This is a genomic window from Stenotrophomonas sp. 24(2023) (assembly GCF_030913365.1).
GTDB lineage: Bacteria > Pseudomonadota > Gammaproteobacteria > Xanthomonadales > Xanthomonadaceae > Stenotrophomonas.
In genome coordinates this window covers 4,412,268-4,468,859 of record NZ_CP133160.1, presented here as the reverse complement: position 1 = coordinate 4,468,859, position 56,592 = coordinate 4,412,268, and the positions used below count along the sequence as shown (strand labels likewise).

Genomic DNA, 56,592 nt, shown 5'->3' with positions numbered 1-56,592 from the left:
GGAGGATGGTTTTCCGGCTCCGCCGGACCCATCCACTGATGTCGCGCCATCCTGGCGCGGGGTGCTGCGGAATGATCCGCATCACGGCATGGAACCGGCCGTTTCCACCCTGGGGGCAGTTGCAGGCATGCGACCGCGCGGCGCCGGGCCGGTGGTCGTTGCGGGTGCATTGCATGAAGCGTTCATGGCGTCCCCTGGGTGATCCGGTCCTGCGATACAGCGCCGTCACCGTGATTCGACTTTCACCTGAATACTCACGGTACGCAACTGGAACATATACGCAAATTCGGCAGAGTTGTGTGTTGCTTTAGTGAATTATTCAACCCTGTCACGTATTTTCGATTTGGATCGATTTGCGTGCGGATTAATCAATGTCGTGCATGCGAAAACCATGCCACTGGCGTAGACATTTTCTTCACGGATGTATCGTCATGTATTGCTTGTTTCCGCACTAAATGCGGGCGACCGCTTTGAAGGTTTATCGGGCATACTCGGGGCGCACAAGGGTGTTTTCTCGAGGGTGTGCAGGACAGGGAAAGTGCCGCCATGACAAAGGATTGTGCTCCAAGCAGGCCTGGTGGCTGGCGGCCACTGCGGCCGGGAGAGTTGCCAAACGGGGGGGACGTCACTGTCATGGTGGATGGTGGGGTGGACGACATTGCTGATGGCGAGCTGCGGTCGGTGGACCTGGCGACCCTCAGCGGACTGCTGCGGGTCTGTGACGTGGAACTGCTGCTGCTCGACGGCAACGGTCCGCGCGCGGCGCTGAGTTCGCGCGTGCACGACGAAGTGCTGTTCTGCAGCGTCACCTGCGGGTTCCATTGCCGTGGCCGCTTCATGCTGCCGCCGGACTGGGCCATGCTCGGCTACCTGCACGCCACGGATGAAAACGCCAGCTGGTGCCACGGCGTGCCGTTGAGCGCGGGCATGGCCATTACCGTGCTGCCGGAGGGCATCAGCGAATTCACGCTGAGCCCCGGTACGCGGCTGACCCTCATGCTGGTGCCGCTGGCCCGCGTACAGCAGAAACTCTCCGAACTGAGCCTGCTGCGCACGCCGCCCTCGGGCCAGGCATTGAGCCTGTTCAATCCGGCGGGCACGGACGGGCCGCTGGCGTGCCATTACCGCCAGTTGCACGACGTACTGGCGCAGGGTGGGGGGACGCTGCAGCCCGACGAAGCCCAGCGCCTGCTGCACGAGCACGTGCAGGCGTTGCTGGCTGCCGGCCCGGGAGACCGTCCAGGCTTCAGCCGGGCGCGCCGCACCCATTACCTGATCGCGCAGCGTGCCGAGAATTTCATGCGGCTCAACCTGCGCCGCAATATCTACATGAATGAGATATGCGATGCCGCGGGCGTCAGCGAACGCGGGCTGCGCTATGCCTTCGAGGACCTGTTCGGCATTTCGCCCAACCGCTACCTCTCGATGCTGCGCCTGTGCGCGGCCTGCCGCAGCCTGTCGATGGCCGATGCACACCGCCGCTCGGTCAAGGCCATCGCACTGAGCTGCGGCCTGTGGGATCTTTCGCGTTTCGCCGATAATTACCGGAAGGTATTCGGCGAGCTTCCGCGCGATACCCTGATGCGCGCGCCGGCGCAGCTGGGCCAGCAGGCCTGAGCGCCGCCGCACAAGGCCTGGCGGGCCGGTGCTGCCGAATCTGCATATTCGCCTGCCGATTAACCCCGTCGTTTTGCCGGAATGCGCGATTGCCGTGCCGGAATGAAGTGCACGGGTGCATGGCCAACGGATGAAATGTCAGTCACCTGCCGAAAGGCACGTCCACCGACATTCATAACGTTCGTCACGGGGGAAATGCTCATGAACCGCATCTTCCGGCGGGTATGGAACCGCCAGCTCAATGCCCTGGTAGTGGCCTCGGAACTGGCCAGCAACGACGGAGGCAACGCCTCGACCATCGACCAGCGCCACGCGCTGCTGGTCCCCAGCGCACTCACGCTGGCCGTGCTGTGCGCACTCATCGCAGGACCCGCACGTGCGGAAACCAGCCAGAGCCTGCGCGACCTGCAGGCGCTGGCCGCCAAGTACACCCAGGCCATGCCGGTGAAGGTCGACGCCGAAGTGGCGCTGGCCGCTGCGGCGCGCCAGGCCCAGGCCAGCACCGCCATCGACCCGTCCGCGCGCGTCGGCCTGCAGCTCAACACCACCCAGGTGCCGGTGCTGAAGGACGTGCTGCCGGCCAAGGTGCAGGTCACGCTGGATGCCGGTGCGCGCCCGCAGCAGGTGGCGGCACCGGGCCTGGTGGCCGATGTGCGCGCTACGGTGGGGCTGGGCGCAGGCACTGCGCCGGCCGCTGCGGTCGATGCGGGGCTCGGCGCCCAGCTTGGCGCTGGCAGCGCCGGCAACGGTGCGCTGAACGCCAAGGTGGATGCCTCGGCGAACGTAGCTGCTGCGCCGCTGCCGGTTGCGGCAGCCGTTGCCGCGAAGGCGGATGTGGCCACGGTGGTGGGTGCCGCGTCCGGTGCCAGCGCCACTGTCTCCAGCACGGTCGATTCGAAGCTGGCGCTGGCCGGCAATGCGATCGAAGGGCAGGGCAGCGTGGGTGCGACGGCGGCCGCGAAGCTGGCGGTCAAGGAGGAAACACCCGCCGATACGCATGATGTCGCGCTGGCGGCCGGCCTGGATGCAGGCGCCGCCGGCAAAGTCCGCGTGCAGGGCCCGGACGGCGCCGAGGTGGTGGCCGACCGCAACCTCAAGCTGGCCGGCACCGCCGCAACGGCGGCGCAGACGCAGTCGCTCGGTCTGGGCACCATCCTCAACGGGGTGGGCTCGGCGGTGAACAACCTCGGCGGTGCCGTCGGCAACCTGCTCAATGGCAACGTCAACGGCGCGGTCAATGGCATCGGCAATGCCGTGGGCGGCCTGGTCGGTGGTGTCGTGGGTGGCCTGGGCCTGAGCTCGCCTTCGGCCATTCCGCCGGGCAGCCCGAAAGCACCGGCGCCGGCCGATCCGAATTCCGGCGTCATCGTCGGTACCGGCGGCCTGGTTGGCGGCCTTGGCCAGCTGCTGGGCCCGACCACCAGCGCGCTGTTCGGTGGCGATGGCTACCTCAAGAACGGCAACACGCGTGTGAGCAACGCCAACGTGATGCAGACCTACTCGGTCACCAGCGTGCTGGGCATTCCGGTGGTCAACCTGAGCCCGGTGGGCAACACGCTCAACGGCCTGGGCGGCGCCACGACCGGTGGCAGTTCACACCTGACGCTGATCGGTGGCGTCACCTCCGACAGCTACATCTACAACATCAACAACGGCAACCCCAACGGCCTGCTGGGCCTGCTGCTGCCGAACCAGTCCCCGGCCTGGGCTGCCAAGTGCCTGGACATCGGCCTGGCCGACATCTCCTGCTGGGCGGTCAATGCAGCGCAGGACTACCAGGTGCTGATGGGCGATGGCGCCTATGCCAATGGTTCGCGCGAAGTGGTCATCGGCGCCAACGCACGCCATGAACTGCCGCGCGTGGATGCCAACGTGGCCTTCCCCGGCAACGGCACCAATGACCCGAGCGATCCCACCGGTGTGCCGACGGCCGACTACGCGGCACGCATGGGCCATTCGGTGATCGTCGGTGACAGCGCCAAGGGCACGGCCAACGGCCAGGTGCTGCTGGGTGCCGAAGCGACCTCCAGCAAGGCCAATTCGGTGGCACTGGGCTTCCGCTCGGCGGCCGAGCGCGGCGCACAGGCCAGCTATGCGGCCTATGGGCTGAACACCCCGCAGGTGTCGGCCGGCGAAGTGTCGGTCGGCATCGCCGGTGCCGAACGCCAGATCACCAACGTGGCTGCCGGCAGCAGCGGCACCGACGCGGTGAACGTGGCCCAGCTGCAGGGCGCCATCAGCCAGATCGACGATCTGGCCGGTGCCGCGGTCACCTACGATCTGGATGGCCTGGGCAACCCGAACTACCGCCGCGTCACCCTCGGCGGCGGCACCGGCACCACCACGCTGGCCAACCTGGCGGCCGGTGCGGTCAATGCCACCAGCACCGAAGCGGTCAACGGCACCCAGTTGTTCGCCACCAACGATGCACTGGCCCGCTTCTTCGGTGGCCGCGCGGCGTTCGATCCGGCCACCGGTGCCTTCACTGCGCCGCTGTTCGAGATCAGCACGATCTCGGTCGATGGCGCCGTGGCGTCGGGCCTGTACGACAACGCCACCGATGCCTTCGACGCGGTCGATGGTTCGCTGGCCAACCTCAACACGCAGATCACCAACATCCGCAACGGTGGCACCAAGTACCTGCGCATCAATTCCAACGGTGCCGAGGCGGTTGCCAGCGGGCTGGAATCGATCGCCGTCGGCAGCGGTGCCACGGCCACGGCCGCCAACAGCATCGCGGTGGGCGCCGGCAGCGTGGCCGACCGGGCCAACACCGTGTCCATCGGTGCCACCGGTGCCGAGCGCCAGGTGACCCATGTGGCCGCCGGTACCGCCACCACCGATGCGGTGAACCTGGGCCAGCTGCAGGCATCGGAAGCCGGCGCACTGCGCTATGACCTCAACGGCGATGGCAGCGTCAACCTGGCCAGCGCAACGCTGGGGGCGGCCGGCACGCCGACCGCACTGCGCAACCTGGCAGCCGGGCAGGTCAGCGCGGCCAGCAGCGATGCCATCAACGGTGCGCAGCTGTTCGCCGCCAACCAGACCGTGGCGACGCACCTGGGCGGCGGTGCCAGCGTCGATGGCAACGGCGTGGTGCTGGCCCCGACCTATACGCTGAACAACATCGGCGCCAACGGCGCGGTCACCACCGGCGACTATCGTGACGTCGGCAGTGCCTTCGATGCGGTCAGCAACTCGCTGGCCAACGTGGCCGACCAGACCGGGGAGATCGACAAGCTGGCGGTGAAGTACGACGCCGATGCCAACGGCAATGCCAGCAGCCGCATCAGCCTGGGCGGCGCTGCCGCCACCGCGCCGGTGAGCATCGGCAACCTGGCGGCCGGGCAGGTGAGCGCCACCAGCAGCGAGGCGATCAATGGTGCCCAGCTGTTCGCCACCCACACCACGCTGTCCAGCTACTTCGGTGGCAGCACCGCCTTCAACAGCACCACCGGTGTGTGGACGCCGCCGACCTTCCGCATCTCCTCCATCGCCACCGATGGTTCGATCCTCACCAACGACTACCACGATGTCACCGTGGCGTTCTCGGCGGTGGAAGGTTCGCTGCTGAACCTCAATACCCGCATCGACAATGGCGGCAACGGCGGCAGCCCGTTCCTGGCGGTCAACTCCACCAAGGGACCGGCGGTGGCCGGTGGCAGCAACGCGGTAGCGCTGGGCCCGGTGGCCAGTGCCGGCGGTGCGGCCAGCGTGGCGATCGGTGACGGCGCCAATGCCAGCGCCGACAACAGCGTGGCGCTGGGGGCCGGTTCGGTGGCCAGCACCGGGGCACAGAGCGGCTACACCGGTGCCTATGGCGCGACCGGCGGCAGCAACTCGGCCGGCGAGGTGTCCGTGGGCAGCACCGGCGGCGAGCGCAAGGTCACCCACGTGGCCGATGGCTCGGACCGCTACGATGCCGTCAATGTCGGGCAGCTGCAGAACGGCGTGAACTACGCCATCGACCAGTCCAAGGCGTATACCGACCAGCGCATCACCAACATCAACAACGGCACGTCCGGCATGTTCCAGGTGAACAACACCCAGAACCTGGCCGACCCCTCGGCCACGGGTGCCAACTCGGCTGCCGGCGGCGCCGGCTCCAAGGCCGCCGGTGCCAACGCTACCGCGCTGGGCAACGGGGCCTCGGCCCAGGCCGACAACTCGGTGGCACTGGGTGCCGGTTCGGTCGCCAGCCGCGCCAATACGGTGTCGGTGGGCAGTGCCGGGGCCGAGCGCGCCATCACCAACGTGGCCGACGGCACGCAGGCCACCGATGCGGTCAATGTGCGCCAGCTGCAGGCCTCGCAGCAGGGCACGATCCGCTACGACACCAACGTCAACGGCACCACCAACCTGAACAGTGTCACCCTGGGCAGCACCAGCACCGGCCCGACCACGGTACGCAACGTGGCCGCCGGCACGGCCGGCACCGATGCGGTCAACGTCGATCAGCTGAAGTCGGGCATGGCACAGACCCTGGACTGGTCCAAGGCCTACACCGACGAGCGCTTCAACGGCTTCGACCGCGATCTGCGCAAGACCGACAACCGTGCATCGGCCGGTGTGGCGTCGGCGATGGCGGTGGCGGCATTGCCGCAGCCGACCGAAGCGGGCCGCAACATGGCCTCCATCGCCGCTGGCAGCTTCAACGGCGAATCGGGCGTGGCGGTGGGTATCTCCGGTGTCTCCGAAGGTGGCCGCTGGATCTACAAGTTCAGCGGCTCGACCAACAGCCGCGGCGACGGTGGCGTATCGGTGGGTGCGGGCATCCAGTGGTGACCGCACGCAGGCAGCAACGGCAGCCGGGGCCGGCCAGGCCTGCCCCGGCACGCAACACGACTTCAAGGGGGAACACCATGAACCTGCAATCCTTGCTGCCGCCGGCCCGTACGGCCGCGCTGCTGGGCATGGCCATCACCGCATTGCTGCTGGCTTCCTGCCGCAGCAGCGCGCCCAAGGCCGACGCTGTCGCCGCCGATGAAACCCCGGTGGTCTTCCCGGACCCGGGCAAGGCCTATTTCAAGGAAGGTACCTACCCGGATGTGTCCGACCTGCGGCGCTTCGCGCCCGGCATGAACAAGCGCCAGCTGTATGACCTGCTGGGTACGCCGCACTTCAGTGAAGGCATGTGGGGCGTGCGCACCTGGAACTACCTGTTCAACTTCCGCACGGCGCAGGGCACGCAGTATTTCAGCTGCCAGTTCCAGGTGCAGTTCGACAAGAAGGGCGTTGCCCAGGGCGGCTACTGGAAGCCGGCGTCGTGCGCGGCCGTACTCGACCCGCCGCGCCCGCCGGCACCACCACCCACACCGGCGCCCGCGCCGTTGCCGGAACAGCCGCTGCGGCTGTCGGCCGATGCACTGTTCGGTTTCGACAGTGCCACCCTCAGCGCCGAGGGCCAGGCGGCGGTACAGGGTGTGCTGGCGCAGGTGCGCGAGGCCAGCCAGGTGCAGTCGATCCATGTGGTGGGCTACACCGACCGCATCGGCAGCGACCGCTACAACCAGGGCCTGTCGCAGCGCCGCGCCGAGGCCGTGCGTGCAGCGCTGGTGCGCGGCGGGGTGCCCGCCACGGCCATCACCGCCGAAGGGCGGGGGCCGGCCGAACCCCTGGTGCAGTGCGCGCAGCGCAGCCAGCGTGAGCTGATTGCGTGCCTGGCACCGAACCGCCGCGTGCAGATTTCCGGCGTCGCCCGCGCGCCGTGATTCCTTTTGCCGCACGTCGCTGGCCATGGCGTGCGGCCCCCGCGTCCCCCCTGGTCGGCCGGCAGGCCGTGGCAACGTCTCCCCCGTCTCTCCACGCCTGCCGGCAGACCAGGTTCTTCTTCCAGGTGCCAGCATGAACGCCCAACTGTCCATGAAGACGGAAACCACCCTGAGCGTGTACGGCCAGCTGGGCAACCACGCGGTCGTGCGGATTCCCGGCCGGCGCAACCCGGGGCTGATCCTGCAGGCGGAAACCGTGGCGGGCTTCCTGGCCCAGCTGCAGGAAACCCAGGCCAGCCTGCGCAGCGGCCGCGCGCAACGCGCCGATGGCGAACTGGATGTGCTGATCGACATGCTGCAGCAGTGGATGGCGCTGATCGAATCGCGCCTGGCCGATGCAGGTGAAGCGCTGGGGTAGGCGCGTGCGATGCAGAGGGCTGTTGTGCGGGAAACCGCCATGCACCGTGCTTTCCATCGACGGGCGCCCTGGCGCCCGCGTTCGCCGTGCACCCCGGCACGCCTCATCCGCCGGCCATGCCGCGCGCCTCAATCCCGCGTGCTGACTTCCCACGTGGCATGCAGCACGCCCGGCACGTGTTCCAGCCGTGCTGCCACCAGGTCCAGCTCGTCGGCGCTCACTGCGGTGCTGACCAGCACGGCGATGACATCGGTCGGTGCGTCGGCGTGCTCCACCAGCTGCACGTCGCCCACCGGGTACTGTGCGGCCTCCAGGATCTCCACCAGCCGCTCGCGGGCGCGGGGCACGGCATCGGCATCCACGCTCAGGCGAACCTCGTAGGTGGCTTCGCTGGCCGCCTCGTTGATCGGGATGCGGTTGATGGCATTGACCAGCGGCCGCAGCAGGGTGTTGCCGGCGATCACCAGCACGGCCAGCAGCACGCCTTCGGCCAGCATGTCCGCACCGGTGCAGCTGCCGACGGCGGCCGAGCACCACAGGGTCGCGGCGGTGTTCAGCCCCCGCACGTTCATGCCTTCCTTCATGATGACGCCGGCGCCGAGGAAACCGACACCGGAGACGACATAGGAAATCACCCGCACCGCCTCGGCGCTGCCGGCGATGCGCATGCCCAGGTCGACGAAGGCGGCAGCGCCCACCGCCACCAGCACGTTGGTGCGCAGGCCGGCGGTACGTTGCCGGTACTGGCGTTCGGCACCGATCAGCGTGCCCAGCACGAAGGCCGCCACCAGGCTGATCACGGTGTCCAGGAAGGGGCCGGACTGGAAGGTTTCGACGAAGCGCATGGCCGGAGTCTACCCGCAACAGATGACGGTAAGCCCCGCCCACCTGCGGTGGCCGGGGGGCTCAATCGGTGTCGTCGACCCGCTCGCCCATCAGTTCGCGCTGGCGCTTGTCCAGTTCCTCGGCATAGCGCTTGCGCACGAAGGCTTCGGAGACCACGCCCAGTACCTGCCCATCGACGGCCACCACGGCCAGTTCGTCGGCCTGGGTCTGGTCGAAGCGCTGCATCACGCTGACCACGTCGGCGTTGGCCGGCAGCGCCACGTCGCGGTTCTCGGCGTACTGGCCCACGGCGGCCCCGGCGTCCACGCCGTCGCCGAACAGGCGTGGCACCGGCACGATGCCGGCATAGTGGCCTTCGCTGTCGATCAGCACCACGCGGCTGTTGGAACCCAGCGGGAAGCGCTGGCGGAAACTGGCCACGTCCAGGTCCGCCGGCGCGGTGGCCACGCCCTTGCGCATCATCCGCCCGGCGCTGAGGTTGTGCACCCAGCCCACATCGCGCGCGCTCTTGATGGTTTCCCCGCGCAGGTGCATGCGCCAGGTCGAGAACGAATAGCCGAACCACTGCCGCACCAGGGTGCTTGCCACCAGCACCGCGCTCATCACCACGCTGGTCAGCAGGAAGTCGTGGGTACCTTCCAGTACCAGCATCGCCATGGTCATCGGTGCACCGACCACGGCAGCGGCCAGGGCGGCCATGCCGGCCAGTGCCGCCGATGTGGGGTCCAGCACCGGCACGCCGGTGGCCCAGGTGAGCAGGCCGGCGAACAGCGTACCCACCAGGGTGCCCATGAACAGCGAGGCGAAGAACAGCCCCCCACGGAAGCCGAACCCCAGCGAGATGCCCGAGGCCAGGCACTTGAGCAGCAGCAGGCTGCCGATCCACAGCAGCGGCAGGTGCGTGGTCAGGTCCAGGTGCAGCGCGCCGTGGCCGGAGGACAGCACCTGCGGGCTGGCCATCGCCAGCGGGATCAACAGCAGGCCCCCCACCACCGGGCGCCCCCACAGGGGCAACGGGCTGCGCTTGACGGTGCCTTCGATGGAGGCGATCAGGCGCATGATGCCGATGCCCACCATCGCGCAGGTGCAGCCCAGCAGGCCGTACAGGGCGTAGTCGGTGGCGCTGACATCGATGGTGGAAGCCGCCGGCAGCAGGTAGGCGGGAATGCCGGTCTGGTCGGCGACGAAGGCCCCGGCCAACGCAGCCAGCGCGACCGGCGCCAGCGCAGCGGGGGTGTAGGCGCCGATGACGATCTCGAAGGCGTAGAACGCGCCGGCCAGGGGGGCCCCGAAGGCCGCCGCGATGGCGCCGGCGGCGCCGGCACCGACCAGGATGCGCACGTCGTTGCGGCGCAGGCGCATGGCCCGGCCCAGCTGCGAGCCGCTGCCGGCCCCCATCTGGGTGTACGAGGCCTCCAGCCCGACCGAAGCGCCGAAGCCGTTGGAGAGCATGGTCTGGGTGAGCACGATCAGGTTGTCGCGCATCGACATGCGGCCGCCGTGCAGGGCATTGGCTTCCACGGCATCGAGCAGCGGCCGCTTGAGGCGGCTGGCGGCCAGGCTGACCAGACCCACCAGCAGGCCACCCAGCGGCAGCACCAGCAGGGCGGTGAAGCCCAGCGCAGGTAGCGAACTCAGCCGTACCTCATCGTCCAGCCCGTACAGCCAGCCCTGCAGGGCGTGGGCCAGGCCGGACTGCAGCAGGGTCAGGCCGCCGGCAATCAGGCCGACCAGCAGCGCCAGGGCGATGAACCACAGGTCGCTGCCACGCAGGCGCAGGCGCAGGCCCTGGAAGGCCAGGTGCAGGCGTGATGGTGACGCAGGGGCAGGCATGGGGGCGCATGATACGCCGCCCCCGTGACAGTGGCCCTCACCCGTTCAGGCGGCAGCGCCTCAGAAGCGGTAGCGGCCCTGCACGTAGAACGTGCGCGGGGCACCGACCATGCGCCCGGCATTGCCGTCCACGTTGCGGGTGTACCAGCGCTTGTCGGCCAGGTTGTTCACACCCAGAGTCAGTTCGGTGCCGCTCTGCCAGGGCAGTTCCCAGCTGACCTGCGCATTGACCAGGCGCACGCCGGGCACGCGGCCGACGCGGGCGTCGGGCGTTTCCACCCAGGTGTTGGCCGCATCGGCGAACTGGCCGCTCTGGTGGGTGCTGGACACGTTGAAGGTCCAGGTGGCCAGGGTGTAGCGGGCGCCGATGCTGTCGGTGTCACGCGAGTAGAACGGCACGTCCAGCCCACGGTTGTCGCCGGACTGCTGGATCGCCTTGGTCCAGGTGTAGTTGGCGTACAGCTCCAGGCCGGCCAGGGCGCTGTCCTCGGCGAAGTGGTATTCCAGCGCGCTTTCCACGCCCTTGTGGTCGGTGGCGCCGATATTGCGGAAGGTCGGCGGGGTGACGCCCGGCACCTGCAGGATCTGGTTGTCGAAGCGCATCTTGAACACGGTCACTTCCGCTCGCAGGGCTCCGTCCTGCCAGCGCGCGCCCAGTTCGGTGGTCTTGGCCACTTCCGGGTTCAGCGGGTTGGTCGCGCTCTGCGAATTGAGCTGGATGTTCTGCACCGGGCCGAAGGAGGTGGTGTAGTTGCCGAACACGGTCAGCTGCGGGGTCAGCAGGTAGGACACGTTGAGCGAGGGCAGCGCCTTGTTGTTGCGGCTGCTGAAGGTGGCGGTGCCGCCGGCCTGCTGGCGGTCCATGTCGATCCACTCCTGGCGCACGCCCGGGGTGATGCGCCACTTGCCCAGCGCGATGCGGTCATCGATGTACAGCGAGTGGGCGTCGGTGGCGTTGTCGAAGCGGGTGGTCGCGCTGGGCACGCCGGTGCGGCGGTTGACGGTATAGCTGCGGTCGTTGCCGCGCTCGCGCAGGAAGCGGTAGCCCACGGTCACGTCGTGCACGCTCGGGCCCCACTGCAGGCGCTGGGTGAAACGCGGTTCGATGCCCAGCACGCGGTAGTCGCGGGGCTGCACGGTATCCTGGGTACGGGCATCGTTGACCAGCTGGCTGGCCCGGGTGCTTTCGTTGTAGTACGCCAGCACCTCGAATTCGCGGGTGTCGGACAGGCTGTTGGTGTAGCCCAGGTCGATCCCGGCGCGGTGGCCCTTCCAGAAGTCGCTCGGGCGGGTGTTCTGGAACGGATCGGCCTCGAACTGCGCGCGGTTGAGGCCGCCCGGGGTCAGCGAGCGGACATCGTAGTAGGACAGCTTGGCGCGCAGTTCCTGGCGCTCGTCCAGTGCATAGGCGAACTTCAGGGCCAGGTCGTTGAAGCGGTCGTCGCTGCCCTTGCGCCAGCCGGTGCCGTCCTGACCGGAATAGAGCAGGGCGGCGCCCAGGCCGTTGCTGGCGGTGCCGCCCAGGAACGCGCTGTACTGGGTGTTGTCGCCGCCACCGTGGTCATAACCGGTATAGCGTGCGCTGGCCTCGCCATGCAGGCCCGGCTCGGTGGGAATGGCACGGGTGCTGAAGTTGATGATGCCGCCCACGTTCTGCGGCCCATAGCGCACGGCACCACCGCCGCGCACCACGTCGATCGATTCGATGTTGGACAGGCTCACCGGCGAGAACGACAGCTGCGGCTGGCCATACGGGGCCACCGCCAGCGGCACGCCGTCCAGCAGCACGGTCGAGCGCGGCGAGTAGCGGCCGGTCAGGCCGCGGACGCCGATGTTCAACGACACCGAACTGCCGGCCGTGCCGGAATTGTCGGTGACCTGCACGCCCGGAATGCGGCGCATGGCATCGCCGACACTGGCGGCACCGCTGGCCTGGATCTGCTGGCGGTCCACCACCGTACGCGCACCGGCGAAGCTCTTGACGCTGTCGTGCAGGCCGGTACCCAGCCAGCTGCTGGAGACCTGGATGCTGTCCAGCGTGGTCGGGGAGGTGTCGGCGCTCTGCGCGTGGGCGGCGGTGGCCAGGCACAGGGAAATGGCGGCGGCCAGCGGCAGGCAGGCGCCACGGGTGGGGCGCAGGTTCAAGGCGGACATGAGCGGGGACGGGACCAGGAAAAGGACGCGTGGAAGGAAGTGAGAGCGTAAATGCGAATTATTAACGATCCCGATTGCCATTGGAATCGCCGCCTGTTCAGCCACGGCCGTGACGGCGAGCGCCGATGCTAGAGTGGCCGCCTGTTTTCTTCCTGATGAGATGGTCCATGCCCAGCGCCGCCTTCTACCCCGTCGGAACCCCTGGCCAGCCGTGGGGGGCGGCCGAACGGGAGCAGTGGCGCGCCCGCCAGCAGCGCCTGCGCCGCTACGACACGGAGGTGGTGCCGCGCATCGAGGCCCTGGCGGCGGCGCCGGGCCTGCAGAAGGTGGCCTATGGCCAGCTCGACTATGCCGGCGACACCTACACGCTGTATGCACTGCGCAGCGCCGACTGGAACCCGGCGCTGCCGGCAGCCCTGGTGACCGGGGGCGTGCATGGCTATGAGACCAGCGGCGTGATGGGTGCGCTGGAATTCCTCGAGAAGCACGCAGCGGACTACGCCGGCACGCTCAACCTGCTGGTGGCACCGTGCGTGAACCCCTGGGGTTTCGAGCGGATCAACCGCTGGAACTTCGATGCGATCGACCCGAACCGCAACTTCCGCGCCGATGGCCCGGCCCGTGAGGCCACGGCGCTGATCGAACTGATCGCACCGCTGAAGGCGCAGTTCGTGGTGCACATCGATCTGCACGAAACCACCGACAGCGATGAGAGCGAGTTCCGCCCGGCCCTGGCCGCGCGCGATGGCAAGCCGTTCGAGCCGGGCACCATTCCCGATGGGTTCTATCTGGTGGACGACAGCGCCAACCCGCAGCCGGCGTTCCAGCAGGCGGTGATCGCGGCGGTGGAGGCGGTTACCCACATCGCACCGGCCGATGACAAGGGCGAGATGATCGGCTCGCCGGTGGTGGCCCATGGGGTGATCGAGTACCCGCTGGCGAAGCTGTCGCTGTGCGCGGGCATCACCGGCGCGACGTACACCACGACCACCGAGGTCTATCCGGACAGCCCGCGCGCGACCGAGCAGCAGTGCAACGATGCCCAGGTGGCGGCGGTTCGTGCCGCGCTGGCGTACGCACTGGCGCATCGCTGAGGCACGTTTCCGGGGCCAGCGCCCTTGCCGCAGGAAAGGGCGCTGATTCCGCGGCCATCCCGGTGTACTAGCCGAACGCTTCAACCCACCACAGGGCTGCCGGTCCGGGTGGGGTGTCGCGCCGCCATACCAGATCGCTGTGCACGCGATGCGGCCAGCCTGGCAGCGCCAGCTCCAGCAGCTGGCCCCGGTCATAGCGCTGCACCAGCGCACGCGGCAGCTGGGCCCAGCCCAGCCCGTCCTCGGCCATTTCCATCACCATCAGGTAGTCCGATGCGCTCCATGACGTGCCGGTTGCCGCCTGCTGGTGGTCGGCCTGTGCACTCAGCCGTATCTGCCGATGGCGGGGAAGCTGGCCGGCCGCGCGCCGGCCGGCATCCGCCAGTGGATGCGACCTGGCCACATATACCGCCAGTTCACTGTGGTGGGCCAGCGGCTGTACCTGCAGCTCGGCCGGGTACTGATCCTGGCGCGGCAGCAGGCCCAGGTCCGCACGGCCGTCCAGCACGCTGCGCAGCACGTCGTGGCCTTCGGCATCGAGCCATTCCAGCGCGATGTCCGGGAAGCGCTCGGCGAAGCGCTGCAGCAGCCGCTGCCCGGGGTCCAGCTGGTACACGTCGGACAGCACCAGGGTCAAGCGGGGTTCCACCGGCGCGGCCAGGCGCATGCTGAGCTGCTGCAGGCGCTGGTCGGCCGCCAGGATCTCCTGTGCATACCCCAGGACCTGGTGGCCGGCCTCGGTCAGCTGCGGGTAGCGCCCGCTGCGGTCGAACAGGTCCACGCCCAGTTCGGCTTCCAGGTGCGCAATGGCGGTGCTGACCGTGCTCTGCGTCTTGCGCAGCCGGCGTGCCGCCGCGGAAAACGAGCCCAGCGCCGCGGCCTCGACGAACGCCTGCAGGGATTCGGGGGAGTAGGGCATCGATCCATCGCCTCTATCGATGGGTTCCATCTTTGTAAGGCCGTAAAAGGCGATGATACTGGACCCCGTCGCCCCGGTCTGCGGGCGACTTGAATCCCTCCACGCACAGCGTGGTTCAACCGGTTGCCTGTGGCGCCGGCCCGGCAAGGGCCGGGTACGCCTGGCAGCGCCTGGCCCGCGGGGGCCACAAGGAGTTCCCATGTCCCGCTCTGTTCCTGCCCGTGGCGCATGGCTCGCCTGGGGTTGCCTGCTGGTGGCCATCATCGCCGAAGTGGTCGGCACCTCGTTCATGGCCTACGCCGCCCGTACCGGTGTTGCGTCCGGCTATCTGGTGATGGCCGCCGCACTGGCGCTGTCGTACTACTTTCTGGCGTTGTCGGTGCGGCATATTGCCGTTGGCGTGGCCTATGCGGTGTGGGAAGGTCTGGGCCTGACCCTGCTGACCCTCGTCGGCGTGCTGGTGTTCGCCGAGCACCTGTCGCTGCAGCAGGTGGCTGGCCTGGCGCTGGCGGTGCTGGGCATCGTCTGCGTCACGCTCGGGGAGGCGCACGCATGAACGCCATGGCAGTGTTCTTCGTGGTCTGTTCGGCCTTGATCGATGTGGCCGCGAACATGATGGTGGCCAGGTCCGAAGGATTCCGCAGGCCGGGCTGGGGAATCGCGGCCATCGTGCTGGTATGGATCGCCTTCGCACTGCTGGGCCAGGCGGTACGCCACATGGATCTGGCCACGGCCTATGCCTTGTGGGGTGCCATCGGCGTGATCGGCACCGCGACCTGTGGGCGTGTGCTGTTCGGCCAGCGCCTGCGGCCGATCGGGTGGCTGGGCATCGCGCTGGTCACGGCCGCCGTGCTGCTGCTGAGCACGGCATGATCGTCCGCTGCCCGGAGCGGCCGGTGCAATCAGGCTAGAATTCCAGCGCTGCCATGGAAGGGCCGTGGCCTGTGGAAAAGGATCGCCATGATCAAAGTGCTGCTGGTGGAAGACGACCTGAAACTGGCGGGCCTGGTGGCCCGCTATCTGGAACCGCACGGCTATGCGGTGCAGTGCGTGCACGATGGCGATGCCGCCTGCGCTGCCGTACAGGCCAGCCAGCCCGATGTGGTGGTGCTGGACCTGATGCTGCCGGGCCGCGATGGCCTGCAGGTGTGCCGCGACCTGCGTGCGTTCTGCAACGTGCCGGTGCTGATGCTGACCGCGCGCGACAGTTCACTGGACCACGTGCTGGGGTTGGAATCGGGCGCGGATGATTACGTGATCAAGCCGGTCGAGCCGCCGGTGCTGCTCGCGCGCCTGCGCGCGCTGCTGCGGCGGCCGGCACAGGCCGCACCGGCCGGCCAGCGCCTGCAGTTCGATCGCCTGCGCATCTGCCGGCGCAGCCGCGAAGTGGAGCTGGACGGGCGCCGCCTGGACCTGACCACCGGTGAATTCGAGATGTTGTGGACCCTGGCCAGCCGCAGCGGTGAAGTGCTCAGCCGCGATGATCTGCTCAACAGCGTGCGCGGCATCGATTTCGATGGCCTGGACCGCAGCGTGGACATGTGCGTGAGCAAGCTGCGCCGCAAGCTGGAGGATGATCCGCGCGACCCGGCGCGGATCAAGACCGTGCGCGGCCAGGGTTACCTGTTCGTGCCTGCCGGCGCCTGACGTGCTGCGCTTCTTCCTGCGCCTGCTGCTGTTGTGCACGGTGGGCTTCGCGCTGGGCCTGTGGCTGGTGCCGCTGCTGCTGCAGGGGCGCTTCGATGAGCGCAACGACGTGTATTACCAGGAGGCGGTGCGCGGCCAGGTACACATGCTCGAAGAGCGCTTGGCCGGGCTTGATGCGGCGGGGCGCGCGGCGGAACTGGCCCGCCTGCAGCCACACTTCGGGCTGGGCCTGGCCCTGCTGGCGCAGGCCGACGTTGCGCCGGCCCCGGCCGATGCCCGCCAGTTGCAGCGCTTCGGTTTCCTGTCGCGCGATGAGCAGGAGCATTTCCTGCTGCCGCTGCCCGCCCATGGGCAGACACCGGCGCAGTGGCTGCAGGTCAGCCTGCCCGAAGGCATGATGATCGATGCCTGGACCTGGACCCAGGCCGCGCTGGTGCTGCTGCTGGCGGTCGGGGTGAGCCTGCTGCTCTGGGTATGGCCGACCTGGCGCGACCTGCAGCGGCTGCGCGTGGTCAGCCGGCGCATGGGCGAGGGCGACCTGCAGGCACGCGCGCAGATTTCCGCGCGCTCCAGCGTGGCCTCGCTGGCCCGGCAGTTCAACCAGATGGGCGAACGCATCGCGGCCCTGGTCGCGCGCCAGCGCGAGCTGACCAACGACGTATCGCACGAGCTGCGCACGCCGATCGCACGGCTGTCCTTCGAACTGGACCTGCTGGATGCCGAGCCCGATCCTGTGGCACGGCGGCAGCTGGTGCTGGACATGCGCGAGGACCTGCGCGGGCTGGATGCACTGGTGGGCGAGCTGTTGCTGGAGGCGCGGCTGGAACATGCCGGGCGCGCGCTGCCCCAGGAACGCATCGACGCTGCACCCTGGCTGGACGAACAGGTGCAGGCATTGCTGCGCGATGCCGAGCCGGCGGGTATCCGCTGCCGACGGGCAGACGCCGCACCGGCGCAGGTGCAGCTGCATCCGCACTACATGGCACGGGCGGTGTCCAACCTGCTGCGCAATGCACTGGCGCACGCACGCTCGGTCGTGCAGCTGGACCTGCAGCAGCGCGGTGCGCAGTGGGAACTGCGTGTCTGTGACGATGGCCCCGGCATCGCCGCCGCTGACCGCGAGCGTGTGTTCGCGCCTTTCACCCGCCTGGACCAGAGCCGCCAGCGCGGCACCGGCGGTGTCGGTCTGGGCCTGTCGATGGTGGCGCGCATCGCCGCCTGCCATGGTGGCCAGGCCGTGGTCGAGGACAGTCCACTGGGCGGTGCCAGTTTTGTCATCCGCTGGCCGGTAACACACTGACATTCGCTTACACAGGCACGACCGGGCGTGGAGGAACGCGCCCGGCCTGCTGCCTAACGTAGTGCACGGCGGCACGGGTTCTTCCGTGCGCCGCAGGCGCCTGCCGCGCTTGCCTTCCTGACCCCGACCGATGCCTGCACGGCTGCGCACCTGCGCGGCGCGGCGGCGTGCGGTCGCCTGCCTGGAGTGTTCCCGTGCCTGCATCCCGCAAGTTCCTGCGTGGTTTCCGTTCGTCCGTTGCCTGCCTGCTGCTGCCGGCATTGCTGCACCTTCCCACTGCACTGGCCAGCGAGCGTCCCGCCGTGGCGGTACAGGCAGGCGAGGGGCTGGGCGACTACCGGCGGGCCTCGCTGCTGTGGCAGAGCGCACCGCAGTGGCACTGGCAGGGCAGCAGCGGGCAGCGTGTGGACCTGACGCTGGAACTGGGGCTGGCGCGCTGGCAGGGCAACGATGAACAGCATCAGCACGCCTGGCAGGCCAACGCCATTCCGCTGTTCCGTTGGCACCTGCACCCACGCGTATTCGTCGAAGCGGGCGTGGGAGCGACGGTGTTCGACCGGACCCGCGTCGGCGGCCGCCGCATCAGCACGGCCTGGCAGTTCGGCGACCACCTCGGGGTGGGCATGCGCGTGGACGACCGGCAGCGCGTGTCGCTGCGCTGGTCGCACTACTCCAATGCCAGCATCAAGCGGCCCAATCCGGGGCTGGATGTCATCCAGCTGACCTGGGCCGTGGCCTACTGAGCCGGCCCGGCCGGGTTTGTCACGATTGGTTACATAAGCCCAACAGGATTGCCCAATCCCTGCCACCGCAGGCGCGTAGCCTTGCTTCCATGCCGGAAGTGCTGCGCGAGCGCCGTCTGCCGGCAGCTGTCGTTCCACCCGCCAGACGTTCCCGGACCACAGGCGCTGTGCCTGCCGGCAGGAGTTGCAAGACATGGCCGAACCCCTTCACCTTGCCGACGGACGCGTCTGGCTAAAGCAGCACGATGGACTGCGCCGGCGGGTATTGCTCGGCACGCTGGGCCTGACGGCCCGTGCATTGCGGGTGCCGTGCCTGCGCCCGCCACCGCGCCTGTCGGCGCTGCAGGCCCGCGACGTGGAACTGCGGCGCCTGCTGGAACTGGCCGAACGCGGTATTCCGGTCCCGCGCGTGCTGGGCCACAGCGATTCGGCCCTGCTGCTGGAAGATGGCGGCCCCAGCCTGGCCCACTGCCTGCGCAACGCCGATGACCACAAGGCCGAAGCGCTGCTGCGCCAGGCCGCGCGCCAGCTGCTGCGCGCGCACCGCGCCGGTTGCTGCATCGGCCAGCCGGTGGCGCGCAACATCACCGTGGCCCAGGATGGCCAGCTGCGCTTCATCGACCTGGAAGACGATCCGCTGCAGGTGATGGACCTGGCACAGGCACAGGCCCGTGACTGGCTGCTGTTCATCAGTGGCAGCATCCGCCATGCGCCCCTGCCGGTAGGGGCCTATGTCGCAGTGATCGGCCACTGCCTGCGGCAGGCGACGCCGGAAGTGCAGCAGCAGCTGCGCGAGGCCGTCTCGCGCCTGCGCTACCTGCCGGCGTTGTGCAGGCTGGGCGGGCACCGTGCGCAGGGGGTCGGGCGCAGCGTGCAGGTGCTGCGCCGCGCGTTGGCCTGACGGCAGCGTCCGGGGGCGCTGCCGCCAGGCGGGAGGGCGGAGGCCGGGTTGCATCGCATGTCGTCCTGCTTTCTCGTCGCAGGGCGGGGTGACTGCAGCTGGCCTCCGCCACGTCCCGTGCGGGCACGCCGGCGCGCGCGTGATACCACGACGCGCACGTACCGGGGCCGCTGCCGGCATCCGGCTTTCATCCGCTGTGCACCGCAGCATCGCCACACTCCATCGGCTGAATCCCAGATCGACCCGGAGAAAGGCCGCCCATGGAAGCACTGGAGCCTCATTCCTCACCGGTGCGGACCCTGCGGCCCGTGTTCGCCTTCGCGGCGATCGTGGTGGTGGCGTTCGCCGTTTTCGTCAGCCTGTACCCCATCGGTGCAGGCACCCTGCTCAACCAGACACAGAGCTGGGCGTCGGCCAACGTGGGCTGGTACTACCTGCTGGCGATGACCCTGTACCTGGTGTTCGTGGTGGTGGCCGCGCTGTCGCCGTATGGCAGCATCAAGCTGGGCGCCGACCATGACGAGCCGGAATTCAGTTACCTCTCCTGGGCCGGCATGCTGTTCGCCGCCGGCATCAGCATCACGCTGTTCTTCTTCTGCGTGTCCGAACCGCTGACCCATTACCTGCAACCGCCGCAGGGGGCGGCTGCCGATGGTGAAGCCGGTGCGCGCCAGGCCATGCAGTTGCTGTTCCTGCACTGGGGCCTGCATGGCTGGGGCGTGTTCGCGCTGGCAGCCATGGCGATGGCCTATTTCGCCTACCGGCACAACCTGCCGCTGGCACTGCGCTCGGCGCTGTACCCGCTCATCGGCAACCGCATCAACGGCCCGATCGGCTACACGGTGGATGCACTGGGCATCGTCGCCACGGTGTTCGGCCTCGGCGCGGACATGGGCTTTGGCGTGCTGCACCTCAACGCCGGCCTGTCGCACCTGTTCGATGTGCCGCATACCCACGGCGTGCAGGTCGCGCTGATCGCCACGATGATGGGCGCGGCCATCGTGGTGGCGGTGTCCGGGGTGGAAAAGGGCGTGCGCTGGATGTCCAACATCAACATGCTGCTGGCCATCGCGCTGGTGCTGTTCATGCTGTTCGCCGGTCCCACGCAGTACCTGCTGGGCACGCTGATGCAGAATGCCGGCGACTACCTGGGCAGCGTGGTCGGCAAGAGTTTCGATGTCTATGCCTACGGCGGCCGCCCGGAATGGATGGGCAGCTGGACGGTGTTCTACTGGGCCTGGTGGATCGGCTGGGCACCGTTCGTGGGGTTGTTCATCGCCCGCATCTCGCGCGGCCGCACCATCCGCCAGTTCGTGTTCGGCGTGCTGCTGATCCCGCTGGGCTTCACCCTGGCGTGGCTGTCGATCTTCGGCAACAGCGCACTGGACCAGGTGCTGCACCACGGCCAGCAGCAGCTGGCGCAGCTGGCCATCGACGATCCGCCGACCGTGCTGTACGCGCTGCTGGACAGTTACCCGTGGAGCCGCACGGTGATCGCGGTGACGGTGTTCATCAGCTTCATCTTCTTCGTCACCTCGGCCGATTCCGGTGCGGTGGTGCTGTCCACGCTGTCATCGCACGGCGGTGCGCCCGAAGACGACGGCCCGCGCTGGCTGCGCGTGTTCTGGGGCACGGTGACGGCGGTGGTCACCGCCGGCCTGCTGCTGGCCGGCAGCATGGATGCGCTGAAATCGGCGGTGGTGCTGGCCTCGCTGCCGTTCTCGGCGGTGCTGCTGATGATGGCCTGGGGCCTGCGCAAGGCCTTCGCCGACGAGGCGCACCGGCGGCGCGCGCTGCAGTACCGGCCCACGCCGCTGGTCGGGGCCAGCCGCCATCACCAGGGCTGGCGCCAGCGCCTGGGGCAGGCCGTGCATTTCCCGCTGCGTGACGAGGTGTACCGCTTCATGGACAGCCACGTGCGGCCGGCAATGGACGCCGTGGCGACCCAGCTGCGCGAGCAGGGCTGGGAGGTACAGGAGCAGCTGGAGGCCGGTGACATGTCGCTGTCGGTGAACCACGGCGAACAGCAGGATTTCCTGTATCGCGTGCTGCTGACCGGCTACCGCGTGCCCTCGTTCGCCTCGCACAACGTGCGCAATCAGCGGTATTACCGCGCCGAAGTCCATCTGTTCGAGGGCAGCCAGGATTACGACCTGGTGGGTTTCAGCAGGGAGCAGATCATCAATGACATCATCGGCCAGTACGAACGGCACCTGCAGTTCCTGCACCTGAGCCGGTGAGGGGGCAGCGGGGCGATGGAGGTTCCATCGCCCCGTGCGGATCAGAACCGGTAGCGTGCGCCCAGCGAGACGAACTGCCCGCGCAGGTTGTACTGGGTGATGTCGAAGCCGTTGGATCCGCCGGCCGGGTCGAACGGCGGGTCCTTGTCGGCCAGGTTCAGCACCGACAGCGACAGCGTGGTGTTCGGCAACCCGTTCCAGGCCACGTACAGGTCCAGCTGCTGGTACGCCTTCACCCGCGAATCCAGCCCCGGGTTGCTGGTGGCCGTGGCCACGCGCTGGTCGTAGCCGCTGATGTACTGCAGGCTCAGCGAGCTGGTCCAGTCGCCCACCTCCCAGGTCAGCGAGGTGGTGCCGCGGGTGCTCGGCAGCGCGCCCAGGCGGTTGTTGCCGGCGCCGTCGTAGGGGGCCTGGCCGGCCACCAAGGGCTGCTTGTAGTCCAGCAGGTGGGTCCAGCTGCCGGCCACGGTGAAGCTGCCCAGGCGATCGGTGCGGAAGCGGCGGCTGGCTTCCAGGTCCAGGCCGGAGGTCGTCAGCTCGCCCTGGTTGCTGTACTGGTTGGTGATGAACTGGATGCGGCCCTGCGCGTCACGCTGCACGCGGTTGGGGAACTGGCCCGGGTTGTTGACGATGAACTGCGCGTTGTCCGGCTGGATCAGGTTGTCCTGTTCGATGCGGTACCAGTCCAGGCCGATGCTGGTGTCACCATCGGGCGACCACACCGCACCCAGGTTGTAGTTGCGCGAACGCTCCGCGCGCAGGTCCGGGTTGCCGGTGCGGATGTTGGTCACACCACGGCTGCCGCCCGGCTGCAGCGGATCGTAGGGGTCGACCACCGTGCCGTAGCTGACGGTCTGGCCCGGTGCGATTTCCGGCAGTGACGGTGCGCGGAAGCCACGCGAGAACGAGCCGCGCAGCAGCAGGCTGTCCAGCGGCTGCCAGCGCAGCGCCACCTTGGGCGAGAACGCATTGCCGAAATCATCGTAATGGTCGCCACGGCCGGCCAGCTGCAGTTCCAGCGTGCGGTGCAGCGGAATGCTGAACTCCGCGTACGCGGCGCTGACCTGGCGCTCGCCGTTGACCACGTTGATGGCCGGGCGCAGCTCGGTGCCCGACAGCACCTGTGCACTGGTGCGCGCGTCGAGCGATTCGCGGCGCACTTCAGCGCCCCAGGCGAAGCCGATCGCCCCGGCCGGCAGGTTCCACAACCGGGTGGAGGCCTTGAACGAAGCCTGGCTCAGGCGGTACCAGCCCGGGCGCTTGGTCTGCAGGCGCAGCGCGTCCAGCGCCTGCGGGGTCTTGGACGGGTCGAGGATGTCCAGGCTGCCATCGGCCAACGCCTGCTGGAACGCGTAGCGGTTGACGAAGTTGTCCACGTACTCGCGCTGTGCGCTTTCCGAGGCCAGTGCGGCCAGTTCCCAGTCCCAGCGTTCGCCTTGCCCGCGCACGCCGGCCAGGGCGCGGTAGAACACCTGGGTGTTGTCCTTCAGGCGCGGGCCGAGCGCGAACAGCGAGGTCTCGAACGGCAGTGGCGTGGTGCCGGGATTGTACGGATTGCCCACCGGCAGCACCGCCGGGATGTCCACCAGGGTGCCGGTGGCGGCGTTGTAGGCGCGCAGGCCCGGCCCGACGGTCAGCGGTGCGCTGAAGATCTGGTCGGCCTTGTTGTGCGCATACAGCACATCGGCGAAGGCTTCGACGTGCTCATTGAAGCGGTAGGTCGCGCTCAGCGAGGCCTGCAGGCGTTCGGCACCGGGCTGCAGCGTCTTGAACGGCTGCGCGTTGAAGGCGCAGGCCTGGCCGGGCAGGGTGCTGCCGAAATCGCTGTAGGGGCGCAGCTGGCTGCCGTCCGGGCACGGCGAGAACGGCTGCGGTGCGCGCGGGTTGCCCAGCCAGTTGCCGCCGGCGGTGTTCCAGCCGGCCAGGCGGCCGCCGGGCTTGTCGCGGAAATCGCCGCTGCGGGTGAAGGCGCGCTCGTCCGCATCCAGCCGGTCGCGCTTGAGCACGTCCAGGCCGAACAGCACGTTCCAGCCATCACGGTCGACATCCCCGAAGCCGGCCAGCAGGTTGGCCTTGCGTTCGTTCAGTCCGCCCTGCGTGGCGGTGCCCAGGCCGCCACCGACCTCCACGCCCTGGAAGTTGCGGCGCAGGATGATGTTGACCACGCCGGCGATCGCATCGGAACCGTACACCGCCGAGGCGCCATCCTTGAGCACTTCGATGCGGTCCACGGCACTGATCGGCAGCGCGTTGAGATCGACGAAGGTGTCCTGGGTGTTCAGCGCGAAACCGAAGTTGGATACACGGTAGCCGTTGACCAGCACCAGGGTGTTCTTCGGTGACAGGCCACGCAGGCCGATCGAGGCCGAACCGGCGGCGAAGCTGCCGGTGTACTGCTCGTCATAGCTGTTGCCGGCGTTGGCCGACAGGCTGCGCAGCACGTCGGTGAGGGTCGACTTGCCGCTCAGTTCGATCTGCTCGCGGGTCAGCACCTGCACCGGATTGGGGCCGGCGGTGTCGCTGCGCTTGATGTTCGAGCCGGTCACCAGCACCGCGCCGAGCGTGGTGCTGTCCTTGCCGGCATCGGCGGTGGGGGAGGTTTCAGCGGCAGCAGGGCCGGCCGCCAGGCCCAGCGCGACGGCGCTGGCCAGAAGGGTGGTGCGGAACATGGAAACGCCAGTGGGTGGAGGAGCCCGCAGTACCGCATGGGGGCTCATGATGCAGCCAATGACGAATACGCATTCAGTTATGTATCACAGGTTCTTAACGAATCCGGGACCGAGTCCGGTAGCGCCAGGCCACGCCGGGCTGCAGTGCGGGCAACGCTTCTTACACCCGCAACAGCACCTTGCCATCGCGCCCACCGCGCTGGGCGGCCGCGGCGGCCTCGGCCACCTGGTCCAGCGGAAACACCGCGTCCACCGGTAGCCGCAGTTCACCCGATGCGGCGCGCTGCAGCAGTTCACCGACCAGCCGGCGCTTGTCCTCCACCGCCATGGCCGTGCTGACCTTGCTGCCCCAGAACCCCTTCACCGTGGCTTCCTTGTAGATCAGCCCGCCGGCGGGGATGTGCATCGGCTGCCCGCTCATCACGCCGAAGGACACCAGCGTGCCGTGGTGGCCGAGCAGCTCGACCAGATCACCGCTGGCGTCTCCGCCGATGGAATCCACGGCGGCGGCCGCCAGGCCTTCGCCCAGCGTGGCCTGCACCTGTGCCTTCCAGCCGTCGCTGGCGGTGACGAACACGTGCTCGATACCCAGTGCCCGCAGCTGCGCAGCGGCGTCTTCGCTGCGGACCAGGTTGGCCACCTTGATGCCGCGCGCAGTGGCCAGCATCGCCAGCGACTTGCCGACCGCACCGTTGGCGGTGTTCTGCACGATCCACTGGCCGGGCCGGGCCTGCAGGAACTCCAGCAGCATCAGCGCGCTCAACGGCATGGCCACCAGCTGTGCGGCCGTTTCATCGGCAATGCCGTCCGGCATCGGGATCACCATGCGCGCCGGTGCGACGAAGGCCTCGGCCCAGGTACCGTGCACCGAGGCGGCCACCACGCGCTGGCCCGGCTGGACATGGGCAACGCCTTCGCCGACGGCGTCGACCGTGCCCAGGGCCTCGCTGCCCCCGATGGCGGGCAGGGTGGGCTTGTAGCCATACAGGCCGCGGATGGTCAGCAGATCGTGGTTGTGGATGGGGGCCAGCACCGTGCGGATGCGGACCTCGCCCGGCCCGGGAACGGGCTGGGGGGCCTGTGCGGTGTCCAGCACCGTGGCAGGGTCGCCGAAACGGCTGTAAAGCGCTGCACGCATAGGGGGAAATCCACGCAGTAAAAGGAACAGACAGGGTAGGGGCGGAGGCGTTGCCGACAAGGGGTGGCGCATGCAACACGGCATCCTGCGACCTATCGTCGCGATGGCGAGAAATACCGCATGTTGTGTTGACGCGCCGCGCAATCCACCCTATGTTGGGGCTGTCACTCCCGGTCAGCCGCCGCCGCCGGACGATGCTGCAAACGTCCCGCGGCCCGCCCCTGAAGGCTTGCCGTGTCGACGCGGCCGCCAGCGCGCGGACCCAGGTCGCCCCCACGGACCGGATACCGGCCGCAGGCGCGAGGCAGATGCCGACGACCTTCGTTCCCGCGCCCTGGCATGAAACCCCGACCACCCCGTGCGCCGGTATCACGCAGGGGGCTGCCAAGGCTGCGGCGTCATCGTGCGCGCGCACCTGGAGATGCATGACCATGACCGACAGTACCTTCCGCGTGGCCACCCCGGCCGGCGCAGCCGATGACGTGCGCCCGGCGGGCGAACGCGTGGCCACCTGGATCACCAAGGAAGCGGGCAACCGCCGCCTGCCGTTCAATGCCGCGCGCCTGCAGCGCACCATCGATGCGATCCAGGCCGAGTTTCCACAGCTGGACGTCGCCGATTACCGGCATGCGGTGCAGGCAATGGTGGAACGCAAGCCCAGCATCAGCGCGGACGACCTGGTGGATCTGCTGATCCGCGAAGCCGAATCGCGCGTGGACCTGGTCGCGCCCGAATGGGAGCAGTTTGCCGCGCGGCTGTACCTGCGCCGGCTGTACAAGCGCGCCAGCCGCAACCGTTTCTACGATGGAAGCCTGAAGTACGGCTCCTATGTGGGTCTGCAGGAGAGCCTGGCCGACCGTGGGGTGTACAGCAATGACATCCTGCGCTGCTATTCCAAGGAGGAACTGCAGCAGGCCGGTGCGATGATCGACCCGGAGCGCGACCGCCTGTTCGCCTACAACGGCCTGTACCTGCTGGCCACCCGGTACCTGGCGACCGATGGCAGCCGCGATGTGTTCGAGCTGCCGCAGGAGCGCTGGCTGACCATCGCCCTGTACCTGATGCAGAACGAAGGCGGGGTGGGGGAACGCGGTCGTGCACGGCGCATGCAGCTGGTGGGCGAGGCGTACTGGGCACTGTCGAACCTGTACATGACCGTGGCCACGCCGACGCTGGCCAACGCCGGCAAGGTGGGCGGGCAGCTGTCGAGCTGCTTCATCGACACGGTGGACGACAGCCTGCAGGGCATCTATGACTCCAATACGGACATCGCCCGCGTGTCCAAGCATGGGGGGGGCGTCGGGGCCTATCTGGGCTACGTGCGCAGCAGCGGCGCACCGATCCGTGGCGTGCCCAATTCATCCGGCGGCGTGGTGCCGTGGATCAAGCAGCTCAACAACACCGCGGTGTCGGTGGACCAGCTCGGCCAGCGCAAGGGTGCGGTGGCGGTGTACCTGGACATCTGGCACCGCGACATCGAAGCCTTCCTCGACCTGCGCCTGAACAATGGTGACCAGCGCCTGCGCGCGCATGATGTGTTCACCTCGGTATGCGTGCCGGACCTGTTCATGGAAGCGGTGGAGCGCCGCGCCGACTGGTACCTGTTCGATCCGCACGAGGTGAAGCAGGCCAAGGGCTGGTACCTGCAGGATTTCCATGACGAGAAGCGTGGATCGGGCAGCTTCCGCGACCGCTACGCCGAGCTGGTGGCCGATGAGCGCATCAGCCGCCGCACGGTCAAGGCGATTGACCTGTTCAAGCGGATCATGGTCAGCCAGCTGGAGACCGGCAACCCGTTCCTGTTCTACCGCGATGAAGTAAACCGGAAGAACCCGAACAAGCACGCGGGCATGGTCTATTCCAGCAACCTGTGCACTGAGATCCTGCAGAACATGAGCCCGACGCGGATGATCCAGGAGATCGTCAGCGGCGACCAGATCGTCACCACCCGCCGCGCCGGCGATTTCGTGGTGTGCAACCTGTCCTCGATCAACCTGGGCCGCGCCATCGCCGCCCCGGACGATCTGCTGGCGGCCGATGTGCTGGAACGGCTGATCCCGATCCAGGTGCGCATGCTCGACAACGTGATCGACCTCAATGCGTTGCCGGTACCGCAGGCGACCATCACCAACCGCAAGTACCGTGCGATCGGCCTGGGTACGTTCGGCTGGCACCACCTGCTGGCGCAGCAGCGCGTGCAGTGGGATTCCCCGGATGCCGAGCTGCTGGCCGACCGCCTGTACGAACGCATCAATTTCCTGACCATCCAGGCCAGCGCGCAGCTGGCCCGGGAGAAGGGCAGCTACCCGATGTTCGCGGGCAGCGACTGGCACAGCGGTGCCTACTTCCGTGACCGCGATTACCACGGCCAGGCCTGGGAAGCCCTGGCACAGCAGGTAGCGGCCCACGGCCTGCGCAATGGCTGGCTGCTGGCGGTGGCGCCGAACATGAGCACGGCCCAGATTGCCGGGTCCACGGCATCCATCGATCCGATCTACAGCGCGTTCTACTACGAGGAAAAGAAGGACTTCCGGCGCCCGGTCGCCGCCCCGGGCCTGTCGCTGGACACCTGGCCGTACTACGAGAAGGGCGCCTACCGGGTGGACCAGTTCGCCAGCGTGCGGCAGAACGCGCGGCGGCAGCGCCATGTCGACCAGTCGATCAGCTTCAACCTGTACGTGCCCAGCACCATCCGTGCCAGCACGTTGCTGGAGCTGCACCTGACGGCCTGGCGCGAAGGCCTGAAGACCACCTACTACGTGCGCTCCAACGACATCGACATCAGCGAATGCGAGTGGTGCGCCAGCTGATCGGCACCTGTACCGCACGGCAGCGCCGGGCCATGCCCGGCGAGCGTACCGCGCGGCCTCCGCACAATCCGCCGGGCACGGACCGGCGCCATCCATCCACAGGACATACCATGGCAACGCCGCTGGACCGCATCAAGATCCTGGAACCCCGCCACCCCAACCGCAGTACCGGCATCATCAACGGTCGCACCAGCGGCATCCTGAACTGGAACGACATCCCTTACCCCTCGTTCTATCGCGCCTACAAGGAGCTGTCGACCAACTTCTGGATTCCCGACGAAGTGGACATGAAGGCCGACGCGCGCCAGTACGGCGAGCTGGATGCACGGGAAAAGAACGCCTACGATTCGATCATCGGGCTGCTGGCCACGCTGGATTCACCGCAGACCCGCTTCATCTACAACGTGGCCGAGTACATCACCGACCCGGCCGCGCACGCCAACGCGGCGATCATCGGCCAGCAGGAGGTGATCCACAACGAGAGCTACAGCTACGTGCTGGCCTCGATCACCGACCTGCCCAACCAGAACCGCATCTTCGAAATCGCCCGCACGCACCCGACCATCCTCAAGCGCAATGCGCCGATCATGGCGTCCTATGATGATTTCCTGCGCGAGAAGACCGCCGAGACGCTGCTGAAATCGCTCATCCAGTCCTCGATCCTGGAAGGCATCAACTTCTATTCGGGCTTCGCCTACTTCTACAACCTGGTGCGGCAGAACCGCATGACCGGAACCGGCAAGATCATCAGTTTCATCAACCGCGACGAGCTGGCCCACACCAAGTTCATCAGCGAAGTGATCCGCGCCATCGTCGGCGAAAACCCGGAACTGCAGACCCACGAGCTGACCGACTACGTGCACGGCGCGTTCCAGCATGCGATCGAGCTGGAGACCCAGTGGTCATCCGAGGTGCTGGACGGCATCGATGGCATCGACGTGGACGAGATGGTGCGCTACGTGAAGTACCGCGCCAACAAGATGGCCGGCATGCTCGGCATCGAGCGCCTGTACAGCGACACCACCGACAACGTGATGCCGTGGATCAAGGCCTATGCGGACAACTTCACCGAGACCAAGACCGACTTCTTCGAGATGCGCAATGCCAGCTACAAGAAGACCAATGTCGACAACGGTTTCGACGATCTGTGAGGCCGGCCCGCGATTGCAGATCCTGATCGTGGTTGCCTCGCTCAGTGGCAACACCCGCGAGCTGGCGCGGCAGGTGGCGGCACGCTGTCGCGCGGCCGGGCACATTGTGCACTGGCAGGAAGCGGATGACCTGCGCCAGCCGCCGCCGCTGCCGCTCGATCAGGCCGACCTGGTGCTGCTGGGCAGCTGGACCGACAACGCCGGGCGCACGCCCTCGGAGATGAAGGCCTGGGTAGCCACGGCGACCGCGCACGGGCAGCAGCCAGGGCAGGTGGCGGTGTTCGGCACCGGGGAAACCCAGTGGGGGGCCGAGTACTACTGTGGTGCCGTGCATCGGCTGCGGCGCTTCTTCCACAGCGACTACCCCCCGCTGGAAATCGAACAGATGCCGCATGGCCCGCGCCATGCCGAGGCCATCATCGCCTGGACCGATGCGGTCCTGGCCCATTACCGGAGCACGACCCATGCAGATCATCGACGCCACCACGCCTGAGCAGTACCGGCAACTGCTGGCCGAGCACCCGCGGGTGCTGGTGGATTTCCACAAGGACCAGTGTCCGGGCTGCCGGATGCTGGAGATGTCGTTGCAGCGCGTCGGCGCCCGCGGCATCGGGCAGGGCATGACCCTGTTGCGGGTGCAGCTGGAAGTGGTGGGCGAAGCTTTCTTCCGTGACCTGGGCCTGCGCCAGACCCCGACCCTGGCGTTGTTCCGTGACGGCGACGAGCGCACACGGTTGGCCGGGTTCCAGTCCCCGGCGCAGATCGAAGCGGCGATCACGCAGTTCCTCGCCTGATGCACCCTGCAGCCAGGCATGGCCTGGCTCTACCCGGGTTCCGCGTCGTGCGTGGAATGCACGCGCCGTTGTGAATCCACGCCATGCGTGGAATGCACATGCCGTTGTGGATCGACACCATGTGTGGAATGCGCATGCCGTTGTGAATCCACGCCATGCGTGGAATGCACATGCCGTTTTGGATCCACGCCATGTGTGGAATGCACATGCCGTTGTGAATCCACGCCATGCGTGGAATGCGCATGCCGTTGTAGATCCACGCCATGTGTGGAATGCACATGCCGTTTTGGATCCACGCCATGCGTGGAATGCACATGCCGTTTTGGATCCATGCCATGCGTGGAATGCGCATGCCGTTGTAGATCCACGCCATGCGTGGATGAACCGCCAACGAACTCAACCGCCGGTGAAGGTATCCACCAGCAGCTTCACATTCAGCGCCACGATCACCAGCGCGATCACCCAGGCGGCACGGCCCAGCCAGCGCGGTGCCACCAGCGCGCCCATCGTGACCTTGTCGGTGACGATGCGTACCAGCGGAATGATCGCGAACGGCAGCTGCATCGACAGCACCACCTGGCTCAGCACCAGCAGCTTCACCGCGCCCTGGTCGCCGAACAGCACGATCACCACGACCACCGGGATGATGGCCAGGGCACGGGTGATCAGCCGGCGCAGCCAGGGCGGCAGCCGCAACTGCAGGAAACCTTCCATCACGATCTGCCCGGCCAGGGTGGCCGTGACCGTGGAGTTCAGGCCCGAGGCCAGCAGTGCGATGGCGAACAGCGTTGCCGCCGCGCCCACGCCCAGCATCGGTGCCAGCAGCTGGTGGGCCTGCTCGATGTCTTCCACGTCGAAGCGGCCGTTGGCATGGAACACCGCCGCCGCCAGGATCAGGATGCTGGCGTTGATGAACAGCGCCAGGGTCAGGGCGATGGTGCTGTCGGTCACCGCCCAGCGCAGGGCACTGCGGCGGCCTGCATCGGTGCGCGGGTAGGCGCGGGTCTGCACGATGGACGAGTGCAGGTACAGGTTGTGCGGCATCACGGTGGCACCGATGATGCCGATGGCGATGTACAGCGCATGCGGATCGGTCACCACCTGGGCGCGCGGGATGAAACCGCCCAGCACTTCCATCACCGGTGGCGCGGCCAGTGCGATCTGCACCACGAAGCAGCCGAAGATGATGACCAGCAGCGCGATCACGAAGGCTTCCAGCGCACGGAAGCCACGGTTCATCAGCAGCAGCACCAGCAGCGTGTCCAGTGCGGTGATGACCGCGCCCCACAGCAGGGGCAGGTCGAACAGCAGCTTCAGTGCGATGGCGGTGCCGATCACCTCGGCCAGGTCGCAGGCGATGATCGCCGCTTCGCACAGCGCCCACAGCGCCAGGTTCACCGGCCGGGGGTAGCGCGCGCGGCAGGCCTGGGCCAGGTCCAGGCCGGTGGCGATACCCAGCCGTGCTGACAGCGCCTGCAGGATCACGGCCATCAGGTTGGACACCAGGATGACCGACAGCAGCAGGTAGCCGAACCGTGAACCACCGGCCAGGTCGGTAGCCCAGTTGCCCGGGTCCATGTAGCCCACCGACACCATGTAGCCCGGGCCGAGGAAGGCCAGCAGGCGGAACCACCAGTGCCCCTTGTCGGGAACGGCCACCGAGGCGTTCAGCGCCCCCAGGCTGGCGGGCGTGGGGGCGGAAGGGTCAGGGGGCGCCAGGGTGCTCATGGGGCCTAATATAGCTCTTGCTAATTCCCATAGCCAGGTAAAACAATCGTCTTTATCGGCGTGGTGGTCCAGAATTCAGGCTTCATTTCCCGACATGATCGGCACAGACAGGCAGGCGCGTGGTTACACCGGACGAATCGACATCGCCCAAAGGCACCCCCTTGATCGAGGCCGAGCGCCAGGTCGAGAGCTTCCGGCAGGTCCGTGAAGCCCACCGCATGGAGCTGGTGGAGGACTACGTCGAGCTGATTTCGGACCTGCTGGCCGATGGCGGCGAGGCCCGCCAGGTCGACATCGCCACCCGCCTGGGCGTGGCCCAGCCGACCGTGGCCAAGATGCTGCGCCGGCTGGCCCGTGACGGCTGGGTGGTGCAGCGCCCCTACCGTGGCGTGTTCCTGACCCCCGAAGGCGAGGCCCTGGCCCATGCCAGCCGCCAGCGCCACCAGACGGTGGAGCGCTTCCTGCTGGCCCTGGGCGTGGACCCGGACACCGCACGGCGTGACGCCGAGGGCATCGAGCATCACGTGAGCGAACAGACCCTGGCGTTGTTCGAGGCGTTCGTGCGCAAGGCCGAGGGCGGCGAGGCCGGTTGACCGGGCTGTGCCCGTTGTCGCCGGGAAGGCCGCATCCCCGCATGGCGTGGATCTATGGGGGCGTCGCCGCGCAGCGTGCGCCTTCCTGCGCGCAGGCCCGCTTCCACCATTCTTTCAATACCGGTTGCAGGCCGTCATAGCGGCGGCCGTGCCAGCCGTTGGCCAGCACGTTGCCCTGCGCATCGATCAGCACCAGGTTCGGCGGCGCCGGCCCGGCCAGTGCCTGCAGTTGCGGCATGCGCGCCGCACGGCGTGGGTCCAGTACCGGCCAGGGCATCTGCTGCTGGTGCATGTAACGACGCAGCGCGGCTTCGCTTTCGTCCTGGCTGATGTAGACCACTTCGGTATCGGCACCGGCCTCGCGCAGGGCGTCGCGTAGCGCGCGCAGGGTCGGCATGAAGGCATGGCAGGGCCCGCACCAGTTGGCGCCGACATACAGTGCCAGCAGGCGCGGCGGGCGCGGCCACTGCATCGGTTCGAGCGTGCGTTCCGCCGGCTGCATCAGCGAGGCCGACACCTGCGCGTGCAGGGTGTCGGCCGCCGATGCCGGCATGGTCAGCAGCAGGGCCAGTGCCAGCAGCCACTCAGAACGCATAGCGCAGGTTCACGTACCACGAGCGCGCGAAGCGTGGCCCGTAGACGTAGTCGCTGTCACGCAGCGCGCCCACTTCCAGATCCTGCTGGCGCTGGTCGAACAGGTTCTTGACCCCGGCCGAGACGGCCACTTCCTGCTGCGCATCCGCCCCCAGGTGGTGATGCCAGCGGGCGCCAAGGTCGGTCACCCAGAACGTGCGCGTGGCATGCAGCTCACCCAGGCGATTGTTCAGCACCTGCATGCGGCCGGTGTGGCGCACAGCCAGGAAGGCCTCCCAGGCATCGACCGGCAGCCAGGTCAGCTGGGCCAGGCCGGTCCAGCGCGGGGTCTTCAGGTAATCGCGGCTTTCGATCACGGTGCTGCCGCCATCGCCGGTGTCATCGAAGAGGCGCTGCGGTTCGCGGAAGCGCGAGCGGTACCACGATGCACCGGCGGTCATGCGCCACTGCGGCGAAGGCTGCCAGCCCAGGTTGGTTTCCATGCCCAGCACGTTCGAGCCCGAGGCGTTGTAGCGTTGCTGGCTCAACTGCCCGTCATCGCCGCGCTGGATTTCGCCCAGTGCGAAGGTGTCGCGGATGCGCGCGTAGGACGCGGTGGCATCCCAACTCCACACCGGATTGGCCGGGTCCGAGCGCCAGTCGAAGCCGAACAGCGTGGTCAGCGCCCGCTCCTCCTTCAGGCCGGGCCGGTTGCGTACGCGGATCTGCTCGCCGCCCAGCGTATCGACGTGCACGTCCTCGACGAAGATTTCCGGCGCGCGGAAGCCTGTGGAGATGCCGGCGCGCCACTTCAGCCGCGGCGTGGCCTGCCAGGCGGCGGCAATGCGCGGGGAGAACACCGCGTTGTCCAGTTCCGAACTCTTGTCCACGCGCGCGCCCAGCACCAGGTCGACATCCTCGCGCAGCGCCCATTCGTCCTGCACGAAGGCACCAAGGTTGCGGAAGCGGGCGTCTTCGAGGAGGGCCAGGCGCTGGCCGTTGCCGGTGCGGTTGTCATCGCGCAGCGCCTCGTGCTTGTACTGCACGCCGAACGCCAGCGCATGCGCGCCCAGACGCCAGTTCAACTGGCTGTCCAGGTACTGCAGCGGGTTGGTGGTGCGGCCGTACTGGCGCCAGGAGCGTGAGGCCGCGCTGCCGGGCACGTCGTGGTCGAGCTGGGCGGGGTCGTAGCCGGGCGCACGCGGGTCGGTCACCACGTCGCCGAGGCCGCCATAGAAGCTGTCGCGGTCGATGTCGGCGAAGGCATAGGCCAGGCGGAAATCGGCAGTGGCGCTGATTTCCTGGTCCCAGGAAAGGCTGCCACGGCGGTAGGTGGTGTCCAGCGATTCGGCGATGTTGGCCAGGTACTCGGGCTGGTCCAGGCGGTTGCCGCCGCGGCGGGTTTCATCGGTGACCTGCAGGTCCAGGCGCAGGCGCGTGCCCGGGTTCGGTGCGTACCACGCCTGCAGGCCCCCCACCTTCAGGTTCTTGCGGGTGATTTCGGTATAGCCGTCGCCGTTGTAGTCGATGCCATCGTTCCAGTTGCGCTGGGCGACGACCGACAGGCCGGCATCGGCGTTGCGTGCGACCAGGTCCACGCGCGCATCGACGTTCTTCTGCGGCGTGCCCTTGAGCACATCCACGCCGGCCTGCACATGGCCACCGCTGCGCGCCGGCAGCGGCGGGATCAGGTTGATGACTCCGGCGACGGCACCGGGACCGTACAGCGCCGAGCCGCCGCCCTTGACCACCTCGATGCGGTCGACGAAGCCGGCTGGGATCTGTTCCAGGCCATACACGCTGCCCAGCGTGGACAGCAGTGGAATGCCATCGAACAGCAGCTGGTTGTACGCGCCGGGCAGGCCCAGCAGCTGCACTTCGCTGGTGTTGCAGTTCTGGCAGTTGCTTTCCACGCGCAGGCCGTTGATCAGTTCGGCCGCGCGCGAGAAGTCGGTGGCCGCACGCAGCGCGATGTCCTGCTGGCGCAGCACTTCGGTGCGGATCGGCACATCCGACAGCAGGCGCTCGGTACGGGTGGCGGTGGTCACCTTGACCTGCACCCGGTCGAGTTCGGTAGGCGAGGGCGGTGCAGCCAGGGCGGGCAGCGGCAGCAGGGTGGCAACGGCCAGGCCCAGGGCAAGCGGGTGGCGGGGAACAGCGGGTAGGGTCGGCATGAAGGCGTCGTCCGTGGGAGGGGCGCTGGCGAGGGCGGCCTGGCGGGCGGGAAAGGGGAGGTGCGGGTGATGATATAGCAATTGCTATATCAATAAGCCGACGCATCAAATGCGGCGGCAGTGTCATTCGCCAGTAGTGTTATAACATTACATTAAGCGCGTACGGCCGTGCCGGAAGTCAGGCCCGGTCCCGCTCAGGCGTAGGCCACCCAGCCACGGAACGCTAGGCCTTGATAGAAGGTGGCGACATCGCGGAAGCCGGCCTCGGTCAGCAGCGTGGCTTCCTGTGCCGGATCGAGGATATGCAGCTGTGCATCCACCTGTGCCTGCGCGCGCGCGGCCTGCGTGGCAGGCAGGCCGGAATCGACCAGGAAGGCGGCGTAGCGGCCGAGCCAGCGCTGGCGCTCGCCGGCATCGGCCTGCGGCACGCTGAGGTGGGCCAGCACGAAGGGCGCGCCGGGCGCCAGTCGTGCACGTACCGCCTGCAGCGTCGGCAGGCGCTGGGCGGGCGGAATGAAATGGAAGGTCAGCAGCGAACAGGCACCCTCGCAGCGCACCTGCGGCGCATCGGCGATGGTGCCGGCATGCCAGTCGACCCGTGCCGCCAGGGGCCCGAGGGTCTGCCGGGCCAGGTCGAGCATGGCCAGCGACGGGTCGATGCCCAGGAAGCGCCAGCCCGGCTGATGCTCGGCGAAATGCTTCAGTTCCAGCCCGCCGCCAGCACCCAGCACCAGCATCCGGGCCTGCGGCCCGGCCCCTTCGGCCAGCAGCAGGCGCGTGCTGCGCTGCAGATCATGGAAGCCCGGCACCGCGCGCGGCGGACCTTCTGCATAGCGGGCGACGACATCGGGTTGGTCGAAGGGCGAGGGCGTGTCCATGTCTTTAATGTATCATCAATAGATACATGATGCGTGATGGCAGTGCCTGACCGGGATGCAGTGCCCGCCCCCGCGTTGCCTGTGGCTCAGCCGCGGCGGAAGGCGGCCGGCGTGCGTGCGCCCACGATGATCATGCGGATCATCGTGGAGATTTCCGTCACCAGTTCCGGGTCTTTTTCCGGGGGGAGATCCATCGCGCTGGCACCCATGGCGAACACCAGCCGGGTGATGGCCTTGGACACCAGTTCCGGCTTGTACAGCACGGCGCCATCGAGCGCGGCCAGGCGCACCAGGTCGTGCTGCAGTTCTTCCTCGAAGTAGTGCAGCTCGCGTTCCACCGCGTGCTTGAAGTCGTCCGAGCCGACGGCACCTTCGCGCAGCAGCACGTGCAGCAGCTTGTCGTCGGCGCGCAGCTGCTCGATGAAGGTTTCCACCGACACGCGCACCACGCTGGTGGCGGTGGAGGTGGCGCGCTGCCGGGCCTGGCCGATGATGGTGCGCAGCGAACTGCCGGCCAGGTCGATCAGGGCCACGGCCAGTTCGTCCATGTCGCGGAACTGCCGGTAGAAGCTGTTCGGGGCGATGCCGGCTTCACGCGCCACTTCACGCAGGCTGAGCGTGGACAGGCTGCGGTGCGGGCCGATCAGCTTCAGTGCGGCGGCCAGCAGGTCCTCGCGGCTCACGGAGCGGCGGGCAGGGCTGCTGGCATCTTCGGTCGGCGGCAGGGCGGTGGCGGGCATGGGGCATCCGGCGGGGCAAGGCTGAATCATACCCAATCCAGAGCAGAATACACCTGTATACACGGGTGTCCTTGCACCCGTATAGTGCGCTCCATGAACGCTGTCGCCCGTCCGCCCCTGCTGTCCCCCCGCCGCTGGCTGTCCCCGGCCCTGTTCGATTTCTGGGCCGGACAGCTCAATCCGTTGTGGACGCTGCGCGAGCCGATGGCGCGCCTGCTGCGACGCGAACCGGCCGGGGAGGGCGCGGCCACGCTGGTGCTGCGGGTGAACCGCCACTTCGCCGGCCTGCGCGCGGGCCAGCACGTGACCCTGGGCGTGGAACTGGATGGCCGCCTGTACCGGCGCAGCTACAGCCCGACCCAGGTGGGGCGGCGCGAACTGGCGATCACCGTGAAGGCGGTCGACGGCGGCCGCATCAGCCGGCACCTGGTGGCCCATGCACAACCGGGCGAACTGTTCCATCTGGACCAGGCCTTCGGTGATTTCCATCTGCCCTCGGCCGCGCCGGTGCTGCTGCTGGCCGCCGGCAGCGGCATCACGCCGATGCGCAGCCTGCTGCGCGAGGCCTGCCAGCGCCCGCTGGCCGCACCGGTGGACCTGTTCTACTGGGAGCGCACGACGGCGGCACAGCAGTTCGGTGATGAGCTGCGGGCCCTGGCCGCCGGGCAGCCGAACCTGCGCGTGCACCTGCTGGCTACCCGCGAGGGTGAGGTGCCGTCGCCGCGTATCGACACGCACCCGCTTGAGGTGGCCGGCGATGACACGCCGCTGGCGCAACGCCACGTGCTGGCCTGCGGCCCGGACGGGTTCGTGGCGGCCGCGCGCCGCCGCCTGGCGCACCAGGTGGCCGGTTTCCAGGCCGAAGCCTTCACCCCGCCGGCGGCGATGACCGGTGCCGCCGCCGAAGGCGAGGTGGCGCTGACCCTGGCCCGCAGTGGTCGCCAGCTGCGTGTGCCGCGTGGCCGCAGCCTGCTGGAAAGCCTGGAAGCGGAGGGCATCAAGCCGAAGCATGGCTGCCGCATGGGCATCTGCAATACCTGCACCTGCGCGCAGGTCAGCGGCCACAGCCGCCACCTGCGCAACGGCGACGTCCAGGCCGAACCTGCGCAGCAGGTGCGGATCTGCGTGAGCGCGCCGACCACCGACCTGACCCTGGATCTCTGAGGACTGCTGCTGCCATGACCCGCGCTACCGACCGTGCCCTGAGCCCGAGCGAACTGAAGGCCTTCGGCGAAGAGCTGGACGCGATCCGTGACCGCGTGCTGAGCGAACGCGGCGCAGCCGATACCCGCTACATCCGCCGCGTGGCCGCCGCCGTGCGCTGGTCCGGCGTGCTGGGCCGTGCGCTGCTGTTCCTGGGGGCGTTCTCGCCCCTGTTCTGGTCGCCGCTGCTGTGGCCGGCCTGCGTTGCCGGCACGCTGCTGCTGGGGTTGTCCAAGATCCTGGAGAACATGGAGCTGGGCCACAACGTGATGCACGGCCAGTACGACTGGACCGGCGACCCGAAGCTGGACGGCAACCGCTACGAGTGGGACATCGTCGCCACCGGTGACAACTGGCGCAAGACGCATAATTTCCGCCACCACACCTATACCAACGTGCGTGGCATGGACGAGGACATCGGCTACGGCCTGCTGCGCTTGTTCCCGGAACAGCGCTGGCGCCCGTTCTATCTTCTGCAGCCGATCATCGCGCCGCTGTTCGCGCTGCTGTTCCAGTGGGGCGTGGCGATCCAGGACCTGCGCATCGGCCGCTGGCTGCAGGGCCGCATGACCGGGCGTGCGCTGTGGCGTCACACCCGTCCGGTGGCCAGCAAGATGGGCCGCCAGCTGTTCAAGGATTATGTGTTCTTCCCGCTGCTGGCCGGGCCGTTCTTCCTGCCGGTGATGCTGGGCAACCTGGTGGCCAATGGCCTGCGCAACATCTGGACCTACGTCATCATCTTCTGCGGCCATTTCACCGCCGAATCGGAGACCTTCCCGAAGGACTGCCTGCGCCATGAATCGCGTGGCCACTGGTACCTGCGCCAGCTGCGTGGTTCGTCCAACATCCGTGGCGGTTTCGTGATGAACGTGCTGTCGGGCAACCTGAGCCACCAGATCGAGCACCATTTCTACCCGGACCTGCCGGCCAACCGCTATGCGGCCATCGCGGTGCAGGTGAAGGAGATCTGCCGCCGCTACGGCCAGCACTACAACACCGGCACGCTGCCGCGCCAGTTCGGCCAGGTGGTGTGGCGCATCCTGCGCCACGCGTTCCCGTCCAAGCCGCAGCGTGCACCGATGCCGGATGTGGTGCCGGCACCGGCCAACGCCGGGTAAGCGCCGCAGGCTGACATCCTCCTATCCGGCCGCCTTCAGGGCGGCCGGTTCGTTTCCGGGCAGTGCCTGCCGGTCCAGCCGGCGCAGGAACACCTGCATTTCCCGCCGCGCCTGCTGGTCGCCCTTGCTGCCGGCCACGTTCATGCCGCGTTGCCACGCCTCGCGCGCGGCCTGCGGTTGGCCACCGGCCAGCCACGCCTTGCCGAGCAGCTTCCAGGCCGCCGAATAGGCCGGGTCCAGTGCCACGCAGCGGCCCAGGTGGGTGGCGGCCATCACCGGGTTGCCGGCATCCAGCCAGGCCTTGCCCAGGCCGAAGCGCAGCAGTGCGCTGTCCTTGCCCGCAGTGAGCATCGCTTCCAGTGCCGCGATGTTCATGGCCGCATCTCGCTCAGCAGTTCCGCCGGACCGGCCTGGAAGCGGCCGCGATGGAACAGCAGCGGCGCGCCGCCCTGTTCGTGCACGGCGATGACGCGCCCGGCCAGCAGCAGGTGGTCGCCCACCGGCCATTGCGCATGGCGGGTGCACACCAGCTGCGCCACCGCACCGGCAATGCGCGGTGGCGACAGGGCATCGTCGTCACCCTCCAGCACCACGCCGTCAAAGCGGTGGCGCACCTGTGCATCGGCAAAGCGCCGTGCCAGGGCGGCCTGGTCCGCGCCCAGCACGCTGATCGCAAACTGTGGGGCGCGCTGGAAGGTGGCCAGGCTCTGCGCGTGAAGGGCCAGGTTCCACAGCACCAGCGGCGGCTGCAGCGAAACCGGCACGAAGGAATTGATGGTCAGGCCGACGGGCTGGCCCTGCCCATCGCGGGTGCAGACGATGGCCACCCCGGTGGGGTAGTGCCCGAGCAGGCGGCGCAGTGCCCGCGGCGGCATCGCCACCGAGGGCACCGGCTCGGGCAGGGGAAAGACCCCCGCCCATGGCCCGGCATGGTAGCTGTCGCCGGCGTTCATCCCGCGCGCACCTGGGCGTAGCGGCGGCCGACTTCATCCCAGTGGATGAGGTTGAAGAACGCGCCGATGTAGTCCGGGCGGCGGTTCTGGTAGTGCAGGTAGTACGCGTGTTCCCACACATCCAGACCAAGGATGGGGGTGTTGCCGGACTGCCCGGCCGCCGCGCCCATCAGCGGGTTGTCCTGGTTGGGGCTGCTTTCCACCCGCAGGGTGCCATCGCGGTCGCTGGTCAGCCAGGCCCAGCCGCTGCCGAAACGGGTCTGCGCCGCCTTGCTGAAGGCCGTGCGGAAGGCGTCGAAACCACCGAGATCGCGATCGATGGCCGCCGCCAGTTCGCCCTGTGGTGCACCGCCATTGGCGCTCAGTACGCTCCAGAACAGGCTGTGGTTGGCGTGACCGCCGCCGTTGTTGCGCACCACCGCGCGCACCGGTTCGGGCAGCGCATCGAGCTGTGCGATCAGCGCCTCCACCGGCTGCGTGGCAGGCAGCCCGGCCTGTTCCAGCGCGGCGTTGAGGTTGTTGACATAGGCCTGGTGGTGCTTGCTGTGGTGGATGTCCATGGTGCGCGCATCGAAGTGCGGTTCCAGGGCATCCACGGCATACGGCAACGGGGGCAGGGTGTAGGACATTGAAACCATCTCCAGGGGAGGCCGCGTGGGGCGGCCGGGGAGATGATTTATGCGACCTCAACCATTGTTGAGGTCAATGGTTTCATGCAGAGGATTGGGCCGCCGGTCAGCAACGGGGCCCGGTCCGGTCAGCCCTGCAGCCAGCCGTGGCAAGCGCCCTCGGCCTGCGTGCCGCACGCCTGCTGCATGCGCTGCTGCAGCCGGGCTAGCGTTTCGCCACCCTGGTGGGTGCGGCTCCAGTCCTGCAGCTTGCCGGCCAGGCGCTCGAAGCGCTGGCGCGTGCGCTGGTGGTAACCGGCCGGTTGCGTGCCCAGCTCGGCAATCAGGCTGTCGGTGGCCTGCTCGATGCCGGCGGCATCCTGCGGGGTCAGGCGCAGCAGGCCCTCCACGTACAGCACGCCCCACTGCACGCGCGTCGCCGGGCCCTTGGCGCTGTCGTAGGCCTTGTGCAGCCAGTCCACCGCCGCGGTCGTATCGCCACGCTTCTCGGCCAGCTCGGCCAGGTCGGGCATGTAGTAATAGGGCGCCGGGCTGCGCTTGAGCTCGGCCAGCAGCAGTGTTTCGGCGCCGGCATCATCGCCCACCTCGCGCAGCGCCTGCACGGCGGTGCTGATCGTGGCCTGGCGTTCGTGTTCGTCCTTCGCCGCTGCATCGGCGGCGGCCACGCGTGCGTGCACGGTGGTGACCAGGGCCGCCGGCAGCGGCGCATCCGGGCGCTGCTGCCGGGCCAGTGCCACTTCGGTCAGTGCGCGGCCCAGCGCATCGTCGGCACGGTTGCCACGGGCCGCATCGGCGCGCTCCAGTGCGGTCAGCAGCTGCTGGCCCAGCGTGGCGGTGCTGGCCGGGCCGCTGCTGGCCTGCTTCACCAGCGCAACGCCGGCATAGCCGAGCAGTTCGCGGTTGCGGCGCACTTCATCGGGGTTCGCCAGCACGGCCTGCAGCAGTTCGCGTGCCTGCGTCGGCGATGCACCGGGCGCCTTGGCCGTGGCCAAGGCCAGCAGGCCGAAGCGGCGCTGCAGGGCCGGTGCCGGCGCCACCTTGGCCAGTTGCTGCAGCACCTGGGCCGGGTCGCGCTCGCCGACCAGGCGGTTGGCATCCACTTCCCAGCCGTAGTCGCCGAGCACCTGCCAGTCTTCGGTGCTGAGCGTGGCGGGGCTGGCCAGTGCGATCTTCAGCGTTTCGGCCACCGCGCTGCGGCGGCCTGCGGCAACGGTCAGGGCACGGGTCAACTCGGCGCTGTCATTGCCACCGGCCACGCGGGTCAGTTCATTGCGCTGCGGGTCCAGCACGATCAGCGTCGGGTAGCCGCGCACGCCGAAGCGCTCGCCCCACGCCTGTGCGCCTTCCTCGTCACCATCCAGGTACACCGGCACGAACTTGCTGGTCAGGGCGATGAAGGCCGGGTCCTTGAACAGGCCGGCCTTGAGCTGGTTGCAGGGCGGGCACCACACCGCGCCCCAGTACAGCAGCACGGGCTTGCCGCTCTCGGCGGCTTCGGCGAAGGCATCGTCGACATCGCCCTGGCGCCAGGCGATCGCCGTGGCTGGCGCAGGCGCTGCCGCCTTGGTGCTGGGCGCAGACGTCGGGGCGGGGGAGCAGGCGCTCAGCGCCAGGGCAAGCAGCACGGAAGCAGCAACGCGCATCGGGAATTTCCAGGGGAAGAGGCAGGCGCCATCGCCTGCGCCCATTCTAGGAACGCCGGGCCCGCTGCCCGCGCCCTGGCTGATGCGTATTGGTGATGAGGCCTGCGCGTATCGGCATGAGTGCAGGCCGGCGTGGCCGCCCGGTCAGGCCGGGCGCGCGACATCGCCAGCGATGATCTCGGCCAGCCAGGCCATGAAGGCGGCAACGCGGCGTGGCAGGTGGCGGCGCTGCGCGTAGAGCAGGGTGACCGGCATCGGTTCGGCCACGCAGTCGGGCAGTACCTGCACCAGCGTGCCGTTGGCCAGCGCCTCGCGTACCCCCATCACCGGTACCTGGATGATGCCCAGCCCGGCCAGCGCTGCGGCGTTGTAGCTGTCCGAATTGTTGACCGTCAGCGCGCCCTGCATCGGCCAGCTGCGGTACTGCTCGCCATCGAAGTATTCAAACCCGGGCGAGCGCTGGCCCAGCGTGCCCACGTAATGCACCAGGGCATGTGCGGACAGGTCGGCCAGCGTGCGTGGCGTGCCACGGGCGGCGAGGTAGCCGGGGCTGGCGCAGTTGATGATGTCGATGTGCCCCAGGGGCCGGGCCACCAACGTACTGTCTTCCAGCGTGCCCACGCGCAGCACGCAGTCGAAGCCCTCGCGCACCAGGTCCACGCGGCGGTCGGTGGCGCTCAGTTCCACTTCCAGGGCCGGGTGCCGCGCCAGGAAGCGGGGCAGCTGGGGTATCACCAGGTGCCGGGCCATGCCGCCGGGCATGTCCACGCGCAGGCGGCCGGTCAGTTCGCCGGTCTGTGCCCGGAACAGGTGCTGCAGCTCGTCCATGTCATCGAGCAGATCGTGCGCCCGCTGCTGCAGTTGGGTGCCGTCGGCGGTCAGGTGCACCCGGCGCGTGGTCCGGTGCAGCAGCTGGGTGCCGAGGTCGGCCTCCAGCCGCTGGATGGCCTGGGACACGCTGGCCTTGGGCAGTCCCAGGGTGTCGGCGGCGCGGGTGAACGAGCCCAGTTCGGCCACGCGCAGGAAGGTGCGCAGGGTATCGAGACGGTCCATGGATTGTTCGTCATGTTTGAACAGTTAAATCAGGATCGCGCGATTTATGCGTGGCGGCAATCCCAATAGTCTGGCCACACTTTCCCGGACAGGTGATCTGCCATGACTGCTTCTTCCCGCATCGTCCTTGTTACCGGCGGCAGCCGCGGCCTCGGCCGCAACGCCGCACTGGCGCTGGCGGCCGATGGCGCCGATATCGTGCTCACCTACCGCGCGCAGGCCGACGCGGCGCAGCAGGTGGTGGCCGAGATCGAAGCGCTGGGCCGCCGCGCCGCCGCGCTGCCGCTGGACATGGCTGACAGCGCCGGCTTCCCGGCCTTCGCCACGCAGGTGCAGCAGGTCATCCGCCAGTGGGGCGGGGCCGGCCTGCAGGGCCTGCTCAACAATGCCGGTGAGGGCCTGTACGCGGCGATCACCGAGACCACCCCGGCGCAGTTCGATACGCTGGTGGCCGTGCATCTGAAGGGGCCGTACTTCCTGACCCAGGCGCTGCTGCCGCTGATGATCGATGGCGGGCGGATCCTCAACGTGTCCAGCGGCCTGGCCCGTTTCGCGCACATCAACAGCTCGGCCTACGCGATGATGAAGGGCGGCATCGAAGTGTTCACCCGTTACCTGGCCAAGGAACTGGGTGCGCGTGGCATCAGCGCCAACACGCTGGCGCCGGGCGCGATTGCCACCGATTTCGGTGGTGGCCGCGTGCGTGACGATGCGGCGACCAATGCCGCGGTGGCATCGGTGACGGCGCTGGGCCGGGCCGGCCGGCCGGACGATATCGGCCCGGTGGCCGCCGCGCTGCTGTCGCCGGCGACGGGCTGGGTGAACGCGCAGCGCGTTGAGGCGTCGGGCGGGATGTATATCTGAGGTGGGGCATCCACGCATGGCGTGGATCTACAGGAGCGCTATCCACGCATGGCGTGGATCTACGGGGCTGCGGTGCGTGGTCCGGTCATGGACAGGAGCATGGGCTGGTACACCAGCCCGTGGCTTTCGGCGATGTCACCGGCACGGGTGAAGCCGTAGCGCAGGTAGGCATCGACCGACGTCAGTGATGCGCTGACAGTCAGTGTATCGCTGCGTACTGAGGGCAGCAGTGCCTGCAGGAGCGCCCGGCCAATGCCGAGGCCCTGCAGGGCCGGTTCGACGAACAGCATCGCCAGATGCGTACCGGCGCGGAGTTCGATGACGCCGACCAGCTGCCCCGTCTGTTCGGCCACCCAGGCGGCATTGTCCTGCTGCAGGCGCGTGGCGAACGCGTCGGCGGTGGCAATGCCGTGGAACGTCGTGATGCCCTGCGTGCCCAGCGTGGGGGCGATACTGGCGGTGAACGCGGTGCGGCAGACCTGTGCGGCCGCTGCATGGTCGGCGGGCTGGATAGGGCGGATGGAATACATGGCGCTTCCTTCGCGGGGCGGGCCATCATGCGCAGGCGCCGGTTGATGTGTCGAGCGGACGACTGCCTGTGCACATGCATCGGTAACCGTCATCCACGCAGGGCGTGACATTGCAGGAGCGCCATCCACGCATGGCGTGGATCTACAGGACGCAGTCCACGGTGTGGGTTTGCGGGGCGGTCATCCACGCATGGCGTGGATCTACTAGGCTTGTGGCATGAGCATCCTTACTCGTGCTGCGGGCACGCTGTTTCCGCCGGGGCGGTTGAGCCTGGGCCTGATGACGCCGGTCGGTGGGCATGGCCTGGCCGACACCGCCGAGGCGCGCCGTCATGCGCGGTTGGCTGACGCGCTGGGTTTTGCCGCGCTGTGGACACGGGATGTGCCGTTGATGGTGCCGCAGGGACCGGACGCGACCGCCAGCGCGCTGGATGATCCCTTCCTGTGGCTGGGCATGCTGGCGGCGGCGACGCAGGACATCGTGGTGGGCAGCGCTGCGATCGTGCTGCCACTGCGCCATCCGCTGCAGGTGGCCAAATCCGCGTTGAGCCTGGACCGCATCAGCGACGGGCGGTTTGTGCTGGGCCTGGGCTCGGGCGATCGCCCGGAGGAGTTCGCCGCGTTCGGTGAAGACCTGGAGGGCCGGGGGCGGGTGTTCCGTGAGCGCTGGGCCGTGCTGCGTGATGCGCTGTCGCCCGAACCGGACGCACACGCGCGGGTGCGCGATGCAACGGGAGGCTTTTCCGTGCTGCCACCGCCGGCGTCACGTATTCCGATGCTGGTGGTAGGGACGGCACGGCAGAGCCTGCAGTGGATCGCCAGCGAGGCCGAAGGCTGGGCCACGTATCACCGCGAAGAGACCGCACAGGAAGGGCGCATCGGCCTGTGGCAGCAGGCGTTGCAGCAGCGCGGCGCGGGCAGCAAGCCATTCGTGCAGTCGATGCAGCTGGAACTGCTGGCCGATCCGCAGGCACCGGCGCAGGCCCTGCCACTGGGTCTGCGGGTGGGCCGTGACGGTCTGCTGGATTACCTGCAGCGCGTGCAGGCCCAAGGCGTGGCGCATGTAATGTTCAACCTCGGTACCGGCGCGCGCGATCCCGATGCCGTGATCCGCGAACTGGGCGAGCAGGTGCTGCCGGCGCTGGCGGCATAGCGGGCAGGCATGGTCATCTGGCATCGCATCTGCGTATCATTCGCGTTTATGTGATTGCCTGGAACCTGCCATGCCTGCACCGACGCCGTTGCATCCGATGGGGCGCGTGTTCGCCCTCGCTGCCTTTGCCGAGGCACTCACCTGGGCCGGGCTGCTGGTCGGCATGTGGCTGAAGTACGGGCCGCAGACCACCGAGGCGGTGGTGTGGCTGTTCGGCCGCCTGCATGGCGTGGCCTTCCTGGTGTACGTGGTGGTGGCGGTGCTGGCGGCCGTCCGCCTGCGCTGGCCATGGTGGGCGGCGGTGCTGGCGGTGCTGGCGGCGATTCCACCGCTGGTGACGCTGCCGCTGGAAGCGTGGTTCAAGCGTCGCGGTCTGCTGTCGGCGCGCACGCGCGGCTGAAGCCTCAGTCCATTGCGGCTGCCGCACTGCCTGCATCGGCATGCGCGGCCAGTGTCTCCACCAGCGCATCGAACACCACCCGGCAGCGCTGGCTGGTGCGCAGGTCTTCGTGCAGGGTGATCCAGGTGTCCAGCGCCACCTGCAGCTGGTCGGCCAGGACCGGTTGCAGGTCCGGCACCTGCGCGGCCAGTGCGTGCTGGCAGAAGCCGATGCCGGCACCGGCGCGGATCAGCATCCATTGCGCCACATCGCTGTCGACGCGGGTCGCGAACGCATCGCGGTCCCACTGCGGCAACGCCCGGCGGGCGCTGCGCAGGAAGGGTGTGTCCTGGTCGAAGCCGATCAGGCGGTGCGTGCCCAGCGCCTGCAGCGTGGCCGGTGCGGGGTGCTGCGCCAGGTAATCGCGATGGGCGAACAGGCCGACGCTGATCGTGCCGACCCGGCGTGCCACCAGCTGGTCCTGCGCGGGGCGGGTCATGCGCACGGCAATGTCGGCTTCGCGCCGCAGCAGGTTGTGCAGGTGGCTGCCCAGTACCAGTTCGATGCGCAGGCCGGGGTGCTGCTGCTGCAGGCGCGCGACCATGGCTGGCAGTACCAGCATGCCGATCACCTCGCTGGCGGCGATGCGCACCGTGCCCTGCACGCCGCTGCCCTGGCTTTCGGCGGCCCGGCGCAGCGCGGCGGCATGGCTGCGCATGGCCTCGGCATGTGGGCGCAGGGTCAGCGCCATGTCGGTCGGTAGCAGCCCCCCTTGCGAGCGGGTGAACAGGGCCAGCCCGAGGGCGGCCTCCAGCGCGCTGACATGGCGCCCGACCGTGGGCTGGCTGAGCCCCAGCGACCGTGCGGCGGCCGACAGCGAGCCGTCCTCGAGCACGGCCAGGAAGCTGCGGTAGAGATCCCAGTGGGCGGGGTTGTCCATGCATAAATGTATGGATGGCATGCCGATCCAGTCAATTCCTTTTGGCTGCCGGGCTGCCGACACTGGAGGCCCACACACGCACAGGCAATCGACATGAACCACGGGCAGACGGCATTGGTGCTGGGCGCGACCGGCGGCATCGGCGGTGAAACCGCGCAGGCGCTGAAGGCGGCAGGCTGGCGGGTACGGGCGATGGCGCGGCGGTTGCCCGCCGATACCGATGGGCTGGCGTGGGTGCAGGGCGATGCGCTGCGCGCCGACGACGTGCAGCGTGCCGCACAGGGCTGCGCGGTGATCGTGCATGCGGTCAACCCGCCGGGTTACCGTGACTGGCAGGTGCAGGTGCTGCCGATGATCGACAACAGCATCGCCGCTGCGCGCCAGGCCGGTGCCACCCTGGTCCTGCCGGGCACGGTCTACAACTACGGCCCGGACGCCTTCGCCAACCCGCACGAGCAGGCGCCGCAACACCCCGCCACCCGCAAGGGCGCGCTGCGGGTGGCGCTGGAAGAGAAGCTGCAGGCAGCGAGCGCCGAGGGCCTGCGGGTGATCATCCTGCGCGCCGGCGATTTCTTCGGCCCGCGTCCGGGCAACAACTGGTTCTCGCAGGGGTTGGTGAAGGCGGGCCTGCCGGTGGCACGCGTGTTCAATCCGGGCCTGCCGGGCATCGGCCACCAATGGGCCTACCTGCCCGATGCAGCACGGACGCTGGTGGCGCTGCTGCAGCGGCGCGCGCAGCTGCCGGCATTCGCGCGCTTCCACATGGCCGGGCACTGGGATGCCGATGGCCAGCAGATGGCCCAGGCCATCGCCGAGGTGGTGCAGCGCGTGCAGGGGCGGCGGCCGGCGGTCTGGCGCTTCCCCTGGTGGTCGCTGGCGCTGGCGGCACCGTTCAACACCACGCTGCGCGAGCTGCGGGAAATGCGCTACCTGTGGCGGGTGCCGCTGCACATGGACAACGCCGCGTTGCGTGCGGTGATCGGGCCGGAGCCACACACGCCGCTGGCCGAGGCGGTGGAAACCACGCTGCGCGGCCTGGGCTGCCTGCCGGCGCCGCTGCCGGCGGGGCATCGCGCAGCGTGAGCCGGGCATTGCGCAGTGGCCGTGCATGAACCGCACGGCCGGTGGCTGCAACAAATGAAAATGCGAGGTGTTATCATTTGCGGTGATAGCCACGTCGCGCACCGCGCAGACCAAGCCGATCAATCATGCGGGCCGTTCCGGCCCGTGACGTCATTCCTGATTGGTAGTGGTGGTCATGCGTTCCAGAGCGGTCGTTCCCAGTCTTCCTGCGCTTGTCTTCGCCGCCCTGGTGGGCACGATGGCGATGATGGCCTTCGTTGCGGTCATCGGCCCGGTGGTTCGCGTGCTGGGCATGGCCGAATGGCACGCCGGCCTGTCGGTGACCGCTGCCGGCGTGCTGTGGATGCTGGCGGCACGGCCCTGGGGCGCGCTGAGCGACCGCATCGGCCGCAAGCGCGTGCTGATGGTGGCGATGGCGGCCTATGCGCTGATCTATGTAGCGATGGCGGTGTTCGTCGATGTGGCGTTGGCCACGCTGCCGCCGGTGTGGCTGTGCGTGCTGGCCCTGGTCGGTGCGCGTGCGCTGGTCGGCCTGTTCTACGCCGCAGTGCCGCCGACGGCGGCGGCGCTGATCGCCGACCAGGCACCACCGGGGCAGCGTGCGGGGGTGATGGCCAAGCTGGGCAGTGCCAATGCGGTCGGCATGGTGATCGGTCCGGCCGCCGCAGGCTGGCTGGCCTGGCGTGATCTTTCCCTGGCGTTGTACGTGGCTGCGGTGCTGCCGCTGCTGGCGCTGGCCGTGCTGGCCTGGCGCCTGCCGGCAACGCCACCGGTGGCCGCCGCACAGGGCCCGCGGCCGCGCCTGGCGTGGTTCGATAGCCGCCTGCGCCTGCCACTGCTGGCGGTGTTCGCCGCGATGATCTCGGTGACCATCGCCCAGGTCACGGTGGGGTTCTTCGCCATCGACCGCCTGCACCTGGCGCCCGCCGAAGGTGCGCGCGTGGCCGGCCTGGCCCTGACAGCGGTGGGCGTTGGCCTGATCGTCGCGCAGGCGCTGGTGATGAAGCGCGAAGGCATCCGCCCGGCGCGCTGGATCGCGGTGGGGGCCTTCATTTCCGCCTTCGGGTTTGCGTCGGTCGCGTGGGTGCAGCAGCCCTGGCAGCTGCTGGCCGGCTATGCGCTGGCCGCGTTCGGCATGGGTTTCGTGTTCCCCAATTTCCAGGCGCTGGCCGCCGATTCGGTGCAGGCCCACGAGCAGGGCGCTGCCGCCGGTACCGTCGCAGCGGTGCAGGGCATGGGCATGGTGGTTGGGCCGTTGCTGGGCACCGTGCTGTACCGGGTCGGCATGAGCCTGCCGTACCTGCTGGTGGGCGTGCTGCTGCTGGGCCTGGCACTGGCCGCCGTCCTGCACCGGTCACGGGAGGCCGCATGAACGACGCACTGCACCTGCCCGCCGATGGTGAGGCAACACCGATGACAATCGACGAGGGGGCCGATACCGCACTGTTCCTGCTGCAGCAGGGCGATCAGTCCGTGCACGGCCAGGGCTGCCTGCGGCGCCTGCCCGCCGGGCCGTTGCAGACGCTGGAGGCACGCAGCCGTGCATTCTTCGCAGCACAGCGTGGCGGGCCAGGCGTGCTGGTGGGGGCGGTGCCGTTCGACCCGTCGCACGACGATGCCCTGCACCAGCCGGTGCGGTTGGCACCGGCATTGGCCTACACCGATACACCGCCGCCCGCGCTGGCCGGCGACGTGCAGGCCGAGCCGCCGGCGCAGGACTACGCCGACGCGGTGGCCCGTGCCGTAGCCGTACTGGCGGATGCCACGCAGCCGCTGGACAAGGTGGTGCTGGCGCGCAGCCTGCGTGTGCATACCCGCCAGCCGATGCCACCGCAGGCGCTGCTGGCACGGCTGGGCAAGGACCCATCGGTGGCGACCTATGCCACGCCGCTGCCGACCCTGCCCGGGCAGGCGCCGGCCTGGCTGGTGGGGGCCACGCCGGAACTGCTGCTGCGCAAGCGCGGTGCGCAGGTGCTGTCGCACCCCTTGGCCGGTTCGGCGCGGCGCAGCGCCGATGCCACCCAGGATGCGCAGGCCGCACAGGCGCTGCTGGCCTCGCGCAAGGACCATGACGAGCATCGCCACGTGGTCGAAGCGATCGTGGACGGGCTGGCGCCGTGGTGCACCCGCGTCGAGGCGGCGCCACGCCCCAGCCTGCATGCCACTGCGAGCATGTGGCACCTGGGCACGCGCATCCACGCCACCCTGAAGGACGCGGCGACCCCGGCCGCAACGCTGCTGGCGGCCCTGCATCCCACGCCGGCCGTCTGCGGCACGCCGCGCGCACCGGCACTGCAGCACATCGGTACGTTGGAGCCGCTGCCACGTGGCTTCTATGCCGGCGCGGTCGGTTGGCTGGACGCGCACGGCGATGGTGACTGGTATGTGGCCATCCGCTGTGCCCGCCTGCAGGGGCCCGAACTGCGCCTGTACGCCGGGGCTGGCATCGTGGCCGATTCCCAGCCCCAGGCCGAAGTGGCCGAGACCTCGGCCAAGTTCAGCGCGCTGCTGACCGCGCTGGGCGTGCGTGAGGCTGATCTTCCCGGAGCACAGGTGCCATGACGATGATTTCCCCGGCAGGCAGCGATGCGCGCCTGCCGCTGCAGCAGGTGTGGCCGGACGAGCTGGTGGCACGCTACCGTGCGGCCGGCTACTGGCGTGGCGAGACGTTTCCCGGGTTCCTGCGCGCGCGGGCCGAACAGTGCGGCGACCGCATTGCGGTAGTGGGCGGTGCGCAGCGGCTGAGCTACGCCCAGCTCTGGCAGGCGGCGGGCCGTATCGGTGCGGGCCTGCTGGCGCAAGGGCTGCACCCGGGCGATCGGGTGCTGCTGCAGCTGGGCAACGTACCGGCGTTCATCGCCGCTGCGTGCGGCCTGTTCCGTGCCGGCCTGGTGCCGGTGTACGCCTTGCCGGCGCACCGCATCACCGAACTGGCGCACTTCGCGCGCAAGGCACAGGCCTCGGCGCTGATCACCGCCGCCGTGCATGATGGCTTCGATCACCGCACGCTGGCGCGCGAACTGCAGGCGCAGGTGCCCGACGTGCGCCATGTGGTGATTGCCGGTGAAGCGGGCGAATTCATCGCCCTGGATGCCCTGGACGGTGATGTGGCGCAGCTGCCGGCGGACCCGGATCCGCAGTCGGTGGCGTTCCTGCAGATCTCTGGGGGCAGCACGGGCCTGTCCAAGCTGATTCCGCGTACGCACGACGACTACCTGTATTCCTTCCGCGCCAGCAATGCCCTGTGCGGTATCGATGCGGACAGCGTGTACCTGGTCGCGCTGCCGGCCGCGCACAACTTCCCGATGAGTTCGCCGGGCTTCTTCGGTGCGCTGTACGCGGGTGCGCGCGTGGTGCTCAGCCCCGGCCCTGCGCCGGACGTAGCGTTCCCGCTGATTGCTGCCGAGCGGGTCACCTGCTGCGGGCTGGTGCCGCCGCTGGCGCTGCTGTGGGCACAGGCGGCCGCGACCACCACGCACGACCTGTCCAGCCTGCAGGTGCTGCAGGTGGGCGGTGCCAAGCTGGTGCCCGAGGCGGCGCGGCGGGTGATCGATGGGCTGGGCTGCACGCTGCAGCAGGTATTCGGCATGGCCGAGGGGCTGGTCAACTACACGCGCCTGGACGATCCGCTGGAGCTGATCGTGGCCTGCCAGGGGCGGCCGATCAGCCCGGACGACGAGGTGCGCGTGGTCGATGACCACGACCGGCCCGTGGAACCGGGTACTGTCGGCCATCTGCTGACCCGCGGCCCCTACACCATCCGCGCCTACCACAATGATGACGCGGCCAATGCGCGTGCCTTCACCGACGAGGGCTTCTACCGCACGGGCGATCGTGTGCAGCAGCTGCCCGGTGGCTACCTGGTGGTGCAGGGGCGTGCCAGCGACCACATCAACCGCGCCGGCGAGAAGATTTCCGCCGAGGAGATCGAAGACCACCTGCTGGCGCACCCGGGCGTGTTCGATGCGGCGGTGGTCTCCATTCCCGATGATTTCCTTGGCGAGCGCAGCTGCGCGTTCGTCATCCGCCAGGGCGAACCGGTGGCGGCCCCCGCGCTGAAAGCGTGGATGCGTGGCCGTGGCCTGGCGGCGTTCAAGGTACCCGACCAGGTCGTGTACGTGGACGCGTTCGACACCACGGCGGTGGGCAAGATCAGCCGCCGCGAACTGCGCGCGCAGCTGCGCGAACGCTATCTGCAACAGACAGGAGGAGCGCTGATGGCGCTGCCGAAGATCACCCCGTATTCCCTGCCGACGGCCGCCGAGCTGCCGGCGCCACGCGGTCCCTGGCGGCCGCAGGCCGAGCGGCTGGCGTTGCTGGTGCATGACATGCAGCGCTACTTCCTGGCTGCCTTCGATGCCGGGGCGGCGCCACTGGCCCCGGCCGTGGCCAATCTGGCACGGCTGCTGGCCCACTGCCGCAGCCGCGGCATTCCGGTGTTCTACACCGCCCAGCACGGCAACCAGGACCGTCGTGACCGCGGCCTGCAGGCCGACCTGTGGGGGCCGGGCATGCGCGCCCTGGCCGAACATGAGGCCATCATCGATGCCCTGGCACCGCGCGAGCATGAGCACGTTCTGGTCAAGCACCGTTACAGCGCGTTCCAGCGCAGCAACCTGGAAACGCTGATGCGCGTGCGTGGCCGCGACCAGCTGCTGGTGACCGGCGTGTATGCCCACATCGGCTGTACCGCCACGGTGGTGGAGGCCTTCCAGCGCGACATCGAGGCGTTCATCGCCGCCGACGCGGTGGCCGATTTCTCACGCGCCGACCACGACCAGGCGCTGCATTGGATTGCCCGTACCTGCGGTGTGCCGATGACCACCGACCAACTGCTGGAGGCCCTGGCATGACTACCCCGACCGTGCCGTTGACTCTGGAGCGCATGCGGGCCGACGTGGCCCGCGTGCTTGACTGCGCGCCGGGCGACATCGGTGACGATGACAACCTGATCGACCTGGACCTGGATTCGATGCGCATGCTCGGCCTGGTGCTGGCCTGGAGCAACACCGGCCTGCCGGTCGAGTTCGCGCAGCTGGCCGAATACAGCACGCTGCGCGGCTGGTGGAACGTGGTGCAGCAGCTGCAGGCCGGCGCGCGCGCATGAGCGGGCAGGTGCAGGCCGACGCGCCGGTGCCCGCCACGGCGGGGACGGTGCCGTTGACCGAGGCACAGGCCGGGCTGTGGTTCGCGCAGCGCCTGGCGCCGGACAACCCGGCATTCAACACCGCCCATGCGGTGTGGATGGAGGGCACGCTGGATGTGCCTGCGTTCACTGCCGCGGCCGATCAGGCCGCGCGCGAGGCCGAAGCGTTCGCGCTGCGCTTTGCCGAAGCCGACGATGGGCAGCCGGTGCAGTGGCATGACCCGACCCATGTGCCCTGGCTGCAGCCGGTGGATCTGTCCGCAGCGTCCGACCCGGCAGCGGCGGCACAGGGGCTGATGCGTGCCGATCGGCTGTCCCCGGTGGACCCCACGCGCGACCGCATCGCCCAGCAGCGCTTGTACGTGCTCGGGCCCGGGCGCTGGGTCTGGTACCTGCGCGTGCACCACCTGGCCACCGACGGCTATGGGATGGCCCTGTTCACCGACCGGGTCTGCGCGCTGCTGGCCGGCCGCACGGGCTCGCCGTTGCCACCGTTGGCCGCCGCCCTGGCCGAGGATGCCGGCTATCGCGCCGATGCGCGTCGCGTCCAGGACCGGCAGTGGTGGCTGGACACGCTGGGCGACATGCCGCCGGCCACCGGGCTGGCCGGCACGGCGCCGGCCAGCCATGACGCGTTGCGCCATGTGCAGCCGGTACCGGCGCCGCTGCGCCAGCGCCTGCTGGAGGCGGCGGCCGGCTGGCTGCAGCCGTGGCCGGATGTGCTGACCGCGCTCGGCGCGGACTATGTGCGGCGCATGAGCGGGCTGGACGAGGCCGTGGTCGGCGTGCCGTTCATGGCGCGCCTGGGCAGTGCGGCGGCACGGGTACCGGCGATGGTGATGAACGTGCTGCCGCTGCGCGTGGCGGCCAGCGACAGCAGTGTCGAAGCGGCCACGCGCAGCCTGGGCCGGCAGCTGGTGCAGGGCCGTCGCCATGGGCGTTACCGGGGCGAGCAGATGCGCCGCGATCTTGGTCGCATGGGTGGCCAGCAGCGCCTGCATGGCCCGCTGATCAATGTGCAGCCGTTCTACAGGCCGATCGGCGTGCCTGGCGTGCAGGCACGGCTAGACGTGCTGTGTACCGGCCCGGTGGATGAACTGACGCTGGGCTTCCGCGGTGATGCGCTGGCTGTGCTGGACCTGGAAATCGAAGCCAACCCCGCGCTCTACACGCCGGCCGATCTGCAGGATCATGCGCAGCGGCTGCTGCATTTCGTGTCGGCGGCCCTGGCCGACGGGCCGTTGCAGTCGGTGCCGTTGGCCAGCGCGGCCGATGTCCAGCAGGTGGTACACGACTTCAATGCGACGGCCTGCCCGGTGCCGGCCACGACGCTGGCCGCGCTGCTGGAGCAGGGCATGGCACGTGATCCGGCCGCCATTGCCCTGGAGCTGGGCGATGCGCGGATCGACCACGCCACGCTGGAGCAGCGCAGCCGTGCACTGGCATCGCAGCTGCAGGCGCGTGGCATCGGCCCCGGGGACCGGGTGGCGGTGGCCCTGCCGCGCTCGATCGAGCTGGTCATCGCGCTGCTGGCCGTGCTGCGTGCCGGTGCGGCGTACCTGCCGCTGGATCTGTCCCATCCCGATGCGCGCCTGTCACGCATCCTGGCGATGGCGGCGCCGCGTGCGGTGCTGGCCGAGGCAACGCTGCAGCAGCGCCTGCCGGAGGCTGATGTGCTGCCGCCGCAGGACTGGTCGCAACAGCACGATGCCGCGCTGGCTGCCGCGGCCGCACCTGACGATGCGGCCTATGTGATCTATACCTCCGGCTCGACCGGCGAGCCCAAGGGCGTGGTCATCGAGCACCGTGCCATCGTCAACCGCCTGCTGTGGATGCAGGTGCACTACGGCATGCAGGCCGATGACCGCGTGCTGCAGAAGACCCCGGCCACGTTCGATGTATCGGTCTGGGAATTCTTCCTGCCGATCCTGTGCGGGGCCACGCTGGTGCTGGCCGGCCCGGACGCGCACCGCGACCCGGCCGAGCTGGCACGACTGATCCGCACCCACGGCATCACCACCGCGCATTTCGTGCCGTCGATGCTGGCGGCCTTCGTGGCTGCACCGGCGGCGCAGGGAGTGGTGCTGCGGCGGGTATTCACCAGTGGCGAGGCGCTGGATGCCGCGCTGCGCGACCGTTTCCACCGCGTGGTGCAGGCAGAGCTGCACAACCTGTACGGCCCCACCGAAGCGGCGGTGGACGTGAGCTGGTGGCCGGCCGGTGCCGATGACACCACGCAGCCGGTGCCGATCGGCTTCCCGGTCTGGAACACGCGCCTGTATGTGCTGGATGCGGGACTGCGGCCACTGCCGGTCGGCGTGGCCGGTGAGCTGTACCTGGGCGGCGTGCAGCTGGCACGCGGTTATCTGGGGCGCGATGACCTGACCGCCGACCGTTTCCTGGCCGATCCGTTCCTGCCCGGTGAGCGGATCTACCGTACCGGCGATGTGGCCCGCTGGCGCCGTGATGGCGCGGTGGCGTATCTGGGCCGCAGCGATCACCAGGTGAAGCTGCGTGGCCTGCGCATCGAGCTGGGGGAGATTGAAGTGGCGCTGCGTGAGCTGCCCGGCGTGGCACGCGCCGAGGTGCTGCTGCGTGACGATCTGCCGGGAGAGCCGCGGCTGGTGGCCTATGTATCCGCGACGGCGCCCGCCGCCGAAGCGCTGCGCGCGCACCTGGCCACGCGCCTGCCTGACTACATGCTGCCGACCGCCTACGTGCCGGTGCACGACTGGCCGGTGACGGCCAACGGCAAGCTGGACCGCCGGGCCTTGCCGCTGCCGGTGTGGGCCGAGGTGATGGGACGGGCCGCCGCCACACCGCTGGAAACCGAGCTGGCCGCACTGTTCGCGCGCGTGCTGGGGCGCGATGCGCCGGTGGCGGTCGATGCGGATTTCTTCGCACTCGGCGGCGATTCGCTGTCGGCCGTGCACCTGCTGCTGGCCATCGAGGCGCGCTGGCGCTGCGAGCTGGGCCTGGGCGCGGTGTTCGCACAGCCCACGGTTGCAGCGCTGGCGGCGCGGCTGGCCGCCCGGCCCGCTCAGGCTGACCATGCGCTGGGGCCGGTGATCACGCTGGCCGACGGCGAGCCGGGGCGGCCCCCCCTGTTCGTGGTGCATCCGGCCGGTGGCATCGCCTGGAACTACCGCACGCTGGCGCGTGCGCTGGCACCGGCCCGCACCGTGCACGGCCTGCAGTCGCCCGCGCTGGACCCGGCACAGCCGCTG

The 56,592-nt window shown here is 68.9% G+C and carries 47 protein-coding genes and 1 pseudogene (1 of these 48 cut by a window edge); 29 read left to right on the top strand and 19 right to left on the bottom strand.

The annotated features are described in order from the left end of the window. Window positions 1-633: 633 nt before the first annotated feature. The 4 genes from Q9R17_RS20295 (at window position 634) to Q9R17_RS20280 (ending at window position 7,746) form a co-directional block, all read left to right on the top strand. Entirely contained in the window at window positions 634-1,617 is a 984-nt protein-coding gene (locus Q9R17_RS20295) for a helix-turn-helix domain-containing protein (protein ID WP_308156383.1), read from the top strand. A gap of 201 nt (window positions 1,618-1,818) precedes the next feature. Continuing rightward, on the top strand, window positions 1,819-6,402 hold the full coding sequence (locus Q9R17_RS20290; protein WP_308156382.1) for a YadA-like family protein: 4,584 nt from the start codon (window positions 1,819-1,821) through the stop codon (window positions 6,400-6,402). A 77-nt stretch (window positions 6,403-6,479) separates the two neighbouring features. Then, window positions 6,480-7,328, top strand: a complete 849-nt coding sequence (locus Q9R17_RS20285) for an OmpA family protein (protein WP_308156381.1) — start codon at window positions 6,480-6,482, stop codon at window positions 7,326-7,328. A gap of 133 nt (window positions 7,329-7,461) precedes the next feature. Then, window positions 7,462-7,746 (top strand): hypothetical protein, encoded by a 285-nt coding sequence (locus Q9R17_RS20280; RefSeq protein ID WP_308156380.1) that lies wholly within the window; start codon window positions 7,462-7,464, stop codon window positions 7,744-7,746. 128 nt (window positions 7,747-7,874) lie between these two features. Here the strand turns inward: Q9R17_RS20280 and Q9R17_RS20275 are convergent, their stop codons facing one another. The 3 genes from Q9R17_RS20275 to Q9R17_RS20265 all read right to left on the bottom strand — a co-directional run bounded on the left by Q9R17_RS20275 (window position 7,875) and on the right by Q9R17_RS20265 (window position 12,579). After that, the gene (locus Q9R17_RS20275; protein WP_308156379.1) at window positions 7,875-8,591 is read right to left on the bottom strand and encodes an MgtC/SapB family protein; all 717 of its coding nucleotides are present in this window, start codon (window positions 8,589-8,591) and stop codon (window positions 7,875-7,877) included. A gap of 61 nt (window positions 8,592-8,652) precedes the next feature. Then, window positions 8,653-10,425, bottom strand: coding sequence for a chloride channel protein (locus Q9R17_RS20270; protein ID WP_308156378.1), 1,773 nt, complete (start codon window positions 10,423-10,425; stop codon window positions 8,653-8,655). 60 nt (window positions 10,426-10,485) lie between these two features. Continuing rightward, window positions 10,486-12,579: a TonB-dependent siderophore receptor gene (locus Q9R17_RS20265; RefSeq protein WP_308156377.1), complete on the bottom strand. Its 2,094-nt coding sequence runs from the start codon at window positions 12,577-12,579 to the stop codon at window positions 10,486-10,488. Between the two features lie 167 nt (window positions 12,580-12,746). On the opposite strand from Q9R17_RS20265, the gene Q9R17_RS20260 reads away from it, so the two are divergent. Next, window positions 12,747-13,673 carry a M14 family metallocarboxypeptidase gene (locus tag Q9R17_RS20260; RefSeq protein WP_308156376.1) on the top strand — a complete coding sequence of 309 codons (927 nt, stop codon included), beginning with the start codon at window positions 12,747-12,749 and terminating at the stop codon, window positions 13,671-13,673. A 67-nt stretch (window positions 13,674-13,740) separates the two neighbouring features. Here the strand turns inward: Q9R17_RS20260 and Q9R17_RS20255 are convergent, their stop codons facing one another. After that, entirely contained in the window at window positions 13,741-14,592 is an 852-nt protein-coding gene (locus tag Q9R17_RS20255; RefSeq protein WP_308156375.1) for a LysR family transcriptional regulator, read from the bottom strand. A gap of 199 nt (window positions 14,593-14,791) precedes the next feature. Between Q9R17_RS20255 and Q9R17_RS20250 the strand changes: the two genes are divergently transcribed. The 7 genes from Q9R17_RS20250 to betT all read left to right on the top strand — a co-directional run bounded on the left by Q9R17_RS20250 (window position 14,792) and on the right by betT (window position 21,423). Further along, complete coding sequence (locus Q9R17_RS20250; RefSeq protein ID WP_308156374.1) at window positions 14,792-15,148, top strand: SMR family transporter; 357 nt, start codon at window positions 14,792-14,794, stop codon at window positions 15,146-15,148. Further along, window positions 15,145-15,465 (top strand): multidrug efflux SMR transporter, encoded by a 321-nt coding sequence (locus Q9R17_RS20245; protein ID WP_308156373.1) that lies wholly within the window; start codon window positions 15,145-15,147, stop codon window positions 15,463-15,465. The genes Q9R17_RS20250 and Q9R17_RS20245 overlap by 4 nt, the downstream gene beginning before the upstream one ends. An 87-nt stretch (window positions 15,466-15,552) precedes the next feature. Further along, window positions 15,553-16,239, top strand: coding sequence for a winged helix-turn-helix domain-containing protein (locus Q9R17_RS20240; RefSeq protein ID WP_308156372.1), 687 nt, complete (start codon window positions 15,553-15,555; stop codon window positions 16,237-16,239). Window position 16,240: 1 nt separating this feature from the next. Next, complete coding sequence (locus Q9R17_RS20235; protein WP_308156371.1) at window positions 16,241-17,539, top strand: ATP-binding protein; 1,299 nt, start codon at window positions 16,241-16,243, stop codon at window positions 17,537-17,539. Between the two features lie 194 nt (window positions 17,540-17,733). Further along, a complete protein-coding gene (locus Q9R17_RS20230) occupies window positions 17,734-18,282 on the top strand; it encodes an acyloxyacyl hydrolase (RefSeq protein ID WP_308156370.1) in 549 nt (182 codons plus the stop codon). A 193-nt stretch (window positions 18,283-18,475) separates the two neighbouring features. After that, the gene (locus tag Q9R17_RS20225) at window positions 18,476-19,183 is read left to right on the top strand and encodes a serine/threonine protein phosphatase (RefSeq protein ID WP_308156369.1); all 708 of its coding nucleotides are present in this window, start codon (window positions 18,476-18,478) and stop codon (window positions 19,181-19,183) included. Window positions 19,184-19,443: 260 nt separating this feature from the next. Further along, window positions 19,444-21,423 (top strand): choline BCCT transporter BetT, encoded by a 1,980-nt coding sequence (betT, locus tag Q9R17_RS20220; protein ID WP_308156368.1) that lies wholly within the window; start codon window positions 19,444-19,446, stop codon window positions 21,421-21,423. A 41-nt stretch (window positions 21,424-21,464) separates the two neighbouring features. Here the strand turns inward: betT and Q9R17_RS20215 are convergent, their stop codons facing one another. Together Q9R17_RS20215 and Q9R17_RS20210 are read right to left on the bottom strand one after the other, a co-directional pair. Further along, entirely contained in the window at window positions 21,465-24,092 is a 2,628-nt protein-coding gene (locus tag Q9R17_RS20215; protein ID WP_308156367.1) for a TonB-dependent receptor, read from the bottom strand. 160 nt (window positions 24,093-24,252) lie between these two features. Beyond that, a complete protein-coding gene (locus tag Q9R17_RS20210; RefSeq protein WP_308156366.1) occupies window positions 24,253-25,230 on the bottom strand; it encodes a zinc-binding dehydrogenase in 978 nt (325 codons plus the stop codon). A 431-nt stretch (window positions 25,231-25,661) separates the two neighbouring features. Here Q9R17_RS20210 and Q9R17_RS20205 point away from each other — a divergent pair, with 431 nt between their 5' ends. The 4 genes from Q9R17_RS20205 to Q9R17_RS20190 all read left to right on the top strand — a co-directional run bounded on the left by Q9R17_RS20205 (window position 25,662) and on the right by Q9R17_RS20190 (window position 29,985). Continuing rightward, window positions 25,662-28,040: a ribonucleoside-diphosphate reductase subunit alpha gene (locus tag Q9R17_RS20205; RefSeq protein WP_308156365.1), complete on the top strand. Its 2,379-nt coding sequence runs from the start codon at window positions 25,662-25,664 to the stop codon at window positions 28,038-28,040. A gap of 110 nt (window positions 28,041-28,150) precedes the next feature. Continuing rightward, a complete protein-coding gene (locus Q9R17_RS20200) occupies window positions 28,151-29,191 on the top strand; it encodes a ribonucleotide-diphosphate reductase subunit beta (RefSeq protein ID WP_308156364.1) in 1,041 nt (346 codons plus the stop codon). Window positions 29,192-29,204: 13 nt separating this feature from the next. Further along, the gene (locus Q9R17_RS20195) at window positions 29,205-29,684 is read left to right on the top strand and encodes a flavodoxin (protein WP_308156363.1); all 480 of its coding nucleotides are present in this window, start codon (window positions 29,205-29,207) and stop codon (window positions 29,682-29,684) included. After that, window positions 29,656-29,985 (top strand): thioredoxin family protein, encoded by a 330-nt coding sequence (locus Q9R17_RS20190; protein WP_308156362.1) that lies wholly within the window; start codon window positions 29,656-29,658, stop codon window positions 29,983-29,985. The genes Q9R17_RS20195 and Q9R17_RS20190 overlap by 29 nt, the downstream gene beginning before the upstream one ends. On the opposite strand, the gene Q9R17_RS20185 is transcribed toward Q9R17_RS20190, so the two are convergent. Both Q9R17_RS20185 and Q9R17_RS20180 read right to left on the bottom strand, forming a co-directional pair. Beyond that, window positions 29,966-30,358 (bottom strand): hypothetical protein, encoded by a 393-nt coding sequence (locus Q9R17_RS20185; RefSeq protein WP_308156361.1) that lies wholly within the window; start codon window positions 30,356-30,358, stop codon window positions 29,966-29,968. The two genes, Q9R17_RS20190 and Q9R17_RS20185, sit on opposite strands and share 20 nt — an antisense overlap. Window positions 30,359-30,381: 23 nt before the next feature. Next, window positions 30,382-31,713 (bottom strand): Nramp family divalent metal transporter, encoded by a 1,332-nt coding sequence (locus tag Q9R17_RS20180; protein WP_308156360.1) that lies wholly within the window; start codon window positions 31,711-31,713, stop codon window positions 30,382-30,384. A gap of 119 nt (window positions 31,714-31,832) precedes the next feature. Between Q9R17_RS20180 and mntR the strand changes: the two genes are divergently transcribed. Then, entirely contained in the window at window positions 31,833-32,306 is a 474-nt protein-coding gene (gene mntR / locus Q9R17_RS20175) for a manganese-binding transcriptional regulator MntR (RefSeq protein ID WP_308156359.1), read from the top strand. A gap of 52 nt (window positions 32,307-32,358) precedes the next feature. Here mntR and Q9R17_RS20170 read toward each other — a convergent pair whose 3' ends face one another. The 4 genes from Q9R17_RS20170 to fabR all read right to left on the bottom strand — a co-directional run bounded on the left by Q9R17_RS20170 (window position 32,359) and on the right by fabR (window position 36,671). Continuing rightward, entirely contained in the window at window positions 32,359-32,901 is a 543-nt protein-coding gene (locus tag Q9R17_RS20170) for a thioredoxin-like domain-containing protein (protein ID WP_308156358.1), read from the bottom strand. Then, entirely contained in the window at window positions 32,891-35,053 is a 2,163-nt protein-coding gene (locus Q9R17_RS20165) for a TonB-dependent receptor (protein WP_308156357.1), read from the bottom strand. The genes Q9R17_RS20170 and Q9R17_RS20165 overlap by 11 nt, the downstream gene beginning before the upstream one ends. Window positions 35,054-35,247: 194 nt before the next feature. Further along, complete coding sequence (locus tag Q9R17_RS20160; protein WP_308156356.1) at window positions 35,248-35,931, bottom strand: class I SAM-dependent methyltransferase; 684 nt, start codon at window positions 35,929-35,931, stop codon at window positions 35,248-35,250. An 86-nt stretch (window positions 35,932-36,017) separates the two neighbouring features. After that, window positions 36,018-36,671, bottom strand: a complete 654-nt coding sequence (gene fabR, locus Q9R17_RS20155) for an HTH-type transcriptional repressor FabR (protein ID WP_308156355.1) — start codon at window positions 36,669-36,671, stop codon at window positions 36,018-36,020. A gap of 93 nt (window positions 36,672-36,764) precedes the next feature. Here fabR and Q9R17_RS20150 point away from each other — a divergent pair, with 93 nt between their 5' ends. Together Q9R17_RS20150 and Q9R17_RS20145 are read left to right on the top strand one after the other, a co-directional pair. Further along, window positions 36,765-37,835 (top strand): ferredoxin reductase, encoded by a 1,071-nt coding sequence (locus Q9R17_RS20150; protein WP_308156354.1) that lies wholly within the window; start codon window positions 36,765-36,767, stop codon window positions 37,833-37,835. A 14-nt stretch (window positions 37,836-37,849) separates the two neighbouring features. After that, window positions 37,850-38,992, top strand: a complete 1,143-nt coding sequence (locus Q9R17_RS20145; protein ID WP_308156353.1) for an acyl-CoA desaturase — start codon at window positions 37,850-37,852, stop codon at window positions 38,990-38,992. 21 nt (window positions 38,993-39,013) lie between these two features. On the opposite strand, the gene Q9R17_RS20140 is transcribed toward Q9R17_RS20145, so the two are convergent. The 5 genes from Q9R17_RS20140 to Q9R17_RS20120 form a co-directional block, all read right to left on the bottom strand. Further along, window positions 39,014-39,367 (bottom strand): hypothetical protein, encoded by a 354-nt coding sequence (locus tag Q9R17_RS20140; protein ID WP_308156352.1) that lies wholly within the window; start codon window positions 39,365-39,367, stop codon window positions 39,014-39,016. Then, the gene (locus tag Q9R17_RS20135; protein WP_308156351.1) at window positions 39,364-39,945 is read right to left on the bottom strand and encodes a flavin reductase family protein; all 582 of its coding nucleotides are present in this window, start codon (window positions 39,943-39,945) and stop codon (window positions 39,364-39,366) included. Before Q9R17_RS20135 ends, Q9R17_RS20140 begins: the two co-directional genes overlap by 4 nt. Continuing rightward, window positions 39,942-40,574: a superoxide dismutase gene (locus Q9R17_RS20130; protein ID WP_308156350.1), complete on the bottom strand. Its 633-nt coding sequence runs from the start codon at window positions 40,572-40,574 to the stop codon at window positions 39,942-39,944. Before Q9R17_RS20130 ends, Q9R17_RS20135 begins: the two co-directional genes overlap by 4 nt. 128 nt (window positions 40,575-40,702) lie before the next feature. Next, window positions 40,703-42,217, bottom strand: a complete 1,515-nt coding sequence (locus tag Q9R17_RS20125; protein ID WP_308156349.1) for a thioredoxin family protein — start codon at window positions 42,215-42,217, stop codon at window positions 40,703-40,705. Window positions 42,218-42,361: 144 nt separating this feature from the next. Continuing rightward, window positions 42,362-43,270, bottom strand: a complete 909-nt coding sequence (locus tag Q9R17_RS20120) for a LysR family transcriptional regulator (RefSeq protein WP_308156348.1) — start codon at window positions 43,268-43,270, stop codon at window positions 42,362-42,364. A gap of 102 nt (window positions 43,271-43,372) precedes the next feature. Between Q9R17_RS20120 and Q9R17_RS20115 the strand changes: the two genes are divergently transcribed. Next, window positions 43,373-44,134: an SDR family oxidoreductase gene (locus tag Q9R17_RS20115; RefSeq protein ID WP_308156347.1), complete on the top strand. Its 762-nt coding sequence runs from the start codon at window positions 43,373-43,375 to the stop codon at window positions 44,132-44,134. Window positions 44,135-44,193: 59 nt separating this feature from the next. Here the strand turns inward: Q9R17_RS20115 and Q9R17_RS20110 are convergent, their stop codons facing one another. Continuing rightward, on the bottom strand, window positions 44,194-44,664 hold the full coding sequence (locus Q9R17_RS20110) for a GNAT family N-acetyltransferase (protein ID WP_308156346.1): 471 nt from the start codon (window positions 44,662-44,664) through the stop codon (window positions 44,194-44,196). 217 nt (window positions 44,665-44,881) lie between these two features. Between Q9R17_RS20110 and Q9R17_RS20105 the strand changes: the two genes are divergently transcribed. Next, window positions 44,882-45,817, top strand: coding sequence for a TIGR03571 family LLM class oxidoreductase (locus tag Q9R17_RS20105; protein WP_308156345.1), 936 nt, complete (start codon window positions 44,882-44,884; stop codon window positions 45,815-45,817). 70 nt (window positions 45,818-45,887) lie between these two features. Beyond that, window positions 45,888-46,217, top strand: a complete 330-nt coding sequence (locus tag Q9R17_RS20100) for a DUF3817 domain-containing protein (RefSeq protein WP_308156344.1) — start codon at window positions 45,888-45,890, stop codon at window positions 46,215-46,217. Window positions 46,218-46,221: 4 nt separating this feature from the next. Here the strand turns inward: Q9R17_RS20100 and Q9R17_RS20095 are convergent, their stop codons facing one another. Beyond that, window positions 46,222-47,136 (bottom strand): LysR family transcriptional regulator, encoded by a 915-nt coding sequence (locus Q9R17_RS20095; RefSeq protein ID WP_308156343.1) that lies wholly within the window; start codon window positions 47,134-47,136, stop codon window positions 46,222-46,224. A 93-nt stretch (window positions 47,137-47,229) separates the two neighbouring features. On the opposite strand from Q9R17_RS20095, the gene Q9R17_RS20090 reads away from it, so the two are divergent. The 7 genes and pseudogenes from Q9R17_RS20090 to Q9R17_RS20060 all read left to right on the top strand — a co-directional run. After that, window positions 47,230-48,219: an NAD-dependent epimerase/dehydratase family protein gene (locus tag Q9R17_RS20090; RefSeq protein WP_308156342.1), complete on the top strand. Its 990-nt coding sequence runs from the start codon at window positions 47,230-47,232 to the stop codon at window positions 48,217-48,219. A gap of 175 nt (window positions 48,220-48,394) precedes the next feature. Beyond that, window positions 48,395-49,591: an MFS transporter gene (locus Q9R17_RS20085; RefSeq protein ID WP_308156341.1), complete on the top strand. Its 1,197-nt coding sequence runs from the start codon at window positions 48,395-48,397 to the stop codon at window positions 49,589-49,591. After that, entirely contained in the window at window positions 49,588-50,781 is a 1,194-nt protein-coding gene (locus Q9R17_RS20080) for an isochorismate synthase (RefSeq protein ID WP_308156340.1), read from the top strand. The genes Q9R17_RS20085 and Q9R17_RS20080 overlap by 4 nt, the downstream gene beginning before the upstream one ends. A gap of 2 nt (window positions 50,782-50,783) precedes the next feature. Beyond that, window positions 50,784-52,430: pseudogene (locus Q9R17_RS20075) on the top strand (AMP-binding protein); the annotation flags it as partial. 6 nt (window positions 52,431-52,436) lie between these two features. Then, entirely contained in the window at window positions 52,437-53,072 is a 636-nt protein-coding gene (locus Q9R17_RS20070) for an isochorismatase family protein (protein WP_308158391.1), read from the top strand. Next, window positions 53,069-53,326 (top strand): phosphopantetheine-binding protein, encoded by a 258-nt coding sequence (locus tag Q9R17_RS20065; RefSeq protein ID WP_308156339.1) that lies wholly within the window; start codon window positions 53,069-53,071, stop codon window positions 53,324-53,326. Before Q9R17_RS20070 ends, Q9R17_RS20065 begins: the two co-directional genes overlap by 4 nt. After that, window positions 53,323-56,592, top strand: partial view of an amino acid adenylation domain-containing protein gene (locus Q9R17_RS20060; protein WP_308156338.1) — the 5' portion only. The gene runs 642 nt beyond the window's last position; the window shows 3,270 of its 3,912 coding nt (coding positions 1-3,270); the start codon lies at window positions 53,323-53,325; its stop codon lies beyond the right edge, outside the window. The genes Q9R17_RS20065 and Q9R17_RS20060 overlap by 4 nt, the downstream gene beginning before the upstream one ends.

Bases quoted from the DNA above. Each gene is read 5' to 3' on its own strand.
- Q9R17_RS20295 (WP_308156383.1), top strand. From the start codon at position 634: ATGGTGGATGGTGGGGTGGACGACATTGCTGATGGCGAGCTGCGGTCG.
- Q9R17_RS20290 (WP_308156382.1), top strand. From the start codon at position 1,819: ATGAACCGCATCTTCCGGCGGGTATGGAACCGCCAGCTCAATGCCCTG.
- Q9R17_RS20285 (WP_308156381.1), top strand. From the start codon at position 6,480: ATGAACCTGCAATCCTTGCTGCCGCCGGCCCGTACGGCCGCGCTGCTG.
- Q9R17_RS20280 (WP_308156380.1), top strand. From the start codon at position 7,462: ATGAACGCCCAACTGTCCATGAAGACGGAAACCACCCTGAGCGTGTAC.
- Q9R17_RS20275 (WP_308156379.1), bottom strand. From the start codon at position 8,591: ATGCGCTTCGTCGAAACCTTCCAGTCCGGCCCCTTCCTGGACACCGTG.
- Q9R17_RS20270 (WP_308156378.1), bottom strand. From the start codon at position 10,425: ATGCCTGCCCCTGCGTCACCATCACGCCTGCACCTGGCCTTCCAGGGC.
- Q9R17_RS20265 (WP_308156377.1), bottom strand. From the start codon at position 12,579: ATGTCCGCCTTGAACCTGCGCCCCACCCGTGGCGCCTGCCTGCCGCTG.
- Q9R17_RS20260 (WP_308156376.1), top strand. From the start codon at position 12,747: ATGCCCAGCGCCGCCTTCTACCCCGTCGGAACCCCTGGCCAGCCGTGG.
- Q9R17_RS20255 (WP_308156375.1), bottom strand. From the start codon at position 14,592: ATGCCCTACTCCCCCGAATCCCTGCAGGCGTTCGTCGAGGCCGCGGCG.
- Q9R17_RS20250 (WP_308156374.1), top strand. From the start codon at position 14,792: ATGTCCCGCTCTGTTCCTGCCCGTGGCGCATGGCTCGCCTGGGGTTGC.
- Q9R17_RS20245 (WP_308156373.1), top strand. From the start codon at position 15,145: ATGAACGCCATGGCAGTGTTCTTCGTGGTCTGTTCGGCCTTGATCGAT.
- Q9R17_RS20240 (WP_308156372.1), top strand. From the start codon at position 15,553: ATGATCAAAGTGCTGCTGGTGGAAGACGACCTGAAACTGGCGGGCCTG.
- Q9R17_RS20225 (WP_308156369.1), top strand. From the start codon at position 18,476: ATGGCCGAACCCCTTCACCTTGCCGACGGACGCGTCTGGCTAAAGCAG.
- betT (WP_308156368.1), top strand. From the start codon at position 19,444: ATGGAAGCACTGGAGCCTCATTCCTCACCGGTGCGGACCCTGCGGCCC.
- Q9R17_RS20215 (WP_308156367.1), bottom strand. From the start codon at position 24,092: ATGTTCCGCACCACCCTTCTGGCCAGCGCCGTCGCGCTGGGCCTGGCG.
- Q9R17_RS20210 (WP_308156366.1), bottom strand. From the start codon at position 25,230: ATGCGTGCAGCGCTTTACAGCCGTTTCGGCGACCCTGCCACGGTGCTG.
- Q9R17_RS20205 (WP_308156365.1), top strand. From the start codon at position 25,662: ATGACCGACAGTACCTTCCGCGTGGCCACCCCGGCCGGCGCAGCCGAT.
- Q9R17_RS20200 (WP_308156364.1), top strand. From the start codon at position 28,151: ATGGCAACGCCGCTGGACCGCATCAAGATCCTGGAACCCCGCCACCCC.
- Q9R17_RS20190 (WP_308156362.1), top strand. From the start codon at position 29,656: ATGCAGATCATCGACGCCACCACGCCTGAGCAGTACCGGCAACTGCTG.
- Q9R17_RS20185 (WP_308156361.1), bottom strand. From the start codon at position 30,358: ATGGCGTGGATCTACAACGGCATGCGCATTCCACGCATGGCATGGATC.
- Q9R17_RS20180 (WP_308156360.1), bottom strand. From the start codon at position 31,713: ATGAGCACCCTGGCGCCCCCTGACCCTTCCGCCCCCACGCCCGCCAGC.
- Q9R17_RS20170 (WP_308156358.1), bottom strand. From the start codon at position 32,901: ATGCGTTCTGAGTGGCTGCTGGCACTGGCCCTGCTGCTGACCATGCCG.
- Q9R17_RS20165 (WP_308156357.1), bottom strand. From the start codon at position 35,053: ATGCCGACCCTACCCGCTGTTCCCCGCCACCCGCTTGCCCTGGGCCTG.
- Q9R17_RS20160 (WP_308156356.1), bottom strand. From the start codon at position 35,931: ATGGACACGCCCTCGCCCTTCGACCAACCCGATGTCGTCGCCCGCTAT.
- fabR (WP_308156355.1), bottom strand. From the start codon at position 36,671: ATGCCCGCCACCGCCCTGCCGCCGACCGAAGATGCCAGCAGCCCTGCC.
- Q9R17_RS20150 (WP_308156354.1), top strand. From the start codon at position 36,765: ATGAACGCTGTCGCCCGTCCGCCCCTGCTGTCCCCCCGCCGCTGGCTG.
- Q9R17_RS20145 (WP_308156353.1), top strand. From the start codon at position 37,850: ATGACCCGCGCTACCGACCGTGCCCTGAGCCCGAGCGAACTGAAGGCC.
- Q9R17_RS20140 (WP_308156352.1), bottom strand. From the start codon at position 39,367: ATGAACATCGCGGCACTGGAAGCGATGCTCACTGCGGGCAAGGACAGC.
- Q9R17_RS20135 (WP_308156351.1), bottom strand. From the start codon at position 39,945: ATGAACGCCGGCGACAGCTACCATGCCGGGCCATGGGCGGGGGTCTTT.
- Q9R17_RS20130 (WP_308156350.1), bottom strand. From the start codon at position 40,574: ATGTCCTACACCCTGCCCCCGTTGCCGTATGCCGTGGATGCCCTGGAA.
- Q9R17_RS20125 (WP_308156349.1), bottom strand. From the start codon at position 42,217: ATGCGCGTTGCTGCTTCCGTGCTGCTTGCCCTGGCGCTGAGCGCCTGC.
- Q9R17_RS20120 (WP_308156348.1), bottom strand. From the start codon at position 43,270: ATGGACCGTCTCGATACCCTGCGCACCTTCCTGCGCGTGGCCGAACTG.
- Q9R17_RS20115 (WP_308156347.1), top strand. From the start codon at position 43,373: ATGACTGCTTCTTCCCGCATCGTCCTTGTTACCGGCGGCAGCCGCGGC.
- Q9R17_RS20110 (WP_308156346.1), bottom strand. From the start codon at position 44,664: ATGTATTCCATCCGCCCTATCCAGCCCGCCGACCATGCAGCGGCCGCA.
- Q9R17_RS20105 (WP_308156345.1), top strand. From the start codon at position 44,882: ATGAGCATCCTTACTCGTGCTGCGGGCACGCTGTTTCCGCCGGGGCGG.
- Q9R17_RS20100 (WP_308156344.1), top strand. From the start codon at position 45,888: ATGCCTGCACCGACGCCGTTGCATCCGATGGGGCGCGTGTTCGCCCTC.
- Q9R17_RS20095 (WP_308156343.1), bottom strand. From the start codon at position 47,136: ATGGACAACCCCGCCCACTGGGATCTCTACCGCAGCTTCCTGGCCGTG.
- Q9R17_RS20090 (WP_308156342.1), top strand. From the start codon at position 47,230: ATGAACCACGGGCAGACGGCATTGGTGCTGGGCGCGACCGGCGGCATC.
- Q9R17_RS20085 (WP_308156341.1), top strand. From the start codon at position 48,395: ATGCGTTCCAGAGCGGTCGTTCCCAGTCTTCCTGCGCTTGTCTTCGCC.
- Q9R17_RS20080 (WP_308156340.1), top strand. From the start codon at position 49,588: ATGAACGACGCACTGCACCTGCCCGCCGATGGTGAGGCAACACCGATG.
- Q9R17_RS20070 (WP_308158391.1), top strand. From the start codon at position 52,437: ATGGCGCTGCCGAAGATCACCCCGTATTCCCTGCCGACGGCCGCCGAG.
- Q9R17_RS20065 (WP_308156339.1), top strand. From the start codon at position 53,069: ATGACTACCCCGACCGTGCCGTTGACTCTGGAGCGCATGCGGGCCGAC.